Source organism: Catenulispora yoronensis (assembly GCF_039531695.1).
Classification (GTDB): domain Bacteria; phylum Actinomycetota; class Actinomycetes; order Streptomycetales; family Catenulisporaceae; genus Catenulispora; species Catenulispora yoronensis.
This window is the reverse complement of sequence record NZ_BAAAQN010000028.1, coordinates 55,263-112,933: the sequence shown is the minus strand read 5'-3', so window position 1 is coordinate 112,933 and position 57,671 is coordinate 55,263. Positions and strand designations below refer to the sequence as shown.

Below are 57,671 nucleotides of genomic sequence, written 5' to 3'. Positions count from 1 at the left end.
CCCCGGTCGCGGGCAGCACGGCGGGAGCCGTGATGACCAGGTCTTCGACGCGATCGCCGCCGCAGGCCGCCGCCGCCTCCAACGCCAGGTCCACGAAGGCCGTGCCCGGAAGCAGGACCGTGTCGCCGACGGCGTGGTCGGTCAGCCACGGAGTGGTGAGGCGTGACAGGCGGCCGGTGGCGAGGTAGCCGTCGGACTCGGCCAGGGCCGTGAACGTATCGACCAGCGGATGCCCGGACAGCGCCTCGGCGCCGTCGAGCCAGTAGCGGCGGCGGTCGAAGGGCCGGTTCGGCAGCTCGATCGGCAGGTACGGCACCGTGTTGAGCACCTCGCGCCAGTCCACCGGCGCGCCGTGGACGTACGCCTCCGCCGCCGAGCGCAGGAACCGGGTGGCGCCGCCGTCGCCCTTGCGGAGCGAACCGACCGCGGCACCGCTGATCCCCGCTTCGCGCAAGGAATCCTGCACATGGCCGATGAGCACGGGATGCGGGCTGGCCTCGATGAACACCGGGAATCCGGGCTCTGCGACCCGCACCGCCGCCTCCCCGAAGCGCACCGTGTTGCGCAGCCCCTGGAACCAGTAGCCGGCGCCGAGCTCGGTGTAGTCCGCGTAGTCGGCGGTCAGCGCCGAGCAGAACGCGACGTCGGTCGGGTAGGGCGTCAGGCCCGCGCCGATGGCAAGCAGCTCCTCGCGCAGCTGCTCGATGTGCGGAGTGTGGGCCGCGTAGTCGATCGCGACGCGGCGCAGGCGGGTCGTGGCGCCGTACTCGGCGGTGAACTCGTCGAGCGCGTCCAGGTCGCCGGCCACCACCGTGCTCTCCGGACCGCTGACGATCGCGATCCACAGCCGGTCGGCCCAGCGCGCGAGCATCGGCTCGACGCGGTCGGCGGGCAGCGCGAGCGCCACCATGCCGCCGGTGCCGGTCAGCCGCATCAGGGCCTTGCTGCGCAGCGCCACCATCCGGGCGGCGTCGTCCAGGGTCAGCACCCCGGCGCCGCACGCCGCCGCGATCTCGCCCTGGGAGTGCCCGATCACGGCCGCCGGCTCGACCCCGGCCGCGCGCCAGGCCGCCGCCAGCGACACCATGACCGCGAACAACACCGGCTGGACGACGTCGGAGCCCTCCAGGGGCGGCGCTTCGCCGACCTGGCGCAGGACATCGATCACGGACCAGCCGGTGTGCGGCCGGAACGCCGCGTCGCACAGGAGCAGATGGTCGCGGAACGCCTCGTTGGCGTCGAGCAGCTCGACGGCCATGCCGGGCCACTGCGAACCCTGCCCCGGGAACACCAGCACCGGACGGACGTCCGACGCGGCCAGGCCGGAGACGACGGCCGGGTGGTCGGTGCCCTCGGCGAGCGCCGCGAGCGCCGAGAAGAGTTCTTCCGGCTGCTCGGCGATGACGACGGCGCGGTGACCGAACTCGGAGCGCTGCGCCAAGGCGAGCCCCGCGGCGGGGAGTTCGCCGGGCGGAGCGGTGATCGCGTAGTCGAGCAGGCGAGCGGCGTAGGCGCGGAGAGCGGGCTCGGTGTGGGCGGAGAAGGCCCAGATGAGCGGTGCGGTCGGCGTGGATGGTGCGGCGGATTGCGATACAGCACTCTGCGAAGAAGTTGCCGTGGTCGGGGAAGCGTTGGTTATTGAGGAAAGGATCTCGACGGCAGTGGTCTGATCAGCAGACGCATCAGTATTCGTGGTTGCCTCGGGAGCCGCAGTCGCCGCCTGCTCGATCACCACGTGCGCGTTCGTCCCGCTGATCCCGAAGCTCGACACCCCGGCGCGCAGCGGCCGCGACACCCGCGGCCACGGTTGTGCCTGGGCCAGCAGCCGGACCCCGGCGGCGGACCAGTCGACCTCGGCGGTCGGGCGGTCGGCGTGCAGGGAGGCCGGAAGCAGGCCGTTGCGCATGGCCATGACCATCTTGATCACGCCGGCCACGCCCGCCGCGGCCTGCGAGTGCCCGATGTTCGCCTTCACCGAGCCCAGCCACAGCGGCTGCTCGCGGCCCTGGCCGTAGGCCGTCAGCAGGGCCTCGGCCTCGATCGGGTCGCCCAGCTTCGTGCCGGTGCCGTGCGCCTCCACGGCGTCGACGTCGGTCGGCGCGAGGCCGGCGTCGGCGAGCGCCTCGCGGATGACGCGGGTCTGCGACGGGCCGTTCGGCGCGGTGAGTCCGTTGCTGCGGCCGTCCTGGTTGACCGCCGAGCCGCGGAGCACCGCGAGCACCGGATGGCCGTTGCGGCGCGCGTCGTCGAGCCGTTCCAGCAGCAGCATCCCGGCGCCCTCGGCCCAGCCGGTGCCGTCGGCCTCCGCCGAGAACGCCTTGCAGCGTCCGTCGGCGGACAGTCCGCCCTGCCGCGAGAACTCGACGAACATGCCGGGCGTCGCCATCACCGTCACGCCGCCGGCCAGCGCCAGCGTGCACTCGCCCCGGCGCAGGGCCTGGGCCGCCCAGTGGATCGCGACCAGCGACGAGGAGCACGCCGTGTCGACGGTGATCGCCGGGCCTTCCAGCCCGAAGGTGTAGGCGACGCGCCCGGACACGACGCTGAGCGCGGTCCCGGTCAGCCGGTGCCCGTCGACGGTCTCCGTGGGCTGATGCAGCCGGGGGCCGTAGTCGGGGGCCATCGCGCCGACGAACACGCCGGTCCGGCTGCCCCGCAGCGCCTCGTGGCGGATGCCGCCCTGTTCGAGGGCCTCCCAGCAGATCTCCAGCAGCAGCCGCTGCTGCGGATCCATGGCCATCGCCTCGCGCGGGCTGATCCCGAAGAACTCGGCGTCGAAGCCGTCGGCGTCGTGCAGGAAGCCGCCGAGGCGGGTGTCGCTGGTCCCGGCGCCGTCGGTGTCCTGCGCGAACAGCGCGTCGAAGTTCCAGCCCCGGTCGGAGGGGAACTCGGTGATGGCGTCCCGGCCCTCGGCGACCAGGTCCCACAGGTCCTGCGGCGACGCGACGCCGCCGGGATAGCGGCAGCCCATGCCGACGATCGCGATCGCGTCCTCGCCCGGCGCGGCGGCGGTCACCGTCGGCGGCACGTACGGCGCCGAGACGACCTCGCCGCCCTCCTGAATCAGGGCATGAAGACGGTCGGCCAACCGGTCGGGCGTCGGATAGTCGAACAGCAGCCCGGACGACAGCGCCAGGCCGGTCGCCGCGCGCAGGCGTCCACGCAGCTCGACGGCGATCGCGGAGTCGACTCCCATCTCCTTGAACGCCGCTCCCGGCCGCAGCGAACCGGTGTCTTCCAGCCCGAGCGCGGAGGCGGTCACCGAGAGAATCAAATCCCTGACCTCGCGACGGCTCTTGAGGGCGCCGGAGACCGTCGACGTCGACGTGGACGGCGTCTCCCCGGCCCAGAACCGACGCCGCTGGAACGCGTATGTCGGCAACTCGACCAACGTCTTGTGGTTCTGGTCCTGGTTCTGGTTCTGGTCCTGAACCGCTTCCGTCCAGTCGACCGGCGCGCCGCCGACGTAGGCCTGTGCCAGCGCCACGCGGAACTGCCCGAGCGAACCGAGCCCTCTGCGCAGCGTTCCGAGCACGACCGCCTCGCGCTCCGCGACCTCGACGGTCTCCTCGATCGCCCCGACCAGCACCGGGTGCGCGCTGCACTCGATCAGCAGGCCGCATCCGCCGTCGAGCGCGACCCGCACCGCGTCGGCGAACCGCACACCGTGCCGCAGGCTCCGGAACCAGTAGTCGGCGTCCAGCTCGGCGGTGTCCAGCGGCTCGCCGGTCAGGGTCGAGATGAACAGGGTGTCGGTGGAGACCGGCCGGATCGGTTCCAGGGCCCGGCGCAGCTCCTCGCGCAGCACGTCGACGGCGGCCGAGTGGGACGCGTAGTCGACCGGCACCAGCTTTGTCCGGTACTCGGCGGCATCCAGGTGCTGCTGGAGTTCGGCCAGCGCCTCGTTCGGGCCGGACACGACCACGGCCCGGGGTCCGTTGACGGCCGCGACGGTCGCCTGCGGTGCGTGCTCGGCGATGGCCGCCTCGACCGTCTCGGCCGACGCCGCGACGGAGAGCATCCCGCCGCTGCCGGCGATCGCGCCGATGGCCTTGCTCCGCAACGCCACGACGCGCGCGCCGTCGGACAGCGACAGCGCGCCGACCGCCGTCGCGGCCGCGATCTCGCCCTGGGAGTGGCCGATGACCAGGTCTGGTTCCACGCCGCGGGACCGCCACAGCGCCGCCAGCGAGACCATCACGGCCCACAGCGCCGGCTGCACCACGTCGACCCGGTCGAAGTCCGGGGCGCCGTCGGCGCCGAGCAGCACGTCGGTCAGGGAGTAGTCGGTGAACGGGGCGAGCGCCTCGGCGCACCGCTCGATGTTCGCGGCGAACTCCGCCGACTCGGCCATCAGGCCGCGCGCCATTTCAGGCCATTGCGATCCCTGGCCGGGGAAGACGAACGCCCGGCCTCCGGAGACCACCGCGCCGACGACCGTCGCGTCGTCGGGGTTGCCGGTCGCGAGCGCAGCGAGGCCGGCGGCCGGGTCCGGGCCCAGCAGGACCGCGCGGTGTTCGAAGGCGGTTCGGGTCCGCAGCAGGGACAGCCCGACGGCCCCGGTGGATTCGATGGCTCCAGCGGCTCCGGTGAACCCGATGGTTCCGGTGGCTCCGACTCCGACACCGGTCGGCGCCTCGGCGGCGATCCGCGCCGACAGCCGGGCCGCCTGGGCCCGCACCGCGTCGGCGGTCTTGCCCGACAGGATCCACGGCACGTCGGCCACATCGGCGGCCGTCGCGCCGGACACCTCGTCAGGAGCCTGAGCCACCACGAGGTGGCAGTTCGTGCCTCCCATGCCGAACCCGCTCACTCCGGCGACGGCCGGCCGGTCGCCCGAACCAGCAGCGGGCCACTCCCGCGCCTCGGTGACGACCTCCAACCCCAGTTCCGCCAACGGGATCTCCGGGTTCGGCTTCCCAAAGCCCGGATTCGCCGGGATCAGGCCGTGTCCCAGGCTCAGCACCACTTTCAGCAGCCCGGCGACGCCGGCGGCGCCTTCCAGGTGGCCGATGTTCGTCTTCACGGATCCGACCAGCAGCGGCTCCGGGCGACCGGCGCCCGGGCCGTCCGCGGTACCCGAGCCTTCCGCGGTACCCGAGACTTCGGCAGCACCCGCTCCCGCACCCCGCGCCGCACCCAGCGCACCGGCCTCGATCGGGTCGCCGACCGGCGTCCCGGTCCCGTGCAGCTCGACGTACCGGACGTCGGCCGCCCGGACGCCGGAGCGCCGCCAGGCCAGCTCGACGACCTCCTGCTGGGCCCGCCGGCTCGGCGCGGTCAGCCCGTCGCCGCCGCCGTCGTTGTTGACCGCGCCGCCGAGGATGACGCAGTGCACGTGATCGCCGTCGCGCCGGGCGTCGGCCAGCCGCTTGAGCGCGACCAGGGCCCCGCCCTCGCCGCGGACGTAGCCGTTGGCGCGCTCGTCGAAGACGTGGCAGCGGCCGTCCGGCGACAGCGCCCCGAACCGTCCGATCGACACCGTGGTCTGCCCGGCCAGGTTGAGGTTCACGCCGCCGGCCAGCGCCAGGCCGCTCTCGCCGCGCCGCAGCGCCTCGCACGCCATGTGCACCGCCACCAGCGAGGACGACTGTCCGGTGTCCACGGTGAGGCTGGCGCCGCGCAGGCCGAGGAAGTACGAGACCCGGTTGGCGATGATCGCCCGGTGGCTGCCGGTGTAGGCGTGCGGGCTCGGAACGCCGAGGCGGTCCTGGATCCCGGCGTAGTCGTTCGCGATCGCGCCGACGAACACCGAGCAGGCGGTGTCCCGGACCGCGCCGGGCACGATGCGCGCGTGCTCGAGCGCCTCCCACGCAAGCTCCAGCGCGAGCCGCTGCTGAGGATCCATGGCGACGGCCTCGTGCGGGGAGATCCCGAAGAACGCGGCGTCGAAGCCGGCGACGTCGTCGAGGAACCCGCCGCGCCGGTACCGGGGCACCACGGCGGTCGGCCACCGGTCCTCCGGGGCCTCGGTGACGGCGTCCACGCCGTCCCGCAGAAGCGCCCAGAAGGCGGCCGGATCGGCGGCTCCCGGCAGTCGGCAGGACATGCCGATGACGGCGATCGGCTCCCCAGACGCGGAATTCTGTTGAACCACCATCCGTGCACCCCCTTCATTCGCAAGCAATGACAGAGCATCAACATTCAGCGTTAGGGTCAAGCGGTGAAGACATGCTGAGCACTGACAACAAGTGGCCGTAACTCGCTGCCAGTAGGCAAATGCAGAATCCTTGTTAAGGCAGCATGAACCACAGCGCCAATCGAAGGATCGGGCGCTGTCTTCGGGACACTGACTTTCCGATGGCCGAACTGTTCTCGCCGGGCGGCCGGACCGCACCGGATCCGGGTCCGGACTGCGCCGGAACCGTATCCGGCTGGAACGTGGGAGGCCGGGACGGATCGCTGCCGAGCGGCTCCGGCGGCGCCGGCGGAGTCGACGGCGCGGTATCAGACCGCTTCCACCAGCTGGCGCCGCACCGCCCGCGCCCCGGCCTGGAACCTGCTGACCGCGCCGAGGTCCTGCATCAGCGCCGCGATGTGGCGCCGGGTGGTCCGCACCGACATGCCCAGCTTGCGGGCCATCACCTCGTCGGTGAAGCCGCGGGCCATCAGCTCGGCGATGGACTGCTGCAGATCGTCGGCGGCCTCGGCGTAGCCGGGCTCGCCGCGGTCCACCGGGGTCGCGGCGTCCCACTGGTGCTCGAAGACGTCCAGCAGGAACCGCACCACGACCTCGACCCGCACGCAGGACGCGCCGGGCTCGGTCGAGGCCGGGTCCAGCAGCACGGCCTGCGAGCCGTCGAAGACCACGGCCGCCCGCGGTACGTGGCTGACGGTGCGCACCTGCGCGCCGGCGTCGGCCAGGTCCCGGAGCTTGCGCCGGGAGACCAGGTCGGCGCGGTGCCGGTGCCGGCAGATGATCCGGACCGCCACGCCGCGGGCCGCCTGGTGCGCGCAGACCCGCAGCACGTCGTCGAACTTCTCGGCGTCCCAGTCGCCGGACTGGAGCACCAGGATCTCCGCGGCGCAGGCGCCGGCGGCGAGCTTCAGGAAGCCGCGGACCGCGACGGCGTCCTCGACCCGCTCCACCGGGGCCGGCTCGACGGCCGGCCGGGCCTTGCGGGCGTAGTCCCGGCGCAGCGCCTCGGTGCGCTCCTGGATCTGCGCGATCAGCTCCCTGCGACGGTAGATCTCCTGCTCCATCGGCGAGACCAGCAGCAGGGCCGCGATCTCGGGGTCGACGGCCACCAGCAGCCCGCCGGAGCCGGGCTCCACGGCCAGCAGCCGCCGGTCGCGCAGGCCGTCGATCGCCTCCTCGGCCTGCTTGGCCGTCAGCCCCAGAGCGGCGGCGGCCGGCGCGGCGGCGGTGATCCCGCCGCTTTCCACGGCATAGCGGTAAACGGCGGTGAGGCGTTCTTCGGGATCGTCGTCGAGATCGTCGTGAGCGGGTTTCCCGCCCTGCGCCGGAATGGGAACCGGAATTGTCTCCGGATATCCCCGGTCGCGATCGAAGTCGGTGTCGATAACAGTCGTCATTGCCGTCCCCTCCTTGGCGTGCCTCTCCCCGCTACGAACCACGACGGTGTCGGCCCCCCGCTGACTTCCAAGTCGGGCCGGCCGCACTCTTCGGCATTCCCTGCAAGACCGCGCCGACCGCCTCGAATGTAAGAGGCGGGCGATCGCGCCAGGAACCCCTACACCGGTTCGCCCAACCCCTCATCGCACCCCGATCCCCTGGCGCGGCCGGGCGGCGTCGCCGAGGATGACCGGGCCGGACGCCGCGGCGCGCGCCGAACCGCCGACAAGGGAAACCTCTCAAGGCGGTGGCCTCACCGGGAGTTCACCAGGGGGACATATCAAGCGCCTATCATCCCATGGCGGCTACGCTCCGTTTCAGTGTCTTCGCATTCTGATACATTGGGACGGGCGTCGCGGCCAGTGCCCCTACACCGGAATACACCGTGTAAAGACGGGGGAGACAAGATGGCGCAGGACGGCCGGCCATCGCTTCGCCAAGCCACGTCGGCGGCCCGGCTGGTCGAATCGGCGCGCGAGCAGATCCTGGGCACTTACGCCGAACGCCTGACCTGCTTGAACGATGACACGGCCGGGGATTCCGCACGGCTGCGCCAGTCGCTCGCCAACGCCGGGCAGCTCCTCTCCGAGGTGGTCTCCAACCTGCGCGGGGGCCTGGTCGCCGCCGAACCCGGAGGTCCGCGCACCGCGCGGGACGCCGGTGCGTCGCAGTCCTGCGAAGAGGAACACCAGGAAGAACACCCCAAGGAGTCGATCCAGGAGGCGTCAGCGTTCTTCCAAGCCGCACTGGCGTCCACCGCGCTGCTCATCGAGCCCGGCCCGGACTGGATCGACCTGTACCTGCTGGTGGCGTTGGCGCTCGAAGAAAGCCTGACGCTGCGCATGCACGAATCAGTGTCCAGCTACACCGGGTTCCTGCTGAAGCAGTTCCGTTGCGCGCAGGTGACCGAACGCCGACGGATAGCCCGGGATCTGCACGACCGGATAGGGAACAGCGTCAGCGTCGCGCACCGGCAGCTGGAGCTCTACGACCTCTACCGGACCAGCCAACCGTCCAAGGCCGACGCCAAAGTGGAGGCGGCGCAGCGGGCCATCGCCGAGTCGATGCGGAACCTGCGCGTCGTCGCGTCCGACCTGCATCCCCGGGACCAGGTCAAGAACCTGGAGAAGGCCCTGCGCACCGCGTTGAGAGGGGCCAACACCGACGGCGTCGACGTCACCCTGACGGTCCGTGGCGAGGAGTCCGGCGTGCCCTGCACCGTCCTGGACCAGACACTGCTGATCCTGCGCGAGGCCGTCATCAATGCGCTGCGCCACGCCTCGGCCACGACACTCACCATCGAGATCGACGTCACCCCCGACGAACTACGGGCCTCGGTGGCGGACGACGGGCGCGGCTTCGATCCCGGGCGGGCCCCGGCCGACCGCCACGGCGTCGGACTGAAGTCGATGGTGGAGCGCGCCGAGCTGTTGCACGGCACGCTGTGTGTGAGCAGCCGGATCGGCGCCGGCACGAGAGTGGTGCTCTGGGCGCCGCTGAAGGGACCGGCCGATGCCGATGCCGATGCCGTCGCCGAATGAGCGGGTAGTGACCGTCGTCATAGCCGACGACCACGCCCTGTTCCGCGAAGGCCTGCGCGAGATCCTGGAGGCCCACGACGACATGACCGTCGTCGGCGAGGCCGCCACCGGCGACGAGGCCGTGGCCCAGGCCGTCCGGCACCGGCCCGACATCGTGCTGCTGGACGTCGAGATGCCCGGCCCGGAGGCCGCCGACACGGTCACGGCCATCCGCCGGGCCTCCCCGGCCACCGGCGTCATCATCCTGAGCATGTACGACGGCCCGGAGGTGCTGCGCCAGCTGATCGGCGCCGGCAGCCGCGGCTACCTGCTCAAGAGCGTCAACCGCGTGGAGCTGGTGGCGGCGCTGCGCAGCGTCGTCGCCGACGACGACCGGATCGTGCTGGCGGTCTCCCGCGAGGGCCTGTCGCGGATGCAGCAGCCGGCCTCGCAGGACCCGTTGTCCGTCCGCGAGCTGGAGCTGCTGCACCTGGTGGCTGCGGCCCTGAGCAACAGCCAGATAGCGACCCGGATGGACATCACCGTGCCGACGGTGAAGCGGCACCTGCGTAACATCTTCATGAAGCTGGGCGCAGTGTCGCGGATGGACGCGGTGAACCGGGCCGTGGACAACGGCCTGCTGCCCGGCAGGCAGTCCCATGGCGCCTCCTGAAGCGCCGGCGGCGATGATGGACCGGATCGCCGGACCGTTCGTCGCCGTCGCCGACACCCGCGAGGACCTGCTGGACGCCGGGCTGTTCCCGGAGGAAGAGGAGTCGGTGGCGCGCGCCGTCCCCAAGCGGCGGCGCGAATACACGACCGCGCGGGCCTGCGCGCGTCAGGCCATGGCGAAGCTGGGGGTGCCGCCGGTACCGATCCTGTCCGGTCCGCGCGGGGAGCCTCGCTGGCCGGACCGGGTGGTCGGGAGCATGACGCACTGCGACGGCTATCGCGGCGCCGTGGTGGGCTGGTCCTCCGACGTCACGGCGATCGGCATCGACGCCGAACCCAACGCGCCGCTGCCGGACCAGGTGCTGGAGGCGGTCTCCCTGGAGGCCGAGCGGTCGTGGATCGCCGAGCTCACGGCGAGCCGTCCGGAGACCGCGTGGGACCGGCTGCTGTTCAGCGCCAAGGAATCCGTCTACAAGGCGTGGTTCCCGCTGACCAACAAGTGGCTGGACTTCGACAACGCCCTGATCACGGTGGATCCGGAGCAGGGCACCTTCCACGCGCGGCTGCTGGTGCCCGGGCCGGAGGTGCACGGCGGTCCGCTGACCGCGTTCCGCGGCCGGTGGACCGTCGCCGAGGGCATCGTCCTCACCGCGATCGTCCTCACCCCGCCGGGATCACCGCCGACAGGTCCGCCCGGTTCGTGACGTTGAGCTTGCGGTAGGCGCGGGTCAGGTGCTGCTCGACGGTGCTGACCGTGACGTACAGCCGGTCGGCTATCTCACGGTTCGTATACGCCGCGGCGGCCAGCTGCACGACCCGCCGCTCGGCGTCGCTGAGCGGCTGCGCGCCGGGCCCGGGCGCCTCCGGCGCCGCTTCCGGCGGCGGGGGCGCCGAGCCCAGGTCCGGGCCGACGTCCACGGACAGCTGCCGGGTCAGCGGCAGCGCGTGGCAGCCCTGGGCCAGGCCCCAGGCGCGGCGGCCGATGACGGCGGCGCGGCGGGGTTCGCCCAGGCTGATGTAGGCGGCCGTCAGCTCGGTCAGGGCCCGGGCCAGCTCGTAGCGGTCGCCGACGGACTCCAGCACCTCGGCGGCCTGCCGCAGCAGCGCCGGGCGCCGCCGGCCCTCGACGGTCGCGGCGAGCATCCGGGTCGCGATCCCCCGGGTCCGCCGCATGCCGCGGCCGCAGCGGGTCAGCTGCTCCTGGAGCAGCCGGCGGGCCTCCTCCCGGTCGCCCATCGCCAGCCGGGCCTCGGCGAGGTCCAGCCGCCAGGCGATCAGGCCGGCGCTGTCCATGTTCCACCGCGTCATCAGCTCGCCGCAGGCCTGGAAGTCGCCCAGGGCCAGGTCCGGGCTGCCGGTGCGGAGCCGGCAGCGGCCGCGGGCCTGGAGGTAGTGCAGGCCGTAGCGGCTCTGGAGCATGCCTTGCGGCACGGTGCGGCTCAGCTCCTCCAGGGCCAGATCGTCGTGGCCCATGGCCAGCAGCGGCAGCAGCAGGCTGGCCAGCGAGCCGCCGACGGTGACGCCCAGGCCGGTGCCGGGGACGGCGTCCAGCCCGCGCCGCGCGTGCTGTTCGGCGGCCAGCAGGTCGCCCTGGCGGAAGCTGATCTCGGCGCGGATCGTGGACAGCCGCGCGTGCCGGGTCGGGGCCTGGCGCTGCCCGGCGTCCTCGATCAGGCCGTCGCACCAGGGCGCGGCCCGGTCGGCGCATTCGCCGTAGGTGAGGGCGAGCAGCGCCGACTCGACGGTGTCCATGCCCATCTCGTCCAGGCGGGCGTTGCGCAGGATCCGCTCGGCCTCGGCCACCACCGGCTCGGACGGGCCCCAGCTCAGGACGCTGTCCAGGGCGGTGGCGGCCTCCCAGCGGCGGCCCGGGGCCAGCGACGGGGAGTCCGGCCCGCGGGCGCCAGGCCGCGGCACGTAGTCCAGGAACGGGGTGTAGGAGCAGCGCAGCCACGGATAGGTGTCGCGCAGCTCGGCCAGGGTGTCGGGGTCGGCGAACGCGTCGGACTCGCGCAGGCTGGTCAGCACGTCGCGGGCGGCGTCGAATCGGCCGTGCCACAGCAGCGCCTTGGTCAGCACCAGCGCGTCGCTGCCGCGCAGGTCCCCGCGCCGGTGGGCGTCGGCGAGCTCGGCCATCAGCGGGGTGGGGGCGTTCGGGTCGATCCGCCACTGGGCCCGCAGCAGCGTGGTGCGGATCCGCGCCAGGTGCGGGCCGTCCTCGCAGGCCGCGCCGGCCAGCCGCAGCGACTCGATGGCCAGCTCGGTGTTGCCCTCGGTCAGGGCCAGCGCCGCCGCCGCTTCCAGGACCGGCACCGCCCACGGCGCCGGGGTGCGGCGCGCGGCCAGCAGGTGGCCGGCGACCACGCTCGGCGGCGCGCCGTCGCCGAACGCCAGGTCCGCGGCGCGGCTGTGCAGCTCGACCCGGCGCGCGGACCCGAGGTCCACCAGCACCGCGTCACGGCCGGAGTCGTCGCGGAACCGGCCCTCCAGCAGCAGGCCGGCTGCTTCCAGGGCGCGCAGCGAGGTCGCGATCTCCATCGCGTCGCGGTCCAGCAGGCGGTCCAGCCAGCGGGTGGTGCCGAGCACGGCCAGGCCGGCGGCCGCGTCGCGCATGCCGGCGTCGCCGCGGCGCAGGCAGCCGAGGACGGCGCCGCCGTACTCCTCGGCGCGCAGCAGCGCGGCGACGAGCAGCGGGTTGCCGCCGCTGAGTTCGTGGAGCTCGTCGGGGCACAGCCCGGCGTCCGCCCCCACCATCCGCCGGACGCCGTCCAGGCTCAGCGGACCGACCGGGACCATCCGCGTGGACGGCCGCCGCAGCAGCTCCAGCCGCAGCTCGGAGGGCGGATCGGGCTCGGCGATCAGAACCATGAGACGCGAGTTCCGCGCGCGCCGGGCCAGCGAGGACAGGCACTGCGCGGACGCCGGATCGGCCCAGTGCGCGTCGTCCAGCACCAGGGCCAGCGGGTTCCGCTCGGCGGCGTCGAGCAGGGTGCGGCAGACGTCCTCCAGCAGCTCGGTCTCCACCATCCCGCCGGCCGAGGACCGCACCACCCGGTCGGTGGCCTCGCTGGTCAGGTGCGCGCCGCGCAGCAGCTGCCGCAGCACGCCCAGCCGCAGCCCCGACTCCTCGGCGGAGCAGACGGCCGAGAGCACCGAGACGCCGGCCCGGCGCGCGCGGTCGGCGAAGGCGTCGAGCAGCGCGCTTTTCCCGGTCGCGACCGGACCGCAGACCACTGCGATGCGTCCGGTGCCGGCGGCGGACTCCGCGAGCAGCCGGTCCAGCAGGTCCAGCTGTTCGTCGCGTTCGACCAGGTCCATCATGATGTCGCCCATGTCGTTTCGGTGGCGCCGGTCATGGCGCTCGTCCTTCCTGTGCCGCGCCGGCCGGCGGCCCGGGTGGCGGCCAGTGCGGCGGTGACGGCGTCGGGTCCGGTCCCGACACCCCAGTGCGAAGTGCCCTCGGCGTGGTGCTCGGCGTAGACGGTGATGACGTCGGCGCCGAGCGCCCCGCCGGTGCCGGCGGTTTCGATCCGCACGACGTCGCAGACCTCGATGTCCCACGGCGCCAGCGCGGTCTCCAGGTGTGCCGCCTCCAGTGCGTCCTCGGTCCCGCCATCGGTCCCGCCGTCGACATACAGGCGGACCGTGAGCGGTACCGGGCAGTGGGTTGGCGACGGGGCCGAATAGTCGTCGGGCAGCAGATACTCCTGGTCGAACAGTGTCCTGAGCCGGTCGGGCGTCATCTCGCACCCGGCGGCCTCGGTGGCCTCCTGCACGACGCGGGCGAACTCGATCCGCAGTCCGCGCGGCAGGTTCAGGCCGTGCCAGGCGGCCATGACGTAGGCGACGCCGCCCTTGCCGGACTGGCTGTTGATCCGGACGACGGCCTCGTAGTCGCGGCCCACGTCCTTGGGATCCATGGGCAGATAAGGGATCTGCCATGGCAGCTCCCCCGGCTCGGTCCCGGTCCGCGCGGCGGTGCGGGCCTGGGCGTCGAAGCCCTTTTTGATCGCGTCCTGATGCGCCCCGGAGAAGGCGGTGAACACCAGGTCGCCGGCATAAGGGTGGCGCTGCGGCACCGGGAGCCCGGTGCAGCTCTCGACCACGGCGCGCACCTTCCCCAGGTCCGAGAAGTCGATGCCGGGGTCGACGCCCTGGGTCAGCAGGTTCAGCCCGAGGGTCACCAGGCACACGTTCCCGGCGCGCTCGCCGCCGCCGAACAGGCAGCCCTCGACCCGCTGCGCCCCGGCGAGCAGGGCCAGCTCGGTCGCGGCCACGCCGGTCCCCCGGTCGTTGTGCGGATGCACGGACAGGCAGACGTGCTCACGGTGCGACAGGTTGCGGTCCAGCCACTCGATCTGGTCGGCGAAGACGTGCGGCAGCGACCGCTCGACCGTTGAGGGGAAGTTGAGGATGAGCTCCCGGTCGGCCTCGGGCTGCCAGACGTCCAGCACGGCTTCGCAGACCTCCAGGGCGAACTCGGGCTCGGTGTCGGTGAAGGCCTCCTGCGAGTACTCCAGCCCCAGCCGGCTGCCGCCCGGGACGAGCTCGGCGTACTTCATCATCCAGCGGACGCCCTGCACCGCCAGGTTGCGGCACTCGTCGCGGTCCATGGCGTAGACCAGCTCGCGGAACAGCGGAGCGGTCGCGTTGTAGACGTGCACCGTGGCCGACGCGGCGCCGTCCAGCGCCTGGACCGTGCGCCGGATCAGCTCGTCGCGGGCCGGCACCAGCACCGAGATCCGGACGTCGTCGGGGATCCGGTCCTGCTCGATGAGCAGCCGGACGAAGTCGTGCTCGTCCTGCGAGGCGACGGGGAATCCGACTTCGATCTCGCGGTAGCCCATCGCGACCAGCAGCTCGAACAGCGCGAGCTTGCGGGCCGGGGACATCGGGGCGGCCAGCGCCTGGTTCCCGTCCCGCAGATCGGTCGACAGCCAGCGCGGCGACCGGGTCAGCGTGCGGTCGGGCCAGGTACGGTCGGGCATGGCGAGCGGGACGAAGGGGTGGTAACGCTGCGATCTTGGTCCGGCGCGCACAGCTGTACTCCTTCCAGAAGTACCCTGAAGTGCCCTGCTTTGGGGTTCACGCTAGTGAGGCGCCCGGGAGTCCGACACCCGGCCGGAACGCAGGTCACGCCTCCGGAACCGAAGGGACCAGGCGGGGTATCGAAAGATGTAGACGCGCCGGCTCCGCCGGGAGTGCGTCTTCCGGAGCGTTGAACCGCCACCGGCCGCGGGACGTCACAATGGGGACGGCCGCGGGAGGACCCCTACACCCCAAGTGAGGGGTTGTCAGGTTACCAGTGCGTAACACAGAGTGGAAGCCCTCGGGCACCGACGACCGGAAGGCCGGACCATGCAGCACGTGCGGTTGGGAGCCGCCGGACCGGTGACGTCCAGGCTGGGCCTGGGCTGCTTGTGGCGGAGCGACGGCTTCGACCGGAGCGCCGCCGGAGCCGCCGCGGGCGTCACGAAGCTGATCAACCGCGCCCTCGACGGCGGCGTGACCCTGCTCGACGTCCCCGACCCGGCCCGCGACGGCCTCGGGCCGCGGCTGGTCGGCCGGGCCGTGGCCGCCCGCCGGGCGGAGGTGCTGATCGCGGCGCACTCCTGGCCGGCCTCCGAGCGCGCCAAGGACGTGGCCGCCGAGTGCGACAGGATCCTGCGACAACTGGCCACGGACCACCTCGACCTCTACTACCTGCATCCGCCGGCCGGCCCGGCGCGGGCGGCGATCCCGGTCGAGGAGCGGATCGGGCCGCTGACGCAGCTGGTGGCGGCCGGAAAGATCCGCCACCTCGGCGTCTACGGCGCCGGCCCGGCGGAGCTGGCGCGCGCCCACGCCGCGCACCCCGTCACCGCGCTGGCCGTCGAGTACTCGATGGCCGCGCGGCAGGCCGAGGAGGATCTGCTGCCGCTGGCCCGCAAGCTGGGCATCGGGGTGGTCGCCTGCCGGCCGCTCGGCGGCGGGCTGCTGACCGGGCGGTGCAGCGGCGCCGCCGATCCCACCGGCGCGGTCGGCCCCACCGGTCCGCCGGCGGAACGCTCGCGGCTGATCAGGGGACTGCGAGCGGTGGCGGCCGACCTGGACGTCGGCGTCAGCCGCCTGGCCCTGGCCTGGCTGCTGAGCCGCGGCGACGTCGTGCCGGTCCCGAACACGGCGAACCCGGTCCACCTGGAGATGAACCTGCGGTCGCTGGAGGTGGGGCTGCCGCCGGATGTCGAGGAGCGGTTGGCGGCGCTCCTGGACGATACCGACGGTGACGGTGACGCCGACGTCGAAAGCCAATCCGGCACCGGCGCCCGAGCCACCGGCACCGGCACCGGCACCGGCACCAAGGCCGATACCGACGCCGACAGCCTCGACCGGCCGCCGGAAGGCCCGCCGGACGGCCTCCCGGACCTGCTTCCTCCCCGGCCTTCCCGGCGACGACGCGCGCCGCATCAGTCGTAATGCTGGAAGGACGGCCACAGCGTCACCCAGTCGGCGACAGGCTTGCGGCAGATCGCCACGGGCTTGTTCCGCTCCTCGTTGTCGACCTGGTAGCGGTTGTGCAGCCGGGTGACGACCGAGCAGTCGGCGAAGTACTTGGCCACCTTCGTGTACTGGCCGCCGACGATGACCGCGGTCGTCGTGTCCTGCGGCGGCCGGCGGTCGAAGTAGAGCTGGTCGTGGCCGCTGTAGGGCGCGGGCAGGCCGAGCGCGCCGCCCAGGGTCTTGATGGCCCCGGCCTCGCCGTAGTTGCTGGTGATGATGACCGAGTGCGCCGCCTCGCCGGCCGGGATGGTGGCGTAGACGGCCGCGGTCTGCGCCACGTAGTCCGGCCAGCCGACCTGGTCCTTGGCCAGCTGGTTGATCGACGGCACGGGGCTGTTGTGCAGCATCGACAGCGGGACCAGCGGCAGCGCTATCACGCTGGACACGGCTCCGTTCAGGCAGAACGCGGCCCAGGCGGTGCGCCGCCACGCGGTGGACCGGGCCAGGAAGTCGGCGGTCGGGACACAGCCGGCGGCGAAGACCACCACGAGCAGGCCGACCGGGTAGTAGAGCTGGCCGCCGCCGGCGAACGTCTCCAGCAGCAGGATCACGAACGCCGTCGGGAGGAACCGCACGGCCCGCCAGGCAGGCCGGCGGCGCAGCGCCACCAGGCCCGAGATCCACACCGGAACGAGCGGGGGGCCGAGCAGGAGGAAGAGATACGGCCACATCAGGATCCGCACCGTGCCGGCGTTGTCGTGGCTCAGCGCACGGCTCATCGTCGCCTGCGGCCAGGAGTGCGAGGCCTGATAAACGAGGTTGGGCAGGGCGATGACGACCGCGACGGCGACGGCGAGGAGCAGCCAGCGCGTGGCCAGCGCCCGGCGCGGGCCGGTGATCAGGATTCCAAGGGTAAGCGCCACAACAAGCAGGGTGATCAAGAATTTGTTATAGGTGCTGATGCCGACGACAGCTCCAGCGGCCGGCCACCATCGGGGGTCCGACCGCAGGAGGGCGCGCATCACGAACAGGCAGAGCAGGGGCCAGACGACCAGGTCCAGGGAGGAGGTGAGCAGGACATGGCCCATGAGCAACGGGGTGGCGGCGAAGGCGTAGGACCAGGCGCAGAGACCCTGGGCGCCGCGGCGGCCGCCGAGCTCGCGGGTGATCAGAGTGACGACGAGCACTGAGACGACGGCGAACAAGGTCGCCGGGACTCTTATCGCCCAGGGGCTGTCGGAGATATGGGCCGCGAGGCGGGCCAGGAACGGGGTCAAGGGCGGGGTGTCGACGTAGCCCCACGCCGGGGGGAGGGCGCGGAAGTACAGTTCGTCGCGTTCGAAGCCGTAGCCGGTGCTGAAGACGGTCAGGACGGCCGCGAGGGCGGCCATGGCGGACACGAGGTGGAGCCAGGCGATCTCGGGGAGGGGGGAGGTCGGGGTGGATGCGGTGTTGGTGGATGCGGTGTTCGGGAGGGCGGCGGATCGGCCGGGGGCTGAGGACGAGGCCGCCGAGGCTGAGGCTGCTGAGGCTGAGGCCGAGGAAGCGGACGGAGTAGAGGAGGGCCGCGCGAGTATGAGCCAGTTCGGGGCCCGCAGAACGTTCGGATTGCCGGAGGTGGGGCGAAACGCGCCACCGGCCCGGACATGCTTTCCCACTCGCCGTTGGTTCACTATGGACATGCTTCGCGAATTGGCGGGGGATTGCGTCAAGCCGGGGATAGAAGTCTGTCTCTACCCACGGATAGAGATGGGGCGTTCACGTGGGCGGAAGGTTCGGGGACCTGTGTAATCGGGGGTGCGGGCGGGTGCTGGGAAGCGGGTCCGGGGGTGGCTGGGAACCGTGCCGGGTGGAGTCGCGCTCCAATGGTGGTCTAGTGGTAGTCCAGCCGTAGTCCAGTGATGGTCCAGCCGTGGTCCAGCGGTGCTTCAGTGGCGCTTCGGTGGTGCTTCAGCAGTGCTTCAGCAGTGCTTCGGTGCTGCTTCGGTGCTGCTTCGATGCTGCTTCGGTGGTGCGCTAGCGGTCGTCGGTCAGGCCGTGGTCGAACGCGAAGATGATCGCGGCAGCGCGGTCGCGTAAGTCGAGCTTGGTGAAGATGTGGTTGACGTGCGTCTTGACCGTGCCTTCGCCGACACTCAGATCAGCGGCGATCTCGGCGTTGGTCCGGCCGCGCGCGATCAGCCGCAGGACGTCCAGTTCGCGGCCGGTGAGCCGATCGAGCGCGCCGGAACGCTCCGGCGAACGCGCCGGGGTCTCACGGTAGACCTCCAGCACATGGGCCGTGACAGCGGGGTCGAGCCACGCTCCGCCTTCTGCGACAACGCGCACGGCACGCTGGAGTTCTTCAGCGGGCACGTGCTTGAGGACGAACCCCGCGGCCCCGGCACGAAGCATGCCGGCGAGGGCCTCGTCGTCGTTGAAGGTGGTCAGGGCCAGCACCGGAGTGCCGGGTGCGGCGGCGGCCAGCTGGGCCGTCGCGGCGATACCGCCGAGGACCGGCATGCGGACGTCCATCAGGACGATGTCGGGAGCGTGGGCACGGACCGCCGCCAGCGCGCCGCTGCCGTCTTCGCACTCTGCGACGATCTGAAAGCCGAAGCGCTCGCGGAGAATGCCTCGAAGGCCGGCGCGGACAAGATCCTGGTCGTCCACCAGCAGAACTCTGATGAGAGGATTACCGGCCGAGTCGGTCAGGCCGGTCGAGCCGCCGACCGGGGCGGTCGAGCCGCCGGGCAGGTCGGTCGAGCCGCCAGGCAGGTCGGTCGGGCCTGTCATGCCGCTCATGCCGGGTCCAGGACAGTAAGCGGCAGCGCGGCCTCCACCAGCCAGCCGCGGCCACCGGGACCGGCCGTGCAAGTACCGCCGACTGCGTTGGCGCGGTCCCGCATCGTCAAAAGCCCTCTGCCCAGGCCATTGCCCGGTGCGCCGGCGCTGTCCACGTGGACCTGCACCGACTCGGAGGTCAGCTCGACCGTCACGGCGACCGGCGCGCGCGGCGCATGACGAGCGGCGTTGGTCAGCGCCTCCTGCACAATCCGGTAGATCGTCACACCAGTAGTTGCCGGCAGAACACTGACATCGCCGTCGACGGTCAGACAGGCGTCGACCCCGGCGTCCCGGACCTGGTCGACCAGCCGAGGCAGGTCGGCGATGCCGGGAACCGGCGCCGCGATGCCGTCGACCGAGTGCGGCAGACCCATGACGATCCGCACCTCGGCCAGGCTCTGCCGACCGAGCCGCTCGGCCTCGGCGAGCGCGCGGGCGGCGTCCTGCGGATCGTGCTCCACGGAAAGGCGCGCGCTGGAGACATGGAGGAGCGAGACCGTGAGGCTGTGGGCGATGACGTCGTGCAACTCGTGGGCGATCCGGTCCCGCTCCTCGGCACGGGAACGTTCGGCGAGAGTCGCTTGAGCCGCGGAGAGACGCTCCACGAGCACGAACTGGTGGCGGACAAGCAGCGCGGCGAGAACCGTGAACGACAGCCCCGCGGTCCACGCGCCCCACCCGGGATCCCGGACGTCGGCAGCCCATTCGGCGGCGAAGATGGCGACCCCGACGATCCACAGGACAACGCCTTCGACGGTGCCGCCGGCCAGGACGCACCACGCCCCGAGAACGGAGACCGCGAACCACCCGACGTCGCGCGGGTCCGCTGTGGCGAGAAGGGTGACGCCGGCGAGTGCGAGACCCGCGTTGAGGAGCAGGCGGCGAGGCCGGTCGGTGAGGAAGAACGGAATGGCACCGATATACGCGACCAGAACACCGACCAGGGTCAGGAGCGGATCCCGACCCAGCCGCGCCACCACGGCGAAGGCCATGAAGACAGTGAAGACGGCCAGACCCGACCACCGCGAGCGAGGCGAGAGACGGACCGGCGAGGGGCCTGGATGTCCGTGCTCTGGTACAGGGTCTAGCACCACAGAGACGATCCTACGCAGTGGGGAGGTCAGTTGCGGTCGGTGTTGGGATGAGCGGATGCGCCAAGCAGGGAATCAGTCCGCTGTGGATCGGTCGTTCTCAGCTCCTAGCGCCCAGCCCCCAGGCCTTAACTCCCCGTCTTCCGGCCTATGCCCGCATAAAGCCAGATCCGCTCCGAACCCTCCGGCACGTCCCCGTCGGGCCGCCACCAGGGCAGCTGCACCACTCCCGGCTCGACCAGGTCGAGCCCGTCGAAGAACCCCGAGACCTCCTTGAGGTCCCGGACCACGAACGGCGCCGTCGCCTTGTCGTAGCCCCGCACCGCCGCCTCGGAACGGCGAGGATCGAAGTCGCCGGTGCCGTGGGAGACGACCAGGTAGCTGCCGGGCGCGAGGTTCTGCTTGAGCCGCTCGACGATGACGGCGGGCTCGTCCTCGGGTCGGATGAAGTGCAGGACCGCGACCAGCAGCACCGCCACCGGCCGGTCGAAGTCGATGACCTCCCGGACCTTGGGGTGCGAGAGGATGTCGTCGGGCTGCCGGAGATCGGCCTGCACGACGGTGGTCAGCCCCGGCGAGTCGGCGGCCAGCAGAGCTCTGGCATGGGTGAGGACGATCGGGTCATTGTCCACGTAGACGATGTGGGCATCGGGCGCCACCTCGTGCGCCGTCTCGCTGGTGCTGCCCGGCCCGGGGATGCCGGTGCCGATGTCAAGGAACTGACGGACCCCGGCCCGGGCCAGGTAGCGGACCGCGCGGCCGAGGAAGGCCCGGTTGGCCAGGGCCATGGCGCGCGCCTCGGGCAACACCGCGAGAACCTTCTCGGCGGCCTCGCGGTCGGCTGCGTAGTTGTCCTTGCCACCGAGGTAGTAGTCATACATGCGGGCCGGGTGGGCGACGCTGGTGTCTATTACCGGGGGTACCCAGTCGGGGTCCAGGACGTCCGAACCTGCCAGCTCCGCCATGGGACCTCCCCGGTTACGCATCGCCGGGCGGCCACGTCTGGGCCTCGGCGTCATGGGCGCATCGTACCGGAGAGTAAAACAGTGCTCTGAAAACAATAGGTAAACGGCGCCCACTCCCGCGTACCCGGTGTTCACATCGAAGGGGGACCGGCGACGACGAACAATTGGTACGGCAGGCTGCCCGCGCCCTGGAAGTTCTGCGCGGCGGCGTTGACCGTCAGGTTGTGGATGCCGGGCGCGGCGGTGGAGGACACCCTCAGCGTGAGCGTCGAGGGGGCCGTGGCGGTGGCCGTCGGAGGATCGAAGGTGGCGGTGATGCCGGCGGACAGGCCCTTGACGTTGAGCGTCACCGGATCCGTGGAGCCCAGGCCGCTGACCCGGATCGGCGTGCTGGTGCTGCCGCCCTGGTGGACGGTGTCCGACTGGAGGCCCACCCACAGTTTGAACTGGCCGACGCTGAGCAGGTACGGGTTCGCTCGCGCGGCCTCGCCGGAGGCCGAGACGGCCCAGATGGTCAGCGCGTAGAGGCCCGGCGTATCAGTGCTGGAAGTGATGCGCAGCACCGGCGACGGCGTGGTGGGGCTCGTCGTGTTGCTCGGCAGGAAGGTGCCGGTGACGCCCGGCGGCAGGCCCGCGACGCTCAGCGTCACCGGCTGGTTGAAGCCGTTCTTGGGGAACACCGAGACCTGCGTGGTCGTCGAGGTCCCCGCCCCGACGCTGCCGGAGGGGAGGCTGAGCGAGAGGAAGAAGTCGGCGGCCGGCTGGGCGCTGAAGCCCACGCCGATCCACGGCGTCCAGGCGAAGCTGCCGGTGCTGGGCTGGGCGCTGCGGAACGTCGTCCCGGCGTCGTCGATGATGAAGAGTTCGATAATGCCCGCGCCGTTGCGCTGGGCGGCGACGTGCCGAACCCGCAGCGGCGCGATGCCGATCTGCGCGGGCACGGCGGCCCAGGGTCCCCAATTGTCAGAGCCCGGTGAGACTTCGTAGCGCTGCCACAGTTGGCCGTCGCTGTTGGAGCCGAACAGTGCGAGCCGACCGTCGGCGGTGCGGGTCAGGGCCACGGAGTCCAGGTTGCCGTCCAGGCCCACCGGCGGGTTGAAGTCGGCGTCGAGCTGCGCCGTCGCGCGGGTGCCGGTACGCCGGAACAGCAGGCCGTTCTCGTCGACGCCGACAACGACCGGGAAGCCCTTCGAGTTCTGCTCGGCCGCCAGCTGCGTGGCCGCTCCGGCGAACAGATGCCACGGCCCCCAGCCGCCGCCGCTGTCAGTGTTCTCCCACCGGTTGTAGATCAGCCCGGCGGTGGTGGTCGCGAACAGCATGAGCCCGGAGCCGCTGTTCACCGTGGCCGCAGCGGTGAAGTTGGTGCCGTCCAGCGCGGCCGCGGCGGAGTAGACGTCGCCGCCGGGCGAGCTCTGCACGCGGTGCCAGATGACCCCGCCGGCATCCAGCGTGAACAGCTCGACCTTGCCGTCGGAGGTGCCCGCCCCGGCGGCCACACTGCGCCACGGCTGCTGGTCGAGCTGCTGCCACGGCAGCGTGGCGGCGCCGACGGCGGACTCGGCGGTGTTGAACAGCAGGCCGTTGGCGTCGGTGCCGAACAGCTCAAGGCGGCCGTCGGCGTTGCGGGCCGCGGCGATCGGCGGGCCGACCTCGTGCGGGGCGTTGATCGGGAACGGTGCCGGGAGCAGCAGCTGGGTGTTCCGGTCGGCGTTCACGCCCATCCGGCGCGTGATGCCGCCCCGGACCTCCTGCGGATCGTTGGTCGCCAGTTCGCGGGCCAGCGACGCCAGTTGCGAGGTGTTGCTCAGGTCGCCGTTGTAGACCAGCGGCGCGGCCGGGTCGATCATGGTGGTGAAGATGGAGATGGTCGCCGGCTGCGGTGCGTTGCCGAACTCGCCGCCGATGCCCTCCTTGCTCGCGGCGATCTCCAGGATGCGGCTCTGGATCGGCCAGTCGATGTGGGAGGCGGTGGAGATCTCCCAGAACCCGCCGGCGATCGGCGCGCCCTGCGGCCGCTGGTGCGGCGTGATCTTGTTGGCGTGGGTGTGCCCGTTGACCATCGCGATCACGTTCGGATAGCGGTGTATCAGGGCCATGAGCTCGTCGCCGCTGTGCCGGTCGCCGTCGATGCCCCCGAGGATCCCGTCGTCCAGGTTGTCCATGGTCGCCAGCGTGTGGTGGCAGAACAGGACGAACATCTTGTCCTGGACCGGGGAGCCGGCAGGGACCGTGACCACGTTGTTCTCGCCGTCGATGTACCGGCGGCTGTTGGCCCGGAGCTGGTCCTCCAGCCAGGACATCTGGTCGCCGTCGATGGATCCGGAGGCACTGCCCACGCCGAAGCCGTCGGTGTTGGTGTTCGTCGAGTCCAGGGTGATGAAGCGGACGAGATCGTTGTCCGAGAACGGGATCGCGTAGTACGCCTTGTTGACGTCCGGGCTCATGAAGCCGTGGCCGACCGGGGTCCCGTGGGTGGTGAAGTGGTCTTCGATGAAGGAGGTCCGCGTCATCAGCCGGCGGGTGGAGTCGGAGGTCACCACCACGCCGAACAGGCCCTGCGACGCCTCCCACTCCCCCAGCTTGCCCAGGTCGTTGTAGTCGTTCGGCATGGAGTGGTCGGTGTTCGAGATCTTCGTCGGGCCGACCGCGAACGGCCGCGGGTCGAAGGCCCCGCTGTCGATCGGCAGGTTCCCCTGCCACAGCCCGTCGTGGTTGCCGTAGGCGGCGTACCAGGGCATGCCAAGCCCCTGCGACACGTACGGCCGCCGCGCCGCGCCGACCGAGGTCGAGCTGAGCACGCCCGGGACGTACGGGAAGCCGGCCGAGGCGGTCCCGGTCCCGGTGAACTCGTTGTCGGGAGTGCTGCTCCCCTGGATCGCCGGATAGTAGAAGTGCGGGTCCTGGCCCAGGTTGCCGCCGGCGAAACTCTCGTCCAGCCCGGCCTGCCCGGAGTCCGGCAGGATCGTCTGGCCGCCGTCGAGCAGGTCGATGTACCAGCGGTTCTCATTGTGCTGACAGTTATCGATGGCGTCGCCGGTGACGATGGTGAACTTCAGCGGCAGCTTGGTGCGCGGCGCCTTGCCCAGCGAGCGGATCGCCAGGCACATCGCGTCCACGACCTGCGTCGACAGCCACTCGTGCGGCCGGTAGGAGGAATCGGTCGGGTAGTTCAGGTGCGGCGGGTCGGCGAACTTGTCCAGGAACTCCAGCCGGGCCGTCGACTGGTCGTCGACGATGTGCAGGTCGGTCATCTGCGCGAAGGCGACGAGCGGCTTGGTCACGTGTCCCCAGTGCGACCACAGGTCGGTCCGCACCACGTGCGGCTCGCCGTCCCCGGCGGTGAGTGTCTGGTACCCGCTGCCGGCATAGCTTCGCCGCTGCACGGTGAAGTCCCACGACGTCGTGCCCAGATACACCGACGTCGGGCTGATCAGCGACGCCGCGTCCGCGGGCGCGACGCGGGCCCCGGTCACGGCGGCTCCGACGACTGGGGCGGTCGCGGCGTCGGCCGCGCCGGTCCGCACGACGTCGAGCGCCAGGGCGGCGACACCGGCCCCGGCCGTGGACAGCACTTGCCTGCGCGAAATGGTCACGTTCTCTCCCCCACTCGGTTCGATCAGCCCGTCGGCGGCTGCGATCTTCTCTACGCGCCGACCATGCGGACGGTTCGAACCGAAATGACACGGTGAGGGGGAGATGTAACCTCATAGCGGGCCTGGCGTGGCGCGCATACGCGATGCGCTGGCTTCCAGGCGACCATGGATTGTCACAGGGGCGAGGTGACGCAAAGCCCGGATTAAGGGCTTGCCACTAATTGGAGGAGCTAGCCGCGATCGGCAGACCGAGCCGCGCCCGCTGAGCGTCGGATCAGCGGGCGCGGCTCGCGGCGAGGTGGCTCGCGGTGGGATGGCTGGTGATGAGCGCGCAGCCCCGATGCGACTTACGGCTCGAACGGCCCGCAGTTGTCGTAGAAGTACTGTCCGTAGTTGATCACGCCGTTGAAGCTGGTCCCGAGCCAGAACTTGTTGTAGTAGGTGCCCTGGCAGACGTAGGTGATCGTCTCGTAATTGTCGCCCGGACCGGCGTCGTAGCGGGCGATCGACTGCCAGCCGTTGGAGATGGGGACGTTGAGCCACAGCCCGCTGATCGACTCGCCCGGGCACAGGGCCCCGATGGTGATCACGATCTGGGTGCTGTCCACCTCGTTGTAGGTGATGGAGCCGCAGCTGACCGCGGAGGCGGGAGCGGCGCCGGCCAGCGGTGTGATGGCGGTCGCGGCCGTGAGGATCGCGGTCGCGGCCAAAGCGCGCAGTTTCATGGCGGGTCCTTTGCTGTGACGGCAGGTGCGGACGACGAAACATGCAAGTGCTCTGAGTTCCCGCGCGGAGCGTATCGAGGGCGACAGATGGCCGCAATAGTCGGAGTGAAAGCTGCAAACTTTCAGCACGGAAGGCCGCAAGAAACGTAGCTATGATCCTTTTCCCGACGACTTCCCCGCAGGTTCCCGACGGCGGCCGGATTCCGAAGCGTCGGCGACCCGCCCCCGAGGCTCTGTCGGCGACATCGGATAGGTTCCTCCGCATCCGGTCACAGATCTTGGGGAGGAACGGACATGGGGTGGGTCTCCACCGCCGACCCGGCATACGAGGTGAGCCTCGACGCCGGCAAGGTCGTGGCGCGGAACGCGGCCGGGAAACGGCTGCGGGCAGTGCCTGCGAAGCTGAAGGACGACGACGCCGTCGCGCACCTGCGGCAGCTCGCCGAATGGCTGGCGCAGCACGAGCAGAGCTGCCGCGCCGAGGTGGAGAAGTGGATGCTGCGCTCGCTGCCGGTGCCCGCCGCCCTGCTCGCGCGGGTCTGGCCCGACGCGGCGTGGCAGGCGGTGCTGAAGGACCTGGTCGTGGCCGAGGTCGACGCCGACGGACAGTGGGACACCGCGGAGGTCGGATTCCTGCGGGCCGCCGACGAGCGCGGGATCGGCGTCGTCACCCTGGACGGCGACACCCGGCGGCTGGCGGCCGACCGGCTCGCCGTACCGCATCCGGTGCTGCTGCCCGATCTGGGCGAACTGCGCGAGTTCGCCGCCGAGCTGGACGTGAAGCAGTCCTTCGACCAGCTGTTCCGGGAGACCTGGACCAAGCCCGCCGACCTCGCGCCGGACGCCCGCCAGTACCGCGCCTACGAAGGCGGCCGCTACGAGCAAGTCAGGCATCTGACAGGCCGCGCGACCTCCCTGGGCTACCAGGTGCGCGGCGGCGAGGCCGTGTGCCGGGTGCTGGAGGACGGCCGGACCGTCGAGGCCCGGATGTGGTGCGGCGAGGCCTACGACGACTACCGGACCGAGACCGGGCCGCTGCTGTTCGCGGCCGCCGGGACAACGCTGCCGCTGGCCGAGGTCGGGCCGATCGCGTGGTCGGAGGGCGTGCGGATGGCCGCGGCCCTCTACGCCGGCCGCGTCGTGAAGGAAGAGGGGGAGAACCAGTGAGCGCCGAGACCCAGACCGCCGCCGCGACCGAGGCGCTGCTGGACGCCGGGGCCGTGATCCCGTGGACCGGCGGGCCGGACGACCGGCCCGGGGACCGCGAGGACGTGCTCCAGGCGCGCGCCTACCAGCACCCCGCGCTGGAGGGCCGCACGGTCGTGCGCCTCGTTCCGCGCGCGCTCGGCGAGGCCGAGGACCTGACGATGGAGTTCCTCGGGTTCGGCCGGCTCGAGGCGGACACCGCGGATGTCGGTGTCGTCCTGCGCAAGTCCCTCGGTTTCCCGGCCTGGGCCCTGGTCAACGACCCCGCCAACGGCCATCACGCGCTGGCCCTGGTCAAGGAGATCGAGCGCCTGGGCCGTCAGGCGCGCAACAAGCCGGGCTTGGCGAAGGAGGGCTTCGACGCCCTCGGCAAGCGCCTGGCCGCCGCCGTCCCGCACTTCCTGCCGTCGTACTACGAGCAGGTCGGCCGGATGTTCCTGACGGCCGAGAACAAGAACTACGCCGCGACCATGTTCACCAAGGCCCGCGACGCCGAGCGGGCCCACGGCCTGCCCGTCGACGAGGACGTGCTGGCCGAGTCGTTCCTGGAGTTCGCGCTCAACGGCGCGCTGCCGGCCAAGGCGGTCGGCGAGTATGCCAGAGCCCTGTCGGCCCGGACCGCCGCGCCCGAGGCGTTCCAGCGCTTCCGTCTCCTGGTCACCGAGCGGACCAGCGGCGGCCTGCCGCCCTACGCGACCCTGGCCGCGGACATGAAGCGGCTGGCCAAGGCCGCCGGTCTGAACGTAGTCGAGCAGGAAATCAGCCTGCTGCGGGACCTGCTGGACCAGCCCGCGCTCGTCCGGGCCGCCAAGCCGTTCTGGGTCTCCTACGCCCCCAGCCTGGTCAAGCTGGCGAAGGCCGAACCGGCGGTACGCGGCAAGCTGCTCGCGATGAACCCGGCCTTCCCCGGCGCGGACACCGGCGAGGCCGAGGCCTTCTGGCTCGACCTGCTCGCCGAGTGCGGCGCGCTGGAGGCCCTGACCGCTCCGATCGAGCAGGTGCCGGCCGAGGCGCTGCCCTCCGACGGCGCCGCCGGATGGCTCGCCCGGTTCGTCGCGCACCGCGGTCGGCGCTGGCGCCGGATGCCCGCGTTGCAGGCCCTGGTGGAGCGGATGGCGCCGCGGCTGCGCGCCGAGGGCACGCCGCTGGACGTCGTCGACCAGCACCGCGTCGACGCCGACCTGATCGACCTGTGCCTGGACCTCGGGCTGCCGCTCGTCGTCGACCCCGATCCGCGGCGGGTCCGGCGGTTCGACGTCGACGCCTGGCTCGACCCGGACGACCCCTCCGAGCGGCGCGGACTGGCCGCGTTCGCCGCCGACGAGTACTTCAGCACTCTGATCGACAGTGGACTCGACCAGTTCGCGGCCGGCTCCTCCTACAACAACTCCCATAAGACGAGCCCGATCGCCGACCGCTTCGCCGAACTCGCCTCGGCGCCCGGCTTGCTGGTCGGCGTGTCCCGGTGGCTGGAGCACCGGGCCGCGCAAGTGGACTCCGGCGGCCTTCCGCAGCTGCACGCGGTACTGCACCTGGTCCGGCGCGCGGCGTCGGCACCGGTCGTGGCGGTCAACCCGGAGCCGGTGCGCCACGTCGCGACGTTCGATGTCGCCCCGGTGCTGGCGCACGCGCTGCGTTCGGGGATTCTCGACGAGTACTCGTGGCCCGCGCTCGACGCGGCCTGCGCCAAGCTGAGCGGGATCGACGTCGACGCCGATCCCGGCGCGTCGGTGCCGACGGCGTCCGACGGCCGGTACGAGGTCGTCGAGCAGTGGCCCTACCTGCTGGTGAAGAAGGACGCGAACATCGCGGTCGTCGACGGGACCGGGACCGTCCTGGAACACCTGGCCGCGATCCCGCCGGCCCAGCAGATCTGGAACTTCACCCTCCGGCACGCCGACGGCCAGCTGCTGATTCTCTGGCGGGGTCCGGGAATCTCCACCGGCTACTGGTCCGGCGAGCCGCTCCGGATGCTGGAGGCGTCGGATTTCGGCTACTTCTCGGGGTCCGTCACGTCCATGGAGATCCCGGGCCACGGCCGGTCGTTCGGCGGCCGTCCGCTGCGGGCCGGCGACACCACCATCGAGGAGTCGGGGACGATCGTGTCGGACGGCACGACCTACTGGCGGCTCAACGGCATGCACGGCACCGTCTGGAACGAGTTCGATCCGGCCACCGGGGCCATCGGGCGCGCCAGCCTGCCGTCGTTCTTCGAGGACCGGCTGCCGGACGGCCGGACGCTTCGGCGGCACCTGTGCTGGGTCCGGCCGGTCGTGCCGGGGACCGAGGCCAGTCCGCTGGGCGCCGCGGACGGATTGCTCGGCTGGCGTGTTCATCAGAGTGCTGGTTCTGGCGCCGGAATTGGTTCTGGTTCTGGTTCTGGCTCCGGCTTTGGCTCCGACGAGGCCCTGGTCGGCGAGGCGGTCGACGGCCGCTCGTTCCGCCTCGACCTGGCCGTGGAGGAGCACGGCTCCGACATTCCGGTGGGCCTGGTGGCCTTCCCCGGGAGTGCGGCGTCGTCGGCGACCACCAGCGCGATGACCGTCGGCAACCACGGCTGGGGGCAGTGGAACAACCTGACGCTGACCGACGCGAGCCAGGCTGTCGACGTATCGCACGGCCGCAAGACCGCGGAGCTCCCGGTCGGCGAGCGGGCGCCGAAGTACGCCAAGGGAACGTGGTGCGTTCCGCCAGTGGACTACTGGCACTACCTGGTCCCTCGCGACGAGGCAGCGTCCGGGTTCCTCCGCACCATCGACGCGGCGCGTGCCAGGGCTCTGATGGAGGCGGCCAAGCGCGGCTTGAAGGGTTTTACGGATAGTGAAGACGCCGCTGGTGACGACACCACGGACAACGCCGATGCGCTCACCCTGGCGCCGATCGTCGAGGCCGTCCGCACCGAGCTGCCCGAGGTCACCCACCCGAACCTGATCGCCGGGATCGCCGGGTACGTCCGCGAGGCGATCGAGCGCGAGGCCGACGTCACCCGGATCGCCGAGGCGCTCGACGCCCACGGCGAAGCGGACGACGACGACGTCCTCGATCCCCGCCTGACGCTGCCGCCGTGGAACATCGACCTCATGGCCGCCGCCGCGAACCTGGCGGACGTGGGGCGGGCGTACTACAACGAGACACCGCTTCCGCCCGGAATCAGCCTCTCCCATCTGGTCTCCGCCTTCCAGGGCAAGGACATCTCGAAGCAGCAGCATGGCGGCGCCAAGATGCTCCAGGCCGTCGACCTGCTGGCGGCGCTGCCGGCGTTGGCGTACCGCGCCGCCTCGCCGATCCAGCCCGACGCCGTGCGCCGCACGCTGTCGCAGCTGGTCGCGGCGGTGGCCGCGTCCGGGATCACCGACGCCGCCTCGGGGATCCGGGGCGTCCGGAACGTGCAGCTGGACGGCCCGGACGTGAAGCGGACCGACACGACGGGGCGGGTGCTGCCGACTCCGAACGGCTGCGTCGTGCTGTGCGCCGTCGAGAACGAATACCGCGACAATCAGATGGTCATCTTCTGGCACGGCGTCCAGCTCAGCGCCACCGAGACGTTCGACGAGAAGATCGACGGCTGGACACTGACCGTGCGGAACACGGTCGGCCGATGGCCGGAGGGGCTGCTCGACCGCGTCGCGGACCTGCTCGCATCGGGGCCGTTCGCCTGGGACCCGTCGGCCGCCGAGCGTTTCGCCACCGCCACCGGTCTCACCGTGCCGGAAGCGGTGATCGCCCTGGCCGGCCTGCCCGGCGTACAGCGCTACGGCGGAAGCAAGCTCGACCCCGAGACTCGCAACCGGCTCGGGCTCAAGCCCGCGCAGGCGAAAGCGGCGTTCAGCCAATTCGAACGGATCAGCGATCAGGCGCGCGTCAAGCTGCTCACAGCGCTGGCCGGAGCCGACATCGCAGAGCTCTGGACCAAGGGTCCTGATGTTGAGGCCGCGGCGGCGTGGTGGGTGGAGCAGTACGGCAGGAGGGCCGCGGTCTCCGAGGAACTGATCACCGAGGCACACACCGCGTTGAAGCTGAGGAACTCCTGGCGGACCCGGATCCCGGTCTCGGACATCTTGCAGGGCCTGTCCGACCTCGGCTCGTGGCAGCTGATGCAGACGCCGTTCACGGCCGCCGACGCCGCTGACAGCAGCAGCTACGGCGACAGCAAAGGGCTTGGCGAGGACAGGGCACGGGACGTCGCACGGGCACTGCTGTGGCTGGCCTACCGCCTGCCCTATGGCGATCCGCTCCGCGCTGTCCTGCCCGAGGCCGCCCGGCTTCTCCGCGACCGGCTCTGCGATACGGGAACACGGATCAACAGCGGCTGGGTCCAGGGCGTGGACCGGCTCGAGACGACGCTCGGGATCCAGGCCGTCGCGACTGACGACCCCAGCCCCGAGGACGCGCCCTGGGTCAAGATCGGGCCGTTCCGCGCCCGGCTGGGCAACAACGGCTGGTACCTCACGCAGGTGGTGCCGGGCGACCTGAGCGGCGCCGACGACCCGGCGCTCGACCTGATGGTCGTCCTGGGCCCCGGCGGCTCGGCGGTCCCGCTGCTGCGCACGGTTCTGAGCGGGGCCCTGGACGCGGTCATGGTCGAACCCGAGGTCGGCGAACCGTATCCGGCGCAGGACCCGACCCGGTCGGTACCGCACCTCGTCGAAGCAGCCGCGACCCGCCTCAGCCTCTCACCCGACGCTGCGGCGCTCTACCTGATGCTGCTCGCGCTGCCGGACCCGACCGACCGCAACACCGCCGCATGGACCGGATGGAAGCCGGCGCGGCTGAAGGCGGCGCGCGCCGAACTCAGCGCGACGGAGCTGGTGGTGACCGGAACGCGGGCCCGCGCCGGCCGGACGATGTTCCTGCCCGGGGCCTGGCACGCGTTCGGGGCGCCGGTGCTGCCGGTGGAGGCGTGGAAGTCGCGGTGGCTCGGGATCAGCGCGCAGGGCCGGGTGGAGCTGGACATCATCGTGCCGAGGCTGCCGGTCGTCGACTTGTTCGAGGCGGCGTGGCAGCGGGTGGTGGACGGCGATCCGCCGCGGTTGGAGGAGCTGAAGACCGGTCGGAGGCGTTGAGCGATGGGGAGTGAGTCGATGAGCTCTGCGACGGTTGGTGGCACGGCCAGGCAGGTCGAACCAGCGGAGGCTGTGTACGGCGCCGAACTGGCGTTCCTGGCCGCGTACGACGGCGGGCCGCGCCCGCCCGGGTGGTGGCTGACGCCGCGCGCCGTGGTCACATTCATCTGCGGCAGCGGCGGATCGGTTCTGGAGCTGCCGAAGGGTTCCGCGGCTCCTTCGCGCATGGAGATCCTCGGCAAGTTCGTCGGCGACCGCGACCTCATCGAACGTTGCGTCGTCACGCTGGCCGGAGAACGCGGGCTGATGCTCGTCGGCGAGCCCGGCACCGCCAAATCAATGCTCAGCGAACTACTGGCGGCGGCGGTCTGCGGCGACAGCACGCGCGTCGTCCAGGGCACGGCGGGCACCACCGAGGACCACCTGCGCTACGGCTGGAACTACGCGCTGCTGCTCGCCAAGGGCCCGACCGGCGAGGCGCTGGTGCCGTCCCCCGTCATGGCCGCGATGCGCAACGGCGGCGTGGCGCGGATCGAGGAGGTGACGCGCTGCCTGCCCGAGGTCCAGGACGCCCTGGTCTCGATCCTGTCCGACCGCCGCATCGCAGTACCCGAACTCTCAGGCGACACCGACGGCGCCGTCTACGCAGCCCCCGGCTTCACCGTAATCGCCACAGCGAACCTCCGCGACCGCGGCGTCTCCGAGATGTCCGCGGCCCTCAAGCGCCGCTTCAACTTCGAGACCATAGGCCCCATCGCCGACCCCGACGCCGAAGTAGCCCTGGTCCGCCGGCAAGCCCGCACCGCCCTGGCCAAGGCAGTGACAGACCACTCCTTCGGAGTCGACGACACAGTCCTCGACGTCCTGGTCACCGCCTTCCGCGACCTCCGCTCCGGCCGCACCGCCGAAGGCTGGGAAATCGAACGCCCCTCAACAGTCATGTCCACAGCCGAAGCCGTGGGCGTGGCAACCTCCCTGGCTCTCTCCGCCGCCTACTTCCCCACCGACCGCGACGTCCTGTCCCTGCTCCCTGGCCACCTCCTCGGCGTAGTCCGCAAAGACGACCCCACCGACACCGCCCGCCTCCTCGCCTACTGGGACTCCGCCATCCGCCGCCGAGCCCAAAACGGCGCCCGCCCCTGGCAACGAATGTGGGAGCTCCGCGATGCCCTCCGAGGATAAGGACCCGCAGACAGCACCCCATCTCCTCCCCACCACCCCCACCACCCCCACCACCGAGGCCATCGGTGCCATCGGTGCCATCGGTGCCATCGGTGCCATCGAGGCCATCGAGGCGTTGGCCGCTTCGCGGAATCCTTACCTGATCGGCGTCCGCCACCACTCCCCCGCCATCGCCGCGGCCATCCCGGCAATGCTCGACGCGGCGAACCCCCAAGCCCTCCTGATCGAACTACCGACCGAAGCAGCACCCTGGCTGCCCTGGCTGGCCGACCCGGCAACCCAAGCCCCCATCGCCCTCGCCGGCCACCACGAACACGGCCTGGCCTTCTACCCCTTCGCCGACTTCTCCCCCGAACTCGCCGCCATCCGCTGGGCCGCCCAACACAACGTCGAAGTCATCCCCTTCGACCTACCCCTGTCCAGCCGAGCCTGGTCCACCCCGACCACCACCCCCCAAACCCCAACCCTCGCCACCACCATGAAAGCCGCCGCCATCGGACGCCCCGACGACGACCTCTGGGACCGCCTCGTCGAAGCCCAATCCCCAGGCAGCACCCCCGACCAAATCCGCCGCGCAGCCCTCGCCATAGGCTGGACCTTCCGCCACGACACCACCACACTGACCCAAACGAGTGAACCCCCCGACAACCAAACACCCCACTCACTACGTGCTCCATATGGAGGTCGCGTGGAGGGCAAACAGCACCCCCCAGCAACCCCACCACCCCCCAACCAAGACCTCCACCGCGAAGCCTGGATGCGCGCCTGCCTAGCCGCCCACACCCACCTCCGCGTAGCAGTAATCGCCGGCGCCTTCCACATCCCCGCGCTAATCCCCCCACCCACCGGCCCCCGGTCAGCCAACACCCAGACTCACCCCACCGACACCCCAGCCACCAACGCCCACCCTGCCAACGCACTGGCCAGCCACACCCCCGCTGCGAACACCCACGCCGCCGAGCACGCCTCAGCCGCGAGTGCCCCTGCCGCCGAACGCGCCCCAGCCGCGAGCGCCCATGCCGCCGAATCCTCGCCCACCAGCGACTCCGCCTCCGCCGACGCTCCGCCAACCGACGGCCTAGCCACCGAGCCCCTGTCCGCGAACGACCACACCGCCCCCTCGGTTACCAACGCCCCAGCCGCGAACGCGCGCGATGCCGACGCCTCAGCTGCCGACACTCCCGCTGCCGAAGCCCCAGTCGCCAATACTCCCGCTGCCGACGCCTCGCCCACCAGCCCGCGAACTGCCCAAACCACCGACACCCTGCCTGCCGACGCTCCCACCGCCAGCGTTCCCGCCACTGGCACTCCACTCGCCGCTGCCACTCCCGCCATCGGCATTCCCGCCTTCGGCATTCCGGCCGCCGCCCCACCTGTCGACGCTCCCGCCGCTGGTACTCCCACCACTGGCACTCCTCTCGACGCCGCCACTCCCGCCATCGGCACTCCCGCCGCCGCCCCACCTGTCGACGCTCGCGTCACCGGCACTCCCGCAGCCGCTCCCACCACTGGCACCGCAGCTGCCAGCGCCGCCGGCGCCCCAGCCGCCGCCATCCCCGCTGTCGACCCGCTCCCCACCAGCGCCCCACTCGTCGCCATCCCCGCTGCCGAGGCTCTCGCCGCCAGCGGCCACCGCGCCGGTGACCCGACCGTCGACACCGTGCGCGCGGCGCTCGCGTCCGTCACCACGGCGGCGATGTCGCTCGTGCCCTATGCGTTTCCGCTGCTCGATGAGCGGTCGGGGTATCCGGCGGGGATTCGTGATCCGGCTTGGCAGCAGGCGGTTTTTGAGGCTGGGGGGGATGCGGGGGGTGTTGAGGTCGCGTTGGCGGTCAAGGTTGTTGCGGTGTGTCGGCGGTTGCGGTTGGCCGGGCATGCTGCTGGGCCGGCGGAGGCGGCGCAGGTTGTGCGGCTTGCTGTTGATCTGGCGCGGTTGCGGGGGTTGCCGGCGCCGGCGCGGGGGGAGTTGGTTGAGGCGTTACAGTCGGTTCTTGCTCATGGGGAGACGTTGGGGCGGGGGCGGGCTGTGGCCGCGGCGATGTCCGTGGTGTTGGTCGGGGAGGGGCGGGGTCGGGTAGCGCCGTCGGCGCCGCGGGCGGGGCTTCGGCCCGCTGTGGTGGAGTTGCTCAGGGAGCTGCGATTGCCTGGGCCCGACGATGCCGGCAAGGACATCCGGCTGGACCCGCTGCGGTCGGCGCTCGACCGTCGTCGTGAGATCACGCTTCGCAGGCTTCTGACGTGCGGTGTCGGGTATGCCGAGCGCACTGATGTCGGCACGCCCGACGGTGCTCCGGCGCTGACGAGGCGGTGGCAGGCGGCGTGGTCGCCGAGTGTCGAGGCGAATCTGGACCTGCTCACCATCCACGGCATCACGCTCGGCCAGGCCGCGGAAGGCCGCCTGCGTCAGGCGTTTCGCGCCGAGGTCGACGCCGGCGGGCCCACCGCTGCCGAGACCGTCGCCGGACTCACCGCGGCCGCCGAGTGCGGGCTGCCGGTCCTCGTCGCCGAGCGGCTGCGCGCCGCGGCCGGCGATCTGGTCCCGTCGGCGTCGCTGCCCGAGCTGCTGGCCGCCGCGGATGCCGTGGACGCGATCCGCTTGGGCCACGTCGCCGGCATCGACCCGTCCGAACTGGCCGAGCTGGCTGAACTGGCCGAACTGTCGGAGCAGAGCCGCGTACCAGATCTCAGTGAGCTGTCATCCACGCTCGACACCGCCGCCGTCGGACGCCTCGACGGCCTCCGCGGCAGCGACGACACCGCCGACGCGCGCACCATCGCCGCCCTCGCCACCCGCGCCTCACGAGTCGGCGGCGAGTTGCGACTGGACGCGGCATTGCAGACGCTGGAAGCCGAGGGATCGCCCCTGGTCGCAGGGGCTGCGGCCGGTGCCAGAGCCCTGATTGGCACGCTCCCCGCCGACCGGCTCGGCGAGCGCGCGGCGGGCTGGATCGACGGCGCGGTGACGACCGAAGCCCGCACCGCCCTGCGCCGCAAGCTGACAGGACTGCTGACGGCCGCCGAACCGCTGTGCGCATCGGCACCGGAGGTCCTCGACCCACTGGCCGATCGGATCGAATCGCTGCCCGACGACGCCTTCCTGGCGCGACTGCCCGCTCTGCGCGGCGGCTTCACAGCGGTGTCGCCCGCCGGACGCGACCGGATCCTCGACGCCGTGGAACTGCGCATCGGCGCCCGGGTGCGGGGATCGGGCCGGGCGGATAATGCCAGCCCAGAGGCCCTGCATGCCGCGACGCTCGCAGACCGGGCCGGGGCAGCGGCGCTGGCCGCAGCAGGAATGATGATCCCTGATATAACCCTGACCGATCAGGCAGGGGACGCAGCGCAAGTTGCCACAGCGATTGCGGCCCCTGATACCCCAACAACCAACCCCCCCCCCCCCCCCCCCCCCACCTCGACCCTCCCCCCGCAAATCCGCTGGCGCCTCCTCCTCGGCCGCGACCAGTCGGCCCTCCCACCCTCCTCCCTCCGCTACGCCTCCGCCCTCGACGAGCTCTACGGCTACGGCCACGACCACGGCGAAGGCGCCGCCCACGAACAGCGCGGAGCACGCGGAGGGCGGGAGCGCGCGTATCCCACCGTTCGCGAGTGGTCCGAGGAGCTCGGGGAGCTGTTCGGCGTCAGTGTCCGCGAAGAGGTGCTCGGGCAGGCGGCCGCGGCTGGACGCGTGGACGCCATCGCTGAGCTCGACCCGGCCACGGTGCGGCCGTCCGTCGAGCTGCTTCGCAATGTCCTGAGTCTGGCTGGCGGTCTGCCCGAGAGCGCCGTCGCGAAGCTGCGCCCGCTGGTCAAGCGCATCGTCGAGCAGCTCGCCGCCGAGCTCGCGCATCGCATGCGGCCCGCGCTCACCGGGCTGACCTCGCCGCGGCCGACGAGTCGGCCGTCCGGTCCGCTCGACCTCCCGCGGACGATCCGCGCCAATATGGCGACGGCCCGACGCGCGCCGGACGGATCGGTGACCCTCCTCCCGGAGCGTCCCGTCTTCCACACCCGCGCGCGCCGGCAGAGCGACTGGCGGATCATCCTGGTCGTGGACGTATCAGGGTCCATGGAATCCTCGGTCATCTGGTCGGCGCTGACCGCGTCGGTGTTCGCCGCCGTGCCCGCGCTGACCACCCACTTCCTGGCCTTCTCGACCGAGGTTGTGGACTTCACCGACCACGCGGCCGACCCGCTGTCGCTCCTCATGGAGGTCCGCGTCGGCGGTGGTACGCACATCGCGGCCGGTCTCGCGGCGGCGCGCGCGCTGGTCACGGTGCCCTCGCGAACGATGGTGGTGCTCGTCAGCGACTTCGAGGAGGGCGCCCCGATCGGCGGCCTGCTGGGCGAGGTCCGCCGCCTCGCCGAGTCCGGCTGCACGCTGCTGGGCTGCGCCAGCCTGGACGACAGCGGCCGTCCCCGCTACAGCACCGGGACCGCCGGAGCACTGGTCTCGGCCGGCATGCCGGTGGCCGCGTTGAGTCCGACGGAACTGGCGGCATGGGTCGGGGAGAAGGTGCGCTCTCGATGAGTGACGTGGCGCTGCCGCAGGTCACGGCGTCGGTATTGGCCGACGCGGTCGAACTCTTGTCGCCCAGGCTGCGCAAGCGTTTGGACGACACGCTCGCCAAGGCCGCGACGTGGCCCATCACCGCCGACGAAGCCGCGGGAACCGTCACAGCGACCGTCGACGAAGACACCCGCGTCGTCCTGACACCACGCAACGGCGCGATCCAGACTCCCGAAGACGCTGTCTGTTCCTGCCTGCTGGCTCCCGCATGTCTGCACCGCGCGGCGATCCTCGGACTGGCTCCGCTGACGAACGAAGAAGACGCAGTCGAGGCGGCAACAGCCGAAGAACCCGAAGCCACCGAGAAATCCACAGCCACCGAAGAATCCGCAGCCGCCGACCAGCCACCAGCATCGCTGAGCCCTGATCAACTCACCGCCGCTGAAGGTCTCCGAGCAGCCGCCGAAGAACTGATCGACGTCGGCCTCGCCGGCGCCGGTCTAGCCACCGAAGCCACGCTCCGCCGCGCTGTCCACACAGCGCGCGCCACAGGTCTCTATCTCCCGGCGGCAATCGGCAATCGCGTGGCGGCCCAACTTCGCGCCTACCGCACGCAAGCCCAGGACCACAGCCTCGCGTCCTACGCCGACGAACTCCGTACCCTGATGCAGACGATTCGCACCTTATCCACGAGCACTGACTCCGCGACACTCGACGCCCTGCGCGGCACAGTCCGCAGACGCCACGAGCACCAAGGCGGCCTCCGCCTCAGCGGCGTCTTCAGCGAGCCGGTCATCGCCAGCTCAGGCATGGCAGGCGTCGTCACCTGCGCCGTCGACCCTGCCGGCACCCTCTGGTCGGTCCCAGCCGTGACACCGGGCGGCCCGACACAGGTGGAGAACGCCTACCACGGCGGCGTCGGCCTCGGCGGCGCGGCACTGAGCCACGAGGAACTGGTCCGCGAAGGTCTGATCGTCAGCGGCGCCTCGGCATCTGCGGACGGCAGCCTGAGCCACGGCGCGGGCGTCCGGGCGGTACGGGCATCGGGCGCGTCCTGGTGGGAAGGCCCGGTGGCCGCGCGTTTCGCCGTCCCGCTCGCCGAGCAGCTCGAACGTGCCTTGACCAGCCGCGACGCCCGCATCGGCGACGACATGGTCTTCGTCGAAGCGACCATCCTGCCGAAGGACGGCAACGCAAGCACAGCGCCCGGGACCAAGCCCGGCGACGTTCCCATCACGCTCGGCGAGCGTATCGCGGTACTGCGAAGCGCCTCAGACCATCCAGCGCTCGCCTACGTCGCCAACCTCAATATCCTGAGTCAGGCGCCCGGACTCCGCGTTCGTCTCATAGCCCGTCCCGACCCGGCGCGCCCCGGCGTACTGCTCCCCATCGCGTGTTCCCCCGACAGCAGCCCGACCGCGCACCGTCACCTACATCTCCCCGAGGCCTGGCACGACCGCATCTGCCTTGGCATCGATCGCATGCACGATTCGATGATCCTCCCCGCAGCCCCCGCTACGGCCGCAGCCCCCGACGCCATCGCATCCCCAATGGCCACTGGCATCCCCGATGCGACCAGATCAATCCCCCTCCACCACCTCCGCACCGCCGTCGAACGCACCGCCGCCGGCGGCCGCCGAGCAGCCCGCCTCGCCTCCTCCCACACCGACGCCCGCCACCTCACCTCGGCAGGCATGCCGCACGCCGCCGCCGTCCTGCAACACCTCACCACCGCGGCATCCGCCCCGAATCGGGACGCTTACGGACGCGTGCTACCACAGGCCACCACCACTTTCGCAGAAGCCTGGCTCGCTGCCGCCCTGTTCGAGAACATGGCGGCAGCGCAACTGGCCGTTGCGGCCTGGGGCCTTCCGACGGACTAAGGCAAGCCCATCAATCAGAACGCCCCGACCCCGTTCGGCGTCCCGAGCCCGGTAGGACCGTCGTACCCAACACCCGCAGTACACAGATACGCAGGCGTGCAAGTGCCGTTGGACCCACTCGTCACGTCAAACAACGACGACGTATGCGAGTACGGATACGACCCATAAAGCGTCGACGACGTGTTGCCAGCCAGCGCATACACCGAAGCGATGATCGGCGACGAAGCACTCGTGCCACCGACCTGCACCCAACCGTCAGCACCCTGAGCCAGCCCCAGCGCCAACAGCAAGTCGCAGAACGTCCCGCCCCCGCAGCTGTTCGCCGTGTCATAGACAGCCACACCGGTGTTGGGGTCCGCCACCGCCGACACGTCAGCCACCGTGCGCTTCGCACACCCGCTGTCCGCCTGCCACGAAGGCTTAGTCTCGTTCGACGAACACCCGCTGCCCGCACTCGCCCACGCCGTCTCGGTCCAGCCGCGAGCGTTGGACGCGGTCTTCAGGCTGGTCCCGCCGACCGCGGTGACGAAGCCCGACGAGGCCGGCCAGCTGACCCCGTACCCGCTGTCGCCGGAGCTGGCCGTAATAGCCACGCCCGAGTGGTTGAAGTGCGAGTCGGCGGCGATCGTCGTACTGTCCTCCGAACCGCCCCAGCTGTTCGAGACGGCCACGACGCCAGGCGTCGTCGCGGCGGTGTCCTCGGCCGCCGACAACGACGTCGTGTCGGCGCTGCTCGCCTCGACCAGCAGGATGTGGCAGGCCGGACAGATCGCCGAGACCATATCAAGGTCCAGACTCTCCTCCTCGCCCCAGCCGTAGTCGACGGACGGCAACGGCAAGGTCTGCCCGCTCTGGTTCACCTTCTTGAAGCAGCCGTTCGCCGTGGTGCACGCCGGCAGGCCGTAGGCGCTGCGATAGGCCCCGAGGTCGGCCTCGGCCTTGGGGTCGTCGAAGGCATCGACGATCGCCACCGTTCGCCCGGCGCCGTTGGTGCCGCTCAGCTTGTAGGCGGAGATCAGGTCGGCGGGCCGCAGCCCGGAGCTGTTCGGGTTCCCGGTGGCGTTCGGCGCCAGCCGGCCCTTCCCGAAGCAGTGGATCTTCCCGGTACTCGGCGCGGCGCATCCGAACGGCACGATCGAGGCACCCGCGGAGCGGGCAGCCGGAGCCCCCGACCCGGCCGTCGAACCCGAGACAGCCCGAGCCGGTGTCGTGACCGCCACCGCCAGAACGAGGGCAGCACCCAGCGCGGCGACCCGCGCACCACCCTTCCGGAAAATCCTCGCGATCAGGCCGGACATACGTAGGTCCATGTCGCCTCCAAGCGGCAGCAAGGTCCGCCGACCCGATCCGTGCGGCAAGAGTGCCTGGAGTGGGGAGGGCTGGCGGACATACCGGACATGCGGGAGTGCTTTCAGGAGGTGTCGTCGACCCCTGCTACCGGCGTGACCCAGGCCCGATACAGAAAGCAGCCACTCCGATACCAGCCGTGACCTCCTCCCACTTCGGGAGGATGCGAGCCTTCGCGAAAGGAGTCAAGCCCCGCACTCCCCACCCTCCACCCAGTCCGTCCACACTGCCCCGCGGAATGTGGGTGAGTTGCCCCCATGTGGCCTCTCACCTGCACTGACATGGTGGTCTCACAGCCGCCGCACAGCCTCCTCGGACAACAGGGAATGGACATGATGAACGCGATGAAGACCACGAAGATCCGCCTCGTCGCCGGTGTGGTCCTGGCCGCCGCCCTGGTCTGCGCCGCGTCCCCGATCGCGTCGACGGTAGGTGTTTCCTCTGCTCCCGCCGGCACCGCCACGGTGCTCGCCGACGGCGGCCTGGGCAACGGCTGAGGTGCCGCTCACCCCTCAGGCTCCTTACTCGTAGTGGTTCATCGCAGGTCACAGCACACATCGGTCCGGTTCGCGGAAAAACGCGAACCGGACCGTTTCGTGTCTGTATTAAAGGAAACTCCTAAGCGCCCGCCACATCCGCCATCAGCATAGGAACGCCGAATCACGGGTAGACGCGCCTGCGTGCAGGTTTCGTCTCCCACTGTGATCGGGCGTGGGCGGGAAACGGGCATCCTCCACGAGGCTCTCGGCCAGGTGCGTGAAGGAAACGGCGGCACTGTCTTCCTCGTCGGCGACGCGGGGTTGGGCAAGGCGCGGCTGTTCCGGGAGTGCACCGACAACGCCGTGCGCCAAAGCATGGTGGTGCTCAAGGGCCGCGCCACCGCCGCCGGATCGACGGTTCCGTACCGTCCGCTCACCGAAGCGCTCTACTCGCTCATCCGCGTCGGCGGCGTCCCCGACGACCCCGAGCTCAAGCCCTACCGCCTCGCGCTCGGCCGGCTGATCCCGCAGTGGCGGGACGGACCGCTGCTCGACAGCGACGATTCGCCGGTCGTGCTGGCCGAGTCGATGCTGCGGCTGCTCGCCGCCGTCGGCGAGAACGGCGGCGCACTGCTGTGTCTGAGCGACTTGCACGACTGCGACACCGAGACCATGCACATCCTGGAGTACCTCGTCGACAACCTCGAAGGGGTTCCGGTCCTGATACTCGCCGGGCTGCAACCGGTGGCCTCCGCCGCGCTGCGGCTGGCTCAGTCCTGCGCGCGCCGCCGCGTCGGCCGGGTGCTGGAGCTCGGGCCGTTGAGCGACGCCGAGATCGGTGAGCTGGCGGCCGCTTGTCTGGACACCGGCGCCGGCCCGGCCGCCGGACCTGCTGGAGCCACTAGAACCGCCGGAGCCCCCGGAACTGCTGGAGCCGCTGGAGCCACCGACAGCGTCGCCGAACCAGTAGTGCAGTGGCTCGCCCGCACCGCCGACGGCAACCCGTTCGTCGTCGAGGAGTTGCTGCGCGGCGCCTTGGACAACGGCGCGCTCGTCGAGACCGACGGCCGCTGGCAGTTCGAAGGCGGCGAGCCGCAATACGTGCCGATGGCACTGGTCGACGCTGTCGCCGACCGGGCCCGCGGCCTGGATCAACGCTGGCAGCAAGCGCTATGCGCGGCGGCTGTCATCGGCCGCCGGTTCCCCGGCGACGTGCTCCGCCGAGTCTGCGACCTCACCGACGCCGAACTTCGTCAACTGATTCAGGCCGGTATAGACGCCCAACTGTTGGAGGCGTCCCGCGGTTCCTCGGACTGGTACCGCTTCCGCAACGCCTGGACCGCCGAAGCCCTTGCCGACTCGATGCTTCCTGCCGAGCGCGAAGCGGTGGCCGCCGGCGCGGCCGACGCTCTCGAAGTCCTCTTCGACGACCTGCCCGGCGAATCCTGCCAGCTCGCAGCCGGTCTTCGCCTGGCCGCCGGCGACGGGCCCGCCGCTGGGGCGCTGTTCGCGCGCGCCGGTCGCAGAGCCCTGAGCGAGGGTGCGGTCGCGTCAGCGGAGTCGTTGCTGGACCGCGCACTGGAGCTGCTGCCGGCTCGCACGCACGCCGTGGACCGCGCCGAAGCGCTCACCTCCCTGCTCTACGCGCTCGCCGAACGCGGGGACGTCGAGCAGGCCTTAGCTCGCGGCGCCGAGATCGCTGGTTCGATGGTGTTGTCCGAGGTGCGCAGGGCCGAGGTGCTGACGCGCCTGGGCTGGGTCTGTGTCGTGGGCGGCCGCTGGGAACAGGCCGCGGAGCTCGTCGCGGCGGCCCGCCGACTGCTGGCCGATCCGGTTCCCGCCGAGCAGTTGGCGATGCTGGACGTCGTCGAGGCGCACCTGCTGACCCTCGGCGATCTGGAGGGCGACGATTTGGCCGCTCGCGCCGAAGAACTGGCCGAACGGGCCGCCCGCACCGCCGAACTGGTGCCGCTGCCCACCGCCGCCTGCCAGGCCCGCCAAGTGCTCGCGCTGTTGGCCCGGCGCCGCAGCTTCGAGGACGCCGACGTCCAGCTGCGCCACATGCTCGACGTCGCCGAGCGGCACAGCCTGTCGATCTGGCGTCTTCGTGCTCAGACTCGCCTCGCCACCAATGAACTGATGCGCACCGGTGACGACGGCCCGATCCGCCAAGCCCGGGAGGCCGCATACGCGCTCGGCGCGATCACCGTCGGCTGCCAGACCGAGGCCAGCATCGCCATGCAGGAGGTGCTCTACGGCCGATTCGACGAGGCCGAGGCCGCTGCCGAGCGCCTGTTGGCCCTCACCACCCGGATGCACCAGGAGGGCGAGGCCCAGTTCTGCCTCGTGATCAAGATCGCGGCGGTCGCTCACCGAGGCCGTCGGGAGGCGCTGCGCACCGTCCTGGGCGAGTTCCGCCGCCGGGGCGGTGAGCAGTCGTTCCATGCCCCGGTCGTCTTCGGCCACCGCGCGATCTGCGCGCTGCTCGGCGAGGACCGCCCTGGCGCCGAGGCCGAGATGGCGCGCGTCCGGGCCTGGGAACGTACTCATCCCACGATCTACTACCAGTCCGGCCGCTACGGCCTGGACCTGCTGCTCGAAGTCCTCGCCCAGCGTGCCGGACAAGATCAGTTCGCTGAGATCTCCGCGACCCCGGCGTCCCGGCTCCGTTGGAACCTCCAGTTCGTCCTGGCCGCAGAGACAGTCCTCCTGGGCCGCGCCGGTGACACCGCGGCCGCGCTGGAGAAGATGGAGCAGACCCGTCAGGCCGCCGCGCCCTATCCCATGGCCCGGCGCCTCATCCTCCGCCTGGTCGCCGAACCGGCTCTGGCCGAGGGCTGGGGCGACCCGGTGGCCTGGCTGCGCGAGGCCGAGGAGTACTTCCACACCTCCGACGCCACCGCCATCGCAGGGGCCTGCCGTGCGCTGCTCCGCAAGGCCGGGGTCCGCGTGATGCAGCGGCGCTCCGGGCTGGACGCGGTGCCGGAGGCGCTGGCCCGGCACGGTGTGACAGTGCGCGAATACGAGGTGCTCGTGCTGATCGGCGAGCGCCGCGCGAATCCGGACATCGCCAAGCTGCTGTTCATCTCGCCCCGCACGGTGGAGAAGCATGTGGCGAGCCTGATGGACAAGCTGGGGAAGGGTGCTCGGGGCGAGCTGGCGGATCTGATGGCTGATCTGACGGCGTAGGACCGGCCCTGGTCCAGACCCTCGTTCGGGAATATGGGTACGGCTCACCCATGCCGCGTGCCGCCTCGCAGGCGACATTCGAGTCATGCCATCCGACCTCCTCACCGGTGCCGGGCCAGGCCCTGACGCCGCAGCGCCTTCTCGATCCGCCTCCGCCAGCGCCATCGCAACCACCGCAACCACCGCCACCGCCACCGCGATCGTCACCGGCACCGCCTCCGACGCCCACACCTGGAACCTCGTCTTCCTCCAACTCCTCCTGGAGGAGCTCGGCCACGAGGTCGCCAACCTCGGCCCCTGCGTTCCCGACGCAGAGCTCGTCGACGCCTGCCGCCGCACGGCCCCGTCACTGGTCGTCGTCAGCAGCGTCAACGGCCACGGCGTCAGCGACGGGCTCCGCGTCATCCGGCGGCTGCGCGAACAGCGAGGTCTGGACGGCACGCCGATCGTCATCGGCGGCAAGCTCGGCATCAGCGGCGCGGACAACGCACGGCACGCGGACCGGTTGCTGGCGGCCGGTTTCGACGGAGTCTTCGACGACGCGGCCGGACTCAGCCTCTTCCAGTCGTATGTCACCGCGCTGCCCGCTGGCAGGGCGTCGTGAACATGCAGCTGATCCGCCCCGAGTCGCACATATCAGGGGCCGAAGCTTCGAGGCCTGAGCAGCTCCGCGCCTCCCATCCCACCTTCGCGGAGTTCATGCGCCGCGCCCGCGCCGCCGGCACCCTGGTCGTCCAACCCCGCATGGGCGTCGCCGACCCCGCACTCATGCGGGCCGGCCTGCTGACGGTCAAGCACGCAGGCCCCAGCACCGCCGGCACCATCACGCTGGACAGCTTCACCCGCGTAGGCGACCACGCCGCCGCCCGCCACGCGCTCGACACCGGCGCGGACCTGAACGGCTATCCGCTGGTCGTCCACGGTCCCACCGTCACCGCCGCGCTGCTCGAAGGCGTGCGCGACGCCCGGTTCCCGGTCCAGGTCCGCCACGGCTCGGCCGTTCCACAGGCCATCATCGCCGCCGCCGCGGCCGCCGGGCTCGACGCCACCGAAGGCGGACCGGTCTCCTACTGCCTCCCCTACGGCCGCACTCCCCTGGCGACGTCGGTCCGCAACTGGACGGAAGCCTGCGAGCTGCTCGCGGACGTGCCGGACTCCCACCTGGAGACCTTCGGCGGCTGCATGCTCGGCCAGTTGTGTCCGCCGTCGCTGCTGGTGGCGCTGTCAGTGCTCGAATGTCTGTTCTTCGCGCAGCACGGCATCCGCAGCGTCTCCTTGAGCTACGCGCAGCAGACCGATCCGCGCCAGGACCTGGAAGCCGTGGCCGCGCTGCGGCGCCTCGCCGGGGAACTGCTGACCGGCCTGGACTGGCACATCGTCATCTACACCTACATGGGCGTATTCCCGCGCACTCCTGACGGTGCCTTGGCTCTGCTGGAGGAATCGGCACGCCTGGCTGTGCGCTCCGGTGCTTCGCGTCTGATCGTGAAGACGGTGGCCGAAGCCCACCGGATCCCGACGTTCGCCGAGAACGTGCAGGCGCTCCGCGCTGCGTCGGCGGCGGCTGACCGGGCTCGTCTGGTCGTGCCCTATACCGACCCCGGTGAATCAGAGGTCTACCTGGAAGCCAGAGCCCTCATCCACGCCGTCCTCGACCTCGCCGCCGACCACCGCGACGATCTCGGCCACGCGCTGTCGACTGCTTTCCGGCGCGGGTTGCTGGATGTCCCGTTCTGCCTCCACCCCGACAACGCCGGCCGGGCCCGCAGCCGCCTGGACGACGACGGCCGTCTGCACTGGTCCGACGTCGGAGCCATGCCGATCCGCCCGCGTCCGGGCCGGTCGTCAACGACCGCACAGAGCGCACAGAACACACAAACCGCGCACGACTCGCCTCCGCCGCCCCTGCGCTCCTCCGACCTGCTCACGTCACTCACCTACGTCGAGCGCCGCTACGACACCGCCACGCCCGCACCGCTGGAACCGTCACCGAATCCCGCCATCCCAAGGAGCACCGCCATGCCCGCTCTCTCCGACACTCCGCCGACCTCGGTCCGCGCGCACTTGTCCGACCCCGCCACCCGCAACACCCTGTTGATCCAGAACAGCATCGTCGCCGCCACCCGCGAGCACCTCGGCGCGTTGGGCTTCACCGAGATGCTGCCGCCGATCATCGGCCCGGTCACCGACCCCGGCGGGCGCGGCTCCAAGCAGGTCGACGTCGACTTCTACGGCCATCCCTACAAGCTGATGACCAGCGCGATCCTCTACAAGCAGGCGTCGCTGCTGGCCTTCGACAAGATCTTCTGCATCGCGCCGAACGTCCGGCTCGAACCGCTGGAGACCTGCACCACCAGCCGCCACCTCGCCGAGTTCCACCAGATCGACGTGGAGATCGCCGGCGCCACCCGCGAGCAGGCGATGGCCGTCGCCGAGAGCATCGTGGTCGGTGCGATCCGCCGGGTGCTGGCCGAGCGTGACGCGGAGCTGGCGGCGCTGGGCCGCGACACCGCGCCGTTCGCCGAGGTGCTGGAGTGGCCCTTCGACCACGTCTCGCACGCCGACGCCGTCGCCGACCTGCGCACGCTCGGCCTGGAGCAGAGTGCTGACGCCGAGATCGAGTGGCGCAACGAGGAGATCCTGTCCGGCAAGGCCGGGCGGCCGTTCTTCGTCACCGACTACCCGAAGGGCTCGCGCGGCTTCTACGACCGTGAGAGCCGCACCGAGCCCGGGCGCCTGCGCAACTTCGACCTGATCGCCCCCGAGGGCTACGGCGAGCTGGCCAGCGGCAGCGAGCGCGAATACGAGTACGCGCGGATCGTCACCCGGATCCGGGAGTCCGGCGAGAACCCCGCGAAGTACGGGTGGTACCTGGACATGGCGCGCGAGGGCATCCAGGGCAGCGCCGGCTTCGGGATCGGGCTGGAGCGCCTGACCCGCTACATCGCCGGTCTCACGTCGGTCTGGCAGGCCAGCGCCTACCCCAAGGTGCCCGGGGTGGTGTCGGCATGAGCGGCCTGAGCACACCCGGATTCCCCGAGGACGCCGTGCGGCGCCGGGCCCGGCTGGGCGCCGAGGCGGTGTTCCCCGCGGTCGAGGACTACGGACACGTGCTGTTCGGCGCCACCACCGGCAACACCACCGGCGCGGACACGGGTACGAACGGGAGTGCGGACGCGAGCGCCGACGGCATCAATGCCCTGCGCATCGTCCCCCCGGTGTTCATGCCGGCCCGCCTGGAGAAGCTGATCGAGCTGGCCCGCGAGCCGCTCCCCTCCGACGTGGACCTGGCCACCGACATCAGCGGCTTCCGCTCACCGCTCCCGTTCTACATATCAGCGTTCGGATCCACGCAGGTCGCCAGCACCGACCTCGGCACCGCCGTCAGCCGCCAGGCCGGGGCGCTCGGCCTGCCTATGGTGATCGGCGAGAACGTGGTCCCGGTGAACGGCTACGGCCGCCTGGGCAGCGCCGAGAAGTCGCTGGTCGCCCGGATCCGCGCCTACGCCGACCACGCCCCCGACGGCCTCGGCGCCGTGGTGGTGCAGCAGAGCACTGAGGACGCCGACGCCGAGGTCTGGAACCTCGTCTACAGCGACCCCTCGGCCCTGCCGCTGCTGGAGTCCGGCCGCCTGGCCTTCGAACTGAAGGTCGGCCAGGGCGCCAAGCCGGGCCTGGGCGGCATGACCGTCGTCGACGCCGCGGCCGCCGGCCGGCTGGCCGACCGCTTCGCCTTCGAGGACGTGCTCGGCGGCGCCGGCCGCGTCCTGCGCTGCGCGAGCCCGGGCACCTTCGTGGAGGAGATCCTGCGCCAGCAGATCCGCTTCATGCGCAACAACTTCCCGCGCGCCCGGGTCTGGGTGAAGCTGCACCCCGGCCGGGACGTCGCGCTCGCGGCCGAGGTCGCGTGGCGGGCGGGCGCGGACGCGGTGACCATCGACGGCGCCGAGGGCGGCACCGGCTGGGCGCCGACGTCCTTCCTGGACCACGTCGGCCTGCCGCTGGCCGAATGCCTGCGCCGGATCGACGCGCCCGCCGGGCCGCTGCTGGTCTCCGGCCGGATGTGGGAGGGGACCAGGGCCCTGAAATGCCTGGCGCTCGGCGCCCGCGCGGTGGGCCTGGGCCGGGCCGCGCTGCTGGCCGCCGACGAGGACCCCGAGGCCGGGCTGCGCCGGCTGGCCGAGGCCGCCGCCTTCGAGCTGCGGCTGCTGCTCAGCGCGGTCGGCAAGTACGCGGTGGCGCAGCTGGACCGTGACGACGTGTGGAACCCGGCGCAGGCGGCCGCTGTCCGACAGGAGCTACCGGTATGAGTACTTCGACTTCGATCGGTGTGGAGGAGCTCGACCTCGCCGACCCCGAGATGCAGCCTTCTGCGATCGGCGGCGTGGACACCGGCTCCGTGCCCCAAGGCCGGACCGCGGACCAGGACCAGGACCAGGACCAGAACCGGACCGCGGACCAGGACAAGAACCGGAACCGGACCGCGGACCAGGACCGGACTCAAGACCAGAACCCGGACCAGGCCCAACCCCAGCAGCCCGCGAAACGCCGCAGCCTGTGGCGCCACCGCGACTTCCGCCTGCTGTGGGTCGGCGAGACCGTCAGCGTCCTGGGCAGCGCCGTCTCCGGCGTCGCCCTGCCGCTGGTGGCCCTGGAGACGATGCACGCCGCCCCCTACATCATCGGCCTGATGACCGCGGCGGCCTGGCTGCCCTGGCTGGTCCTGGGCCTGCCGGCCGGCGCCTGGATCGACCGGCTGCCGCGCCGCCGCACCCTGGTGGCCGCCAACGCGGCCTCGTTCCTGCTGGTGCTCAGCGTCCCGGTGGCGTGGTGGCTCGGCGTGCTGACGCTGGGCCAGCTGGTCGCCGTCGAACTGCTCGGCGGCGCGGCCGGGGTGTTCTTCGGCCCGGCGCTCGGCGCCTACATCCCCTCGCTGCTGGACCCGGAGGACCTGCCCGAGGGCAACGCGAAGCTCGAAGGCGCCCAGCAGGCCGCGGTGGTCTCCGGCGGCAGCCTCGGCGGCCTGCTGATCCAGGCGGTCACGGCGGCGTTCGGGCTCGTGGTCGACGCGGCCAGCTACGTGGTGTCGACCGTGTGCCTGCTCGCGATCCGCAAGCCCGAACCCGAGCGCCCCGGACCGCGTCCCGACTCCTCGCTGCGCCAGGAGATCCGCGACGGCTTCCGCTTCCTGGCCCGCGACCCCTATCTCCGGATCCTGACGATCGGCGCGGCCGTCGACAACTTCCTGCTCAGCGGCGGCCAGGCGCTGCTCGTGGTGTTCCTGGTCCGGGACCTGGGCCTGAGCGCCGGCGGGATCGGCGTGCTGATGGCCGGGGACTGCCTCGGCGGCGTCGTCGGCGCCCTGTTCGCCGGCCGGATCGCCCGGCGCCTGGGCACCGCGCGCGCCCTGCTGACGCTGTCGCTGGCGTCCACGCCCTTCGGCCTGCTGATCCCGATGGCGACGCACGGACCGGGCCTGGCCCTGTTCGCCCTCGGCCTGCTGATCCCGGCCGCCGGCATCGTCGCGGTGAACGTGATCGGCGCGGCGTGGCGGCAGGCGTACTGCCCGCCGGACATGCTCGGCCGGATCGGCAGCAGCGGCAGCGTCGTGTCGTTCTGCCTGATCCCGCTGGGCGCCCTGGCCGGCGGCGCGCTGGCCACCGTGATCGGCGTGCGCACCACCCTGTGGCTGGTCCTCGGCGCCGGCGCGCTGGCGAAGGCGATCCTGCTGATCGGCCCCCTGCGCACTCGCCGCGACCTGCCCGAATCCCCGAACTCCGGCGGCCTCCCGGCCGCGTCCGAGGCATAGGAGAACCCTGATGACGACCACGAACACCACGATCGAACCGGCGCGGTCCGACCGCGAGCCGAACCCCTTCGAGGACGACAGCGCGCGCTACCTGGTCCTGGTCAACGACCTCGGGCAGCACTCGACCTGGCCGGCGCGCCTGGCCGTCCCGGCGGGCTGGGACACCGCGTTCGGCCCGGCCGGCCGCGGGGACTGCCTGGAATACGTCGAGACGCACTGGACCCAGCTCATGCCGGGGCGGGGGTGACGGCGATGCGGATGCATCAGCCTCCGGGCCATATCCTGGCCCGCCAGCGCTGGGACGCGCTGTTCGACGGGGTCGCGGGGCTGCCGGGGACGGCGGCGAGCGCCACGGACGAAGACGGAACGGCGAAAGCAAGCGCCTCGAACGGGACGTCGGCGGTGAATGGGACGTCGGCGGTGAACGGAACGTCGGCGGCGAGCGCCTGGATCAGTGAGATCGCCAAGCCCACCCGACCCCGCCCGCCGCGCCACGCCTTCGGCCCCGACATCGCCTACGCCGGCGGCACCCTGGTGAGCCTGGTGATCGAGCAGGCACACCGCACCCCCGACGCACCCGCGATCGAAGCCGCCGACGGCAGCGTCCTGACATACCGCGAGCTGGTGGCTCGTGCCGAACGCATCGCAGCCGGGCTGCGGACCCGGGGCGCCGGCGACGGCACGATCGTCGGCCTGGCGGTCCAGCCCTCGGCCGACCTGGTCCCCGCCCTGCTGGGCATCCTGGTCACCGGAGCGGCCTACGTGCCCCTGGACTCCGCCGATCCGCAGTCCCGCACCGCCGCGGTCCTGGCCGACGCCGACCCGGTCGCCGTCCTGGCCGACGCCGCCGAGGCTGCCCGGCTGCCGGAAGGGACCCCGATCTGGCTCGTCGCCGACATCGAGACCGCGGCGGCCACCACCGCCCGCCCCGCCAACACCAACACCGCCTCCACCTCCACGACCACGACCACGACCACGACCACCACCTATCAGCCCTCGACCATCGCCACCACCACCGCCCACCACCCCACCCCCGAATCCCCCGCCTACATCATCTACACCTCCGGCTCCACCGGCCGCCCCAAAGGCGTCGTCGTCCCGCACCGCGCGATCGTCGCCCGCATCAGGGCCCTGCGCGAGATCTACCCCCTGTTCACCTCCGACCGCATCCTCCACAAAGCCCACATCGCCTTCGACGTCTCCCTGACCGAGATCTTCCGCCCGCTCTCCGAGGGCGCGACCGTCGTCCTGGCCCGCCCCGGCGGCCGCCGCGATCCCTCCTACCTGGCCCGCACCATCGCCGACCGCGGCGTCACCATCGCCGACTTCGTACCCGCGCTGCTGGAGGCGTTCCTCGCCGAGCCGGCCGCCGCCGAATGCCATGCGCTGCGCCAGATCCACTGCGGCGGCGAGCCCATGCCGCCGTCCATCCCGGCGCGGGTCGCCGCGGTCCTGGGCGACTGCCCGGTCCACAACCTCTACGGCCCCACCGAAACAGCAGTCGAAGTCACTCACTGGCTGTGCGATCCGCTGAACATCGGCCGGGTCCCGGTCGGCCGTCCCGTGCCGAACACCGCCGTGTACGTGCTCGACGACGACCTCCTCCCGGCCGCCCCCGGCCAGACCGGCGAGGTCTACATCGCCGGCGTCCAGCTCGCCCACGGCTACCTCAACCGCCCCGGCCTCACCGCCGAACGGTTCGTCGCCGACCCGCACGGCGCCCCCGGGGCCCGGATGTACCGCACCGGGGACGTGGGCCGCTGGCGGCCCGACGGCGTCCTGGAGCTCTCCGGCCGCGCCGACGACCAGCTGAAGGTGCGCGGCCACCGGATCGAGGCCGGCGAGGTCGAGGCGGTCCTGGAGTCCGTGCCCGGGGTCCGGCGCGCCGTGGTCGCGGCCTGTCCGGACGGCACCGGCACCCGGCGCCTGGTGGCCTACCTGGTCGGCGGCCCCGAGCCCGCCGTCGTGCGCCGCCGCGTCGCCGAACGGCTGCCCGAACACATGGTGCCCACGGCCGTGGTCGCCCTGGACGAGCTGCCGGTGTTCCCCAACGGCAAGGTCGACCGGGCCGCGCTGCCGGTCCCGGAGGCCTTCGGCCCGGAGCGCGGGCGCGCCGCGAGCGGCCCGGAGGAGGAGGCGATGTGCCGCATGTTCGGCGAGGTCCTCGGCATCTCCGAGGTCGGCGCCGAGCAGAGCTTCTTCGACCTGGGCGGGCACTCGCTGCTGGCCGCCCGCCTGATCAGCAAGGTCCGCACGGTGTTCGGCGTGGAGCTGCCGATCGACACCGTCTTCGACACCCCGACGGCCTCCGGCCTGGCCGCCCGGCTCGGCGACGCCGACCGGGCCCGCCCGGTGCTGCGCCGGCACCCGTCCCGCCAGGAGGCGTCCCGATGACTTCCGACTTGATCCCGCTGTCCTACGCCCAGTCCCGCCTGTGGTTCCTGGACCAGATGGAAGGCCCGTCCTTCACCTACAACGCCCCGCTGGCGCTGCGGCTGCGCGGCCGCCTGGACCGCGCCGCGCTGGCCGCCGCCGTCGACGACGTCGTGCTCCGGCACGAGGCGCTGCGCACCATCTTCACCGAGGTCGACGGCCGCCCGATGCAGCGGATCGTGGATCCCGGCGAGGCGGACGCCCGGTTCACCGTCGTGCCGGCCACGCCGGAAACGCTGCCCGCGCAGCTGGACGAGGCCTCCCGCCACCGCTTCGAACTGGCCTGCGAACTGCCGGTGCGGGCGACGCTGTTCACCGTCGCCGAGGACGACAATGTCCTGATGCTCGCACTGCACCACATCGCCAGCGACGGATGGTCGCTGGGCCCGCTGCTGCGCGATCTGGACGTCGCCTACAGCGCCCGCGCCGCCGGCCGCGAGCCGGACTGGGACGAGCTGGCCGTCCAGTACACCGACTACACGCTCTGGCAGCTGGAGCTGCTCGGCGAGGAGGACGACCCGGACAGCGTGGTGTCCCGGCAGCTCGGCTACTGGGTGGAGCGGCTGCGCGGCGCCCCCGAGGAGCTGCCGCTGGTCCTGGACCGGCCCCGGCCGCCGATGCCGAGCTTCCAGGGCGCCGCCGTCCAGTTCGAGCTCGGCGCCGCCACCCATGCCCGGCTCGCCGAGCTGGCGCGCACCCACAACGCCACGCCGTTCATGGTCTTCATGGCCGCGCTGTCGGCCTTGCTGACGAAGGTCGGCGCCGGTACCGACGTGCCGATCGGCACCCCGATCGCCGGGCGCACCGACGAGGCGCTCGACGACCTGGTCGGGTTCTTCGTCAATACCCTGGTATTGCGTAACGACACCGCCGGCGACCCGACCTTCACCGAGCTGCTGGCCCGCACCCGCACTTCGGTGCTGGCCGCCTATGCCCACCAGGAAGTGCCGTTCGAACGCGTCGTGGAGGCGGTGAACCCGGTCCGTTCGGCATCCCGGCAGCCGCTGTTCCAGGTGATGCTGGTCCTGCAGAACAACGACAAGGCCCGGATGCGGCTCGGCGATCTGGACGTCGCCGACGAGGGCTTCGACCTCACCGTCGCCAAGTTCGACCTCACGGTCACGCTGGACGAGCGGCACGGCCCGGACGGTCCCGAAGGCGTCGACGGCTGGCTCGAATACGCGACCGACCTGTTCGACCGGGCCACGATGGAGTCGCTGGCCACGCGTCTGGTGCGGCTGCTGGAGGCGGCCGCGGCCGATCCGGGCCGCCGGCTGTCGGGGATCGATCTGCTGTCCGCGCAAGAGCGGCACACGCTCACGGCCGATTGGAGCGGCCGGGAGGTCGACGTCCCCATCGACCTGTGTGTCCACGAGCTGTTCGAGCGTCAGGCCGCGCGGATTCCCGAGGCAGTGGCGATCGTGTATGAGGGCTCTGTCCTCACCTACGGCGAGCTGAACTCCCGCGCCAACCGGCTGGCCGCCTATCTGCGCGAGGCCGGTATGGGCCCGGGCGTCATGGCCGGCGTCCTCATGCCGCGCAGCCCGGAACTGGCGGTCGCGGCGCTGGCGGTGTTGAAGGCCGGCGGCGGCTACACGCTGATGGACCCGCGATTCCCGGCCGAACGGCTGCGGGCCGCCCTGGCGCAGACCGCCGCGCCGGTGCTGATCACGGCCGGACTCGACGACGGCGACCGCGCCGCTTGGTCGGACTCCGCTCGCACTGTCGTGCCCCTGGACACGCTGGCACCGGTCCTCGCCGGATATCCGGACACTGACGTGCCCACCACGGCCGCGCCGTCCGACGTGGCCTGCGTGATGTTCACCTCGGGATCCACCGGCAAGCCCAAGGGCGTCGCCGCACCGCACCGCGCGCTCGTCGGCACCGTCCTGGGCCAGGACTACGTCGACTTCGGCCCGGACGAGGTCTACCTCCAGTGCGCGCCGGTGTCCTGGGACGCCTTCGTGCTGGAGCTGTATGGTTCGCTGCTGCACGGTGCGACGTGCGTTTTGCAGCCGGGTCAGAACCCTGAGCCGGAGCGGATCGCCGAACTCGTGGCTCGGCACGGCGTCACGATGCTCCAGATGTCCGCAAGCCTGTTCAATTTCATGCTCGACGAGTACCCACAGACGTTCTCCGGTCTGAAGTGGGCGATGACCGCCGGCGAGGCCGCGTCGGCCGCGCACGTCGAGCGCGCGCTGACGAAGTTCCCGCACCTGCGTGTCTGCAACGGCTACGGCCCCGCGGAGAGCCTCGGCCTGACCACCGCGCACACCGTCGCCTCGGCCGACACCGGCGGGCCCTCGGTCCCCATCGGCCGTCCGCTGAACAACAAGACCGCCTACCTGCTCGACCCGGCGCTTCAACTCGTGCCGCCCGGCACCGTCGGCGAGCTCTACGTCGGCGGCGTCGGCCTGGCCCAGGGCTACCTCGGCCAGCCTGCGACCACCGCGCAGCGCTTCGTCGCCAACCCCTATGCCGGGCCGGGCGAACGTATGTACCGAACCGGGGACCTGGCCCGCTGGAACCGTTACGGGGCCTTGGAATTCGTCGGCCGCGCCGACGACCAGGTGAAGATCCGCGGCTTCCGGGTGGAGACCGGCGAGGTCGAGGCAGCACTGCGGCAGGCGCCGGGGGTCGCCGAGGTCGCCGTGATCGCCGCTGCTGACCGTCAGGGGGCGAAGATGCTCGCCGCCTACGTGGTCGCCGAGCGGGGAACGCCGCCGCCGGAGGCTCTGGCGCTGCGCGCCTACACCGCTGAACTGCTGCCGGACTATATGATCCCGGCCACGTTCACGCTGCTCGAAGCCCTGCCGCTGACACCCAACGGCAAGCTCGACCGGCGTGCGCTGCCCGACCCGGAGCCGGTCGCCACTCGGGCGAGCCGCGAACCGGCCAACGCGCAGGAGAAGGCGATGTGCGAGCTGTTCGCCGAGGTGCTCGGACTCGCGGAGGTCGGCGTCGAGGACGACTTCTTCGACCTGGGCGGGCACTCGCTGCTCGCGACGCGCCTGATCAGCCGAGCCCGGGCGCGCCTGGGCGTGGAGCTGAGCATTCAGGCGATCTTCGACGCGCCGAGCCCGGCGGGGCTGGCGGCGAAGCTGGGTGTCGCCGAGAAGGCGCGGCCGACGCTGCGACGGCGCGGTGCGGGTGGCGGTGGCAGCGGCGGGTCCGGGTCTCGTTCTGGCTCTGGTGCTGGCTCTGGTTCTGCTTCCGGGTCTGACTTTGGCGGCCGGGCAACTTCGTCCTCTGCGTTCGGTGCGCCTTCTTCGTCCTCTGCGACAAACGGTTCAGCGTTCACAGCTCCGGCACCAGGCACCCAGGCCGCACCAGCCGTCGCCAACGTCGCCGCCGAGTTCGCCTCCGGCCTCGTCGACCTGACCGGCGACGCCACTCTCGGCACCGGATTCGTGGTGCCCGGCGCGGGCACGATCGCGACCGCGTGGAACAACGTCCTGCTCACCGGCGCCACCGGGTTCCTCGGCGCGTTCCTGCTCCGCGAGATCGTCGACCGCACCGAGGCCCACGTCCACTGCCTGGTCCGGGCCGACGACCCGGCGCGCGCGGCGGCCCGCCTGGAGTCCGGCCTGCGGGGCTTCGGGCTCTGGGACGACGCCATGGCCGCTCGCGTCACGGCACATCCCGGCGACCTCGAACGCCCGGGGCTCGGGCTGGCCGCCGAGACCTACGCCCTGCTCGCCGACCGGATCGACGCCGTGATCCACAACGGCGCCCGGGTCAACCACCTGGAGGCCTACTCCCGCCTGCGCCCGGCCAACGTCGAGGGCACCCGCGAGGTGCTGCGCCTGGCCACCACCGGCCGGGCCAAGCCGGTGCACTTCGTGTCCAGCCTGTCGGCCGCGCTGGCGGTCGGCGAGAACCCGGATGTGATCGTGGAGGCCGCGCGGGTTCCGGCCGATCGCGTGGTGCCGCGCGGCTACGTGGCCACCAAGTGGGTCGGCGAGGAACTGGTCCGCGCGGCGGGCGCGGCCGGGCTGCCGGTCACGGTGCACCGGCCGGGCCGGGTCTCGGGCCACACGCGCTCCGGGGCCTGCGGCACCGGAGACTCGTTCTGGAACTACATCAGGGCCGTGACGCACCTCGGTGCGGTGGCGGACGGCGACGCGCTCGCGGTGACCGTGGACCTGGTCCCGGTCGACCATGTCGCGGGCGGGATCATCGCCCTGGCCGCCGATCCGGCCGCCGCCGGCGGCGTCTACCACCTGGCCGGCGAGCACCTGGTCAGCGTCGCAGAGGTCGTCGACGCACTGCGCGCCGACGGCTACCGCATCGACGTGGTGAGCGCCGAGCAGTGGCAGCAGCGGATGTCCCACGCGGTGGAGGCGGCGCTCGGCCGCGGCGACCTGAGCTGGACCACGGCCGCCGTCCTCAGCGCCGGGTTCCAGCAGCGGTCCCACGGGATCCGCTGGGGTCGCGCGGCCACGGCGGCGGCGCTGGCCGACAAGGCGGTGCCGGGACCGGAGATGGACGCCTCCGTGCTGGCCGCGGCCGTCGCGTACTTCCGCCGCACCGGCTTCTTCGCGGAACCCTCAGCTGCCGAGTCCGTGACAGTGTCCGCATACTCAGCCTACGCACATGCCGCACCCTCCGGAAACGGAGCCCAGCCGTGATCATGACCGAAATCACCTGGGAACAGATCGACCTCGCGGCCGCCGAGGCCGGCCTGCCGGTCGCGGTCGGCGGCTCCCTGGCCCCGCACCGCGTCCTGGAAGCGCTCCGATACGGCGCGTTCCCCATGCCGTGCACCGGCGAGTACGCCGTCGAGACCAACCGGGCGCTGTACCACGACCTGGTGCAGGAAGGGCTCATCATCGGGTTCCCCCGGCCCGAGCCCGGCGGCCGCTACGCCCTGACCTGGTGGTGCCCTCCGACCCGGCCGGTGGTCGCCTCCGACGGCGTGCACCTGTCCCGCAAGCTGCGCCGCGACCTGCGGCACAAGCACCAGTGGATCACCACCTGCGACCACGCCTTCGCCGAGGTCGTCGAACACTGCCGGGACCAGCGCGCCAGCCCGTGGATCACCGACGAGCTCACCGAATCGCTGCTGGCCCTGCACCACGCCGGCTGGGCCCACAGCATCGAGGTGTGGAACGGCGAGGACCTG

At 71.7% G+C, this 57,671-nt stretch carries 30 protein-coding genes (2 of these 30 cut by a window edge); 19 read left to right on the top strand and 11 right to left on the bottom strand.

Annotation, left to right across the window (positions count from 1 at the left end; translation table 11 throughout):
- Nucleotides 1–6,100, bottom strand: the 5' portion of a protein-coding gene (locus tag ABD481_RS23065; RefSeq protein WP_344667813.1) for a type I polyketide synthase. The gene continues 2,696 nt to the left of window position 1, outside the view; only the first 6,100 of its 8,796 coding nucleotides appear in the window; the start codon lies at nt 6,098–6,100; the stop codon falls past the left edge of the window.
- Between the two features lie 347 nt (nt 6,101–6,447).
- Nucleotides 6,448–7,536, bottom strand: coding sequence for a helix-turn-helix transcriptional regulator (locus ABD481_RS23060; protein WP_344667812.1), 1,089 nt, complete (start codon nt 7,534–7,536; stop codon nt 6,448–6,450).
- 447 nt (nt 7,537–7,983) lie between these two features.
- Between ABD481_RS23060 and ABD481_RS23055 the strand changes: the two genes are divergently transcribed.
- From ABD481_RS23055 to ABD481_RS23045, 3 genes are read left to right on the top strand one after another with little or no spacing between them, the layout of a single operon-like run.
- Nucleotides 7,984–9,117, top strand: a complete 1,134-nt coding sequence (locus ABD481_RS23055; protein ID WP_344667811.1) for a sensor histidine kinase — start codon at nt 7,984–7,986, stop codon at nt 9,115–9,117.
- Between the two features lie 7 nt (nt 9,118–9,124).
- Entirely contained in the window at nt 9,125–9,769 is a 645-nt protein-coding gene (locus ABD481_RS23050; RefSeq protein WP_344667810.1) for a response regulator transcription factor, read from the top strand.
- Between the two features lie 13 nt (nt 9,770–9,782).
- Nucleotides 9,783–10,472, top strand: a complete 690-nt coding sequence (locus tag ABD481_RS23045; RefSeq protein ID WP_344667819.1) for a 4'-phosphopantetheinyl transferase family protein — start codon at nt 9,783–9,785, stop codon at nt 10,470–10,472.
- Here ABD481_RS23045 and ABD481_RS23040 read toward each other — a convergent pair.
- Together ABD481_RS23040 and ABD481_RS23035 are read right to left on the bottom strand one after the other, a co-directional pair.
- Nucleotides 10,429–13,101, bottom strand: a complete 2,673-nt coding sequence (locus tag ABD481_RS23040; protein ID WP_344667809.1) for an AAA family ATPase — start codon at nt 13,099–13,101, stop codon at nt 10,429–10,431. The two genes, ABD481_RS23045 and ABD481_RS23040, sit on opposite strands and share 44 nt — an antisense overlap.
- Nucleotides 13,086–14,807 carry a 2-isopropylmalate synthase gene (locus ABD481_RS23035; RefSeq protein ID WP_344667808.1) on the bottom strand — a complete coding sequence of 574 codons (1,722 nt, stop codon included), beginning with the start codon at nt 14,805–14,807 and terminating at the stop codon, nt 13,086–13,088. Before ABD481_RS23035 ends, ABD481_RS23040 begins: the two co-directional genes overlap by 16 nt.
- Nucleotides 14,808–15,159: 352 nt before the next feature.
- On the opposite strand from ABD481_RS23035, the gene ABD481_RS23030 reads away from it, so the two are divergent.
- Nucleotides 15,160–16,224 carry an aldo/keto reductase gene (locus tag ABD481_RS23030; protein ID WP_344667807.1) on the top strand — a complete coding sequence of 355 codons (1,065 nt, stop codon included), beginning with the start codon at nt 15,160–15,162 and terminating at the stop codon, nt 16,222–16,224.
- Here ABD481_RS23030 and ABD481_RS23025 read toward each other — a convergent pair.
- From ABD481_RS23025 to ABD481_RS23000, 6 genes are all read right to left on the bottom strand, one after another.
- On the bottom strand, nt 16,215–17,639 hold the full coding sequence (locus ABD481_RS23025; protein ID WP_344667806.1) for a glycosyltransferase family 39 protein: 1,425 nt from the start codon (nt 17,637–17,639) through the stop codon (nt 16,215–16,217). The genes ABD481_RS23030 and ABD481_RS23025 overlap by 10 nt on opposite strands.
- Before the next feature lie 625 nt (nt 17,640–18,264).
- A complete protein-coding gene (locus ABD481_RS23020) occupies nt 18,265–19,032 on the bottom strand; it encodes a response regulator transcription factor (RefSeq protein ID WP_344667805.1) in 768 nt (255 codons plus the stop codon).
- The gene (locus tag ABD481_RS23015; RefSeq protein WP_344667804.1) at nt 19,029–20,066 is read right to left on the bottom strand and encodes a sensor histidine kinase; all 1,038 of its coding nucleotides are present in this window, start codon (nt 20,064–20,066) and stop codon (nt 19,029–19,031) included. Before ABD481_RS23015 ends, ABD481_RS23020 begins: the two co-directional genes overlap by 4 nt.
- A 227-nt stretch (nt 20,067–20,293) precedes the next feature.
- Nucleotides 20,294–21,130 carry an SAM-dependent methyltransferase gene (locus ABD481_RS23010; RefSeq protein WP_344667803.1) on the bottom strand — a complete coding sequence of 279 codons (837 nt, stop codon included), beginning with the start codon at nt 21,128–21,130 and terminating at the stop codon, nt 20,294–20,296.
- Nucleotides 21,131–21,261: 131 nt separating this feature from the next.
- The gene (locus ABD481_RS23005; protein WP_344667802.1) at nt 21,262–24,723 is read right to left on the bottom strand and encodes a TIGR03767 family metallophosphoesterase; all 3,462 of its coding nucleotides are present in this window, start codon (nt 24,721–24,723) and stop codon (nt 21,262–21,264) included.
- Between the two features lie 347 nt (nt 24,724–25,070).
- Nucleotides 25,071–25,448 carry a hypothetical protein gene (locus ABD481_RS23000; protein ID WP_344667801.1) on the bottom strand — a complete coding sequence of 126 codons (378 nt, stop codon included), beginning with the start codon at nt 25,446–25,448 and terminating at the stop codon, nt 25,071–25,073.
- A gap of 294 nt (nt 25,449–25,742) precedes the next feature.
- On the opposite strand from ABD481_RS23000, the gene ABD481_RS22995 reads away from it, so the two are divergent.
- Genes ABD481_RS22995 through ABD481_RS22975 form a run of 5 tightly spaced genes read left to right on the top strand, consistent with a single transcriptional unit; the run spans nt 25,743 to nt 39,289 of the window.
- Nucleotides 25,743–26,615, top strand: coding sequence for a DUF4132 domain-containing protein (locus ABD481_RS22995; RefSeq protein WP_344667800.1), 873 nt, complete (start codon nt 25,743–25,745; stop codon nt 26,613–26,615).
- The gene (locus ABD481_RS22990; protein ID WP_344667799.1) at nt 26,612–31,717 is read left to right on the top strand and encodes a hypothetical protein; all 5,106 of its coding nucleotides are present in this window, start codon (nt 26,612–26,614) and stop codon (nt 31,715–31,717) included. The genes ABD481_RS22995 and ABD481_RS22990 overlap by 4 nt, the downstream gene beginning before the upstream one ends.
- An 18-nt stretch (nt 31,718–31,735) precedes the next feature.
- A complete protein-coding gene (locus ABD481_RS22985) occupies nt 31,736–32,899 on the top strand; it encodes an ATP-binding protein (protein ID WP_344667798.1) in 1,164 nt (387 codons plus the stop codon).
- Entirely contained in the window at nt 32,883–37,427 is a 4,545-nt protein-coding gene (locus ABD481_RS22980; RefSeq protein ID WP_344667797.1) for a DUF5682 family protein, read from the top strand. The genes ABD481_RS22985 and ABD481_RS22980 overlap by 17 nt, the downstream gene beginning before the upstream one ends.
- The gene (locus ABD481_RS22975; protein ID WP_344667796.1) at nt 37,424–39,289 is read left to right on the top strand and encodes a hypothetical protein; all 1,866 of its coding nucleotides are present in this window, start codon (nt 37,424–37,426) and stop codon (nt 39,287–39,289) included. Before ABD481_RS22980 ends, ABD481_RS22975 begins: the two co-directional genes overlap by 4 nt.
- A 14-nt stretch (nt 39,290–39,303) precedes the next feature.
- On the opposite strand, the gene ABD481_RS22970 is transcribed toward ABD481_RS22975, so the two are convergent.
- Entirely contained in the window at nt 39,304–40,599 is a 1,296-nt protein-coding gene (locus ABD481_RS22970) for a S53 family peptidase (RefSeq protein ID WP_344667795.1), read from the bottom strand.
- A gap of 381 nt (nt 40,600–40,980) precedes the next feature.
- On the opposite strand from ABD481_RS22970, the gene ABD481_RS22965 reads away from it, so the two are divergent.
- The 10 genes from ABD481_RS22965 to ABD481_RS22920 all read left to right on the top strand — a co-directional run.
- Nucleotides 40,981–41,133, top strand: coding sequence for a hypothetical protein (locus tag ABD481_RS22965; protein WP_344667794.1), 153 nt, complete (start codon nt 40,981–40,983; stop codon nt 41,131–41,133).
- A gap of 183 nt (nt 41,134–41,316) precedes the next feature.
- Nucleotides 41,317–44,304: a helix-turn-helix transcriptional regulator gene (locus tag ABD481_RS22960; RefSeq protein ID WP_344667793.1), complete on the top strand. Its 2,988-nt coding sequence runs from the start codon at nt 41,317–41,319 to the stop codon at nt 44,302–44,304.
- Between the two features lie 85 nt (nt 44,305–44,389).
- Nucleotides 44,390–44,908 carry a cobalamin B12-binding domain-containing protein gene (locus ABD481_RS22955; protein WP_344667792.1) on the top strand — a complete coding sequence of 173 codons (519 nt, stop codon included), beginning with the start codon at nt 44,390–44,392 and terminating at the stop codon, nt 44,906–44,908.
- 2 nt (nt 44,909–44,910) lie between these two features.
- Entirely contained in the window at nt 44,911–47,316 is a 2,406-nt protein-coding gene (locus ABD481_RS22950) for an amino acid--tRNA ligase-related protein (protein WP_344667791.1), read from the top strand.
- Nucleotides 47,313–48,614, top strand: coding sequence for a glutamate synthase-related protein (locus ABD481_RS22945; RefSeq protein ID WP_344667790.1), 1,302 nt, complete (start codon nt 47,313–47,315; stop codon nt 48,612–48,614). The genes ABD481_RS22950 and ABD481_RS22945 overlap by 4 nt, the downstream gene beginning before the upstream one ends.
- Nucleotides 48,611–50,113: an MFS transporter gene (locus ABD481_RS22940; RefSeq protein WP_344667789.1), complete on the top strand. Its 1,503-nt coding sequence runs from the start codon at nt 48,611–48,613 to the stop codon at nt 50,111–50,113. The genes ABD481_RS22945 and ABD481_RS22940 overlap by 4 nt, the downstream gene beginning before the upstream one ends.
- A 10-nt stretch (nt 50,114–50,123) precedes the next feature.
- Nucleotides 50,124–50,360 carry an MbtH family protein gene (locus tag ABD481_RS22935; RefSeq protein WP_344667788.1) on the top strand — a complete coding sequence of 79 codons (237 nt, stop codon included), beginning with the start codon at nt 50,124–50,126 and terminating at the stop codon, nt 50,358–50,360.
- Between the two features lie 5 nt (nt 50,361–50,365).
- Nucleotides 50,366–52,507, top strand: a complete 2,142-nt coding sequence (locus ABD481_RS22930; protein ID WP_344667787.1) for a non-ribosomal peptide synthetase — start codon at nt 50,366–50,368, stop codon at nt 52,505–52,507.
- Nucleotides 52,504–57,177 (top strand): non-ribosomal peptide synthetase family protein, encoded by a 4,674-nt coding sequence (locus tag ABD481_RS22925; protein ID WP_344667786.1) that lies wholly within the window; start codon nt 52,504–52,506, stop codon nt 57,175–57,177. The genes ABD481_RS22930 and ABD481_RS22925 overlap by 4 nt, the downstream gene beginning before the upstream one ends.
- A 2-nt stretch (nt 57,178–57,179) precedes the next feature.
- Nucleotides 57,180–57,671, top strand: partial view of a leucyl/phenylalanyl-tRNA--protein transferase gene (locus ABD481_RS22920; RefSeq protein WP_344667818.1) — the 5' portion only. 297 nt of this gene lie beyond the right edge of the window; the window shows 492 of its 789 coding nt (coding positions 1–492); its start codon is at nt 57,180–57,182; the stop codon falls past the right edge of the window.

Coding starts and splice junctions, on each gene's coding strand:
- ABD481_RS23020 (WP_344667805.1), bottom strand. CDS start 19,032: ATGAGCGGCATGACAGGCCCGACCGACCTGCCTGGCGGCTCGACCGAC.
- ABD481_RS23045 (WP_344667819.1), top strand. CDS start 9,783: ATGATGGACCGGATCGCCGGACCGTTCGTCGCCGTCGCCGACACCCGC.
- ABD481_RS23010 (WP_344667803.1), bottom strand. CDS start 21,130: ATGGCGGAGCTGGCAGGTTCGGACGTCCTGGACCCCGACTGGGTACCC.
- ABD481_RS23060 (WP_344667812.1), bottom strand. CDS start 7,536: ATGACGACTGTTATCGACACCGACTTCGATCGCGACCGGGGATATCCG.
- ABD481_RS22995 (WP_344667800.1), top strand. CDS start 25,743: ATGGGGTGGGTCTCCACCGCCGACCCGGCATACGAGGTGAGCCTCGAC.
- ABD481_RS23015 (WP_344667804.1), bottom strand. CDS start 20,066: ATGGCCTTCGCCGTGGTGGCGCGGCTGGGTCGGGATCCGCTCCTGACC.
- ABD481_RS22970 (WP_344667795.1), bottom strand. CDS start 40,599: ATGGACCTACGTATGTCCGGCCTGATCGCGAGGATTTTCCGGAAGGGT.
- ABD481_RS22950 (WP_344667791.1), top strand. CDS start 44,911: ATGCAGCTGATCCGCCCCGAGTCGCACATATCAGGGGCCGAAGCTTCG.
- ABD481_RS22940 (WP_344667789.1), top strand. CDS start 48,611: ATGAGTACTTCGACTTCGATCGGTGTGGAGGAGCTCGACCTCGCCGAC.
- ABD481_RS22925 (WP_344667786.1), top strand. CDS start 52,504: ATGACTTCCGACTTGATCCCGCTGTCCTACGCCCAGTCCCGCCTGTGG.
- ABD481_RS22955 (WP_344667792.1), top strand. CDS start 44,390: ATGCCATCCGACCTCCTCACCGGTGCCGGGCCAGGCCCTGACGCCGCA.
- ABD481_RS23040 (WP_344667809.1), bottom strand. CDS start 13,101: ATGGGCGACATCATGATGGACCTGGTCGAACGCGACGAACAGCTGGAC.
- ABD481_RS22985 (WP_344667798.1), top strand. CDS start 31,736: ATGAGCTCTGCGACGGTTGGTGGCACGGCCAGGCAGGTCGAACCAGCG.
- ABD481_RS22975 (WP_344667796.1), top strand. CDS start 37,424: ATGAGTGACGTGGCGCTGCCGCAGGTCACGGCGTCGGTATTGGCCGAC.
- ABD481_RS23055 (WP_344667811.1), top strand. CDS start 7,984: ATGGCGCAGGACGGCCGGCCATCGCTTCGCCAAGCCACGTCGGCGGCC.
- ABD481_RS23025 (WP_344667806.1), bottom strand. CDS start 17,639: ATGGCCGCCCTCGCGGCCGTCCTGACCGTCTTCAGCACCGGCTACGGC.
- ABD481_RS22980 (WP_344667797.1), top strand. CDS start 32,883: ATGCCCTCCGAGGATAAGGACCCGCAGACAGCACCCCATCTCCTCCCC.
- ABD481_RS22935 (WP_344667788.1), top strand. CDS start 50,124: ATGACGACCACGAACACCACGATCGAACCGGCGCGGTCCGACCGCGAG.
- ABD481_RS22930 (WP_344667787.1), top strand. CDS start 50,366: ATGCGGATGCATCAGCCTCCGGGCCATATCCTGGCCCGCCAGCGCTGG.
- ABD481_RS22945 (WP_344667790.1), top strand. CDS start 47,313: ATGAGCGGCCTGAGCACACCCGGATTCCCCGAGGACGCCGTGCGGCGC.
- ABD481_RS22965 (WP_344667794.1), top strand. CDS start 40,981: ATGAAGACCACGAAGATCCGCCTCGTCGCCGGTGTGGTCCTGGCCGCC.
- ABD481_RS23000 (WP_344667801.1), bottom strand. CDS start 25,448: ATGAAACTGCGCGCTTTGGCCGCGACCGCGATCCTCACGGCCGCGACC.